42 protein-coding genes, 1 tRNA gene and 1 pseudogene are annotated in these 57,671 nt (G+C 39.6%); 25 read left to right on the top strand and 19 right to left on the bottom strand.

Translation table 11 applies throughout. The features are described 5' to 3' along the window. The first annotated feature begins 13 nt into the window (after positions 1-13). Positions 14-940, top strand: coding sequence for a restriction endonuclease (locus ACT3CD_RS13450; RefSeq protein WP_444646158.1), 927 nt, complete (start codon positions 14-16; stop codon positions 938-940). A gap of 129 nt (positions 941-1,069) precedes the next feature. Here ACT3CD_RS13450 and ACT3CD_RS13445 read toward each other — a convergent pair. The 3 genes from ACT3CD_RS13445 to ACT3CD_RS13435 all read right to left on the bottom strand — a co-directional run bounded on the left by ACT3CD_RS13445 (position 1,070) and on the right by ACT3CD_RS13435 (position 2,655). Next, positions 1,070-1,143 (bottom strand) — tRNA-Arg (locus ACT3CD_RS13445). A 173-nt stretch (positions 1,144-1,316) separates the two neighbouring features. Next, a complete protein-coding gene (locus ACT3CD_RS13440; protein WP_444646157.1) occupies positions 1,317-1,643 on the bottom strand; it encodes a DUF4907 domain-containing protein in 327 nt (108 codons plus the stop codon). Beyond that, entirely contained in the window at positions 1,627-2,655 is a 1,029-nt protein-coding gene (locus tag ACT3CD_RS13435; RefSeq protein WP_444646156.1) for a Kelch repeat-containing protein, read from the bottom strand. The genes ACT3CD_RS13440 and ACT3CD_RS13435 overlap by 17 nt, the downstream gene beginning before the upstream one ends. A gap of 259 nt (positions 2,656-2,914) precedes the next feature. On the opposite strand from ACT3CD_RS13435, the gene ACT3CD_RS13430 reads away from it, so the two are divergent. Together ACT3CD_RS13430 and ACT3CD_RS13425 are read left to right on the top strand one after the other, a co-directional pair. Continuing rightward, entirely contained in the window at positions 2,915-4,225 is a 1,311-nt protein-coding gene (locus ACT3CD_RS13430) for a DUF4270 family protein (RefSeq protein ID WP_444646155.1), read from the top strand. Then, on the top strand, positions 4,218-5,438 hold the full coding sequence (locus tag ACT3CD_RS13425; RefSeq protein WP_444646154.1) for a hypothetical protein: 1,221 nt from the start codon (positions 4,218-4,220) through the stop codon (positions 5,436-5,438). Before ACT3CD_RS13430 ends, ACT3CD_RS13425 begins: the two co-directional genes overlap by 8 nt. A 71-nt stretch (positions 5,439-5,509) precedes the next feature. Here the strand turns inward: ACT3CD_RS13425 and ACT3CD_RS13420 are convergent, their stop codons facing one another. After that, a complete protein-coding gene (locus ACT3CD_RS13420) occupies positions 5,510-6,214 on the bottom strand; it encodes a GDSL-type esterase/lipase family protein (protein WP_444646153.1) in 705 nt (234 codons plus the stop codon). Between the two features lie 491 nt (positions 6,215-6,705). Here ACT3CD_RS13420 and speA point away from each other — a divergent pair, with 491 nt between their 5' ends. The 3 genes from speA to ACT3CD_RS13405 all read left to right on the top strand — a co-directional run bounded on the left by speA (position 6,706) and on the right by ACT3CD_RS13405 (position 10,728). Further along, a complete protein-coding gene (gene speA / locus ACT3CD_RS13415) occupies positions 6,706-8,601 on the top strand; it encodes a biosynthetic arginine decarboxylase (protein WP_444646152.1) in 1,896 nt (631 codons plus the stop codon). 75 nt (positions 8,602-8,676) lie between these two features. Continuing rightward, a complete protein-coding gene (locus tag ACT3CD_RS13410) occupies positions 8,677-9,810 on the top strand; it encodes an acyloxyacyl hydrolase (RefSeq protein WP_444646151.1) in 1,134 nt (377 codons plus the stop codon). 165 nt (positions 9,811-9,975) lie between these two features. After that, positions 9,976-10,728 (top strand): GIN domain-containing protein, encoded by a 753-nt coding sequence (locus ACT3CD_RS13405; RefSeq protein WP_444646150.1) that lies wholly within the window; start codon positions 9,976-9,978, stop codon positions 10,726-10,728. Between the two features lie 192 nt (positions 10,729-10,920). Here the strand turns inward: ACT3CD_RS13405 and thrA are convergent, their stop codons facing one another. Beyond that, on the bottom strand, positions 10,921-13,350 hold the full coding sequence (gene thrA, locus ACT3CD_RS13400) for a bifunctional aspartate kinase/homoserine dehydrogenase I (protein WP_444646149.1): 2,430 nt from the start codon (positions 13,348-13,350) through the stop codon (positions 10,921-10,923). 686 nt (positions 13,351-14,036) lie between these two features. Here thrA and ACT3CD_RS13395 point away from each other — a divergent pair. The 4 genes from ACT3CD_RS13395 to ACT3CD_RS13380 all read left to right on the top strand — a co-directional run bounded on the left by ACT3CD_RS13395 (position 14,037) and on the right by ACT3CD_RS13380 (position 22,595). Next, positions 14,037-18,935: a T9SS type B sorting domain-containing protein gene (locus tag ACT3CD_RS13395; protein ID WP_444646148.1), complete on the top strand. Its 4,899-nt coding sequence runs from the start codon at positions 14,037-14,039 to the stop codon at positions 18,933-18,935. Between the two features lie 79 nt (positions 18,936-19,014). Further along, complete coding sequence (locus ACT3CD_RS13390) at positions 19,015-20,055, top strand: PorP/SprF family type IX secretion system membrane protein (protein ID WP_444646147.1); 1,041 nt, start codon at positions 19,015-19,017, stop codon at positions 20,053-20,055. 568 nt (positions 20,056-20,623) lie between these two features. Then, positions 20,624-21,592, top strand: a complete 969-nt coding sequence (locus tag ACT3CD_RS13385; protein WP_444646146.1) for an Ig-like domain-containing protein — start codon at positions 20,624-20,626, stop codon at positions 21,590-21,592. Positions 21,593-21,614: 22 nt separating this feature from the next. Then, positions 21,615-22,595, top strand: a complete 981-nt coding sequence (locus ACT3CD_RS13380; RefSeq protein WP_444646145.1) for a PorP/SprF family type IX secretion system membrane protein — start codon at positions 21,615-21,617, stop codon at positions 22,593-22,595. On the opposite strand, the gene ACT3CD_RS13375 is transcribed toward ACT3CD_RS13380, so the two are convergent. Then, positions 22,582-23,313 carry a uracil-DNA glycosylase gene (locus tag ACT3CD_RS13375; RefSeq protein ID WP_444646144.1) on the bottom strand — a complete coding sequence of 244 codons (732 nt, stop codon included), beginning with the start codon at positions 23,311-23,313 and terminating at the stop codon, positions 22,582-22,584. The two genes, ACT3CD_RS13380 and ACT3CD_RS13375, sit on opposite strands and share 14 nt — an antisense overlap. A 144-nt stretch (positions 23,314-23,457) precedes the next feature. Here ACT3CD_RS13375 and ACT3CD_RS13370 point away from each other — a divergent pair, with 144 nt between their 5' ends. Further along, complete coding sequence (locus ACT3CD_RS13370; protein ID WP_444646143.1) at positions 23,458-24,225, top strand: 5'-nucleotidase C-terminal domain-containing protein; 768 nt, start codon at positions 23,458-23,460, stop codon at positions 24,223-24,225. A 9-nt stretch (positions 24,226-24,234) separates the two neighbouring features. After that, a complete protein-coding gene (locus ACT3CD_RS13365) occupies positions 24,235-25,137 on the top strand; it encodes a metallophosphatase (RefSeq protein WP_444646142.1) in 903 nt (300 codons plus the stop codon). Here ACT3CD_RS13365 and ACT3CD_RS13360 read toward each other — a convergent pair. Beyond that, positions 25,112-28,084, bottom strand: a complete 2,973-nt coding sequence (locus tag ACT3CD_RS13360; protein WP_444646141.1) for a choice-of-anchor Q domain-containing protein — start codon at positions 28,082-28,084, stop codon at positions 25,112-25,114. The genes ACT3CD_RS13365 and ACT3CD_RS13360 overlap by 26 nt on opposite strands. 454 nt (positions 28,085-28,538) lie before the next feature. Continuing rightward, positions 28,539-29,003 carry an Lrp/AsnC ligand binding domain-containing protein gene (locus tag ACT3CD_RS13355; RefSeq protein WP_444646140.1) on the bottom strand — a complete coding sequence of 155 codons (465 nt, stop codon included), beginning with the start codon at positions 29,001-29,003 and terminating at the stop codon, positions 28,539-28,541. 202 nt (positions 29,004-29,205) lie between these two features. On the opposite strand from ACT3CD_RS13355, the gene ACT3CD_RS13350 reads away from it, so the two are divergent. Next, positions 29,206-30,504, top strand: a complete 1,299-nt coding sequence (locus ACT3CD_RS13350) for a chorismate-binding protein (RefSeq protein ID WP_444646139.1) — start codon at positions 29,206-29,208, stop codon at positions 30,502-30,504. 56 nt (positions 30,505-30,560) lie between these two features. Then, positions 30,561-31,904 carry a tRNA lysidine(34) synthetase TilS gene (gene tilS, locus ACT3CD_RS13345; RefSeq protein ID WP_444646138.1) on the top strand — a complete coding sequence of 448 codons (1,344 nt, stop codon included), beginning with the start codon at positions 30,561-30,563 and terminating at the stop codon, positions 31,902-31,904. 203 nt (positions 31,905-32,107) lie between these two features. Here the strand turns inward: tilS and ACT3CD_RS13340 are convergent, their stop codons facing one another. The 7 genes from ACT3CD_RS13340 to ACT3CD_RS13310 form a co-directional block, all read right to left on the bottom strand. Then, positions 32,108-32,884, bottom strand: a complete 777-nt coding sequence (locus ACT3CD_RS13340) for a prephenate dehydrogenase (protein WP_444646137.1) — start codon at positions 32,882-32,884, stop codon at positions 32,108-32,110. A 79-nt stretch (positions 32,885-32,963) separates the two neighbouring features. Then, positions 32,964-34,052, bottom strand: coding sequence for a chorismate mutase (locus tag ACT3CD_RS13335; RefSeq protein ID WP_444646136.1), 1,089 nt, complete (start codon positions 34,050-34,052; stop codon positions 32,964-32,966). A gap of 2 nt (positions 34,053-34,054) precedes the next feature. Continuing rightward, positions 34,055-35,221 carry a pyridoxal phosphate-dependent aminotransferase gene (locus ACT3CD_RS13330; protein ID WP_444646135.1) on the bottom strand — a complete coding sequence of 389 codons (1,167 nt, stop codon included), beginning with the start codon at positions 35,219-35,221 and terminating at the stop codon, positions 34,055-34,057. 20 nt (positions 35,222-35,241) lie between these two features. Beyond that, a complete protein-coding gene (locus ACT3CD_RS13325; protein WP_444646134.1) occupies positions 35,242-36,129 on the bottom strand; it encodes a prephenate dehydratase in 888 nt (295 codons plus the stop codon). A 338-nt stretch (positions 36,130-36,467) separates the two neighbouring features. Further along, positions 36,468-38,339, bottom strand: coding sequence for an ABC-F family ATP-binding cassette domain-containing protein (locus tag ACT3CD_RS13320; RefSeq protein ID WP_444646133.1), 1,872 nt, complete (start codon positions 38,337-38,339; stop codon positions 36,468-36,470). A gap of 26 nt (positions 38,340-38,365) precedes the next feature. Further along, positions 38,366-39,373, bottom strand: coding sequence for an L-glyceraldehyde 3-phosphate reductase (gene mgrA, locus ACT3CD_RS13315; RefSeq protein ID WP_444646132.1), 1,008 nt, complete (start codon positions 39,371-39,373; stop codon positions 38,366-38,368). Positions 39,374-39,543: 170 nt separating this feature from the next. Continuing rightward, the gene (locus ACT3CD_RS13310) at positions 39,544-40,815 is read right to left on the bottom strand and encodes a M64 family metallopeptidase (RefSeq protein WP_444646131.1); all 1,272 of its coding nucleotides are present in this window, start codon (positions 40,813-40,815) and stop codon (positions 39,544-39,546) included. Between the two features lie 123 nt (positions 40,816-40,938). Between ACT3CD_RS13310 and ACT3CD_RS13305 the strand changes: the two genes are divergently transcribed. Then, positions 40,939-42,222 (top strand): mechanosensitive ion channel family protein, encoded by a 1,284-nt coding sequence (locus ACT3CD_RS13305; protein ID WP_444646130.1) that lies wholly within the window; start codon positions 40,939-40,941, stop codon positions 42,220-42,222. A gap of 4 nt (positions 42,223-42,226) precedes the next feature. Then, positions 42,227-43,183 carry a glycoside hydrolase family 43 protein gene (locus tag ACT3CD_RS13300; protein ID WP_444646129.1) on the top strand — a complete coding sequence of 319 codons (957 nt, stop codon included), beginning with the start codon at positions 42,227-42,229 and terminating at the stop codon, positions 43,181-43,183. 223 nt (positions 43,184-43,406) lie between these two features. On the opposite strand, the gene ACT3CD_RS13295 is transcribed toward ACT3CD_RS13300, so the two are convergent. From ACT3CD_RS13295 to ACT3CD_RS13285, 3 genes are all read right to left on the bottom strand, one after another. Beyond that, positions 43,407-44,042: a peroxiredoxin gene (locus ACT3CD_RS13295; protein WP_444646128.1), complete on the bottom strand. Its 636-nt coding sequence runs from the start codon at positions 44,040-44,042 to the stop codon at positions 43,407-43,409. 835 nt (positions 44,043-44,877) lie between these two features. Continuing rightward, the gene (gene pepT, locus ACT3CD_RS13290) at positions 44,878-46,110 is read right to left on the bottom strand and encodes a peptidase T (protein WP_444646127.1); all 1,233 of its coding nucleotides are present in this window, start codon (positions 46,108-46,110) and stop codon (positions 44,878-44,880) included. 277 nt (positions 46,111-46,387) lie between these two features. Next, entirely contained in the window at positions 46,388-47,074 is a 687-nt protein-coding gene (locus ACT3CD_RS13285) for a hypothetical protein (RefSeq protein WP_444646126.1), read from the bottom strand. A 708-nt stretch (positions 47,075-47,782) separates the two neighbouring features. Between ACT3CD_RS13285 and ACT3CD_RS13280 the strand changes: the two genes are divergently transcribed. The 5 genes from ACT3CD_RS13280 to ACT3CD_RS13260 all read left to right on the top strand — a co-directional run bounded on the left by ACT3CD_RS13280 (position 47,783) and on the right by ACT3CD_RS13260 (position 54,152). After that, positions 47,783-48,136, top strand: coding sequence for a hypothetical protein (locus tag ACT3CD_RS13280; RefSeq protein ID WP_444646125.1), 354 nt, complete (start codon positions 47,783-47,785; stop codon positions 48,134-48,136). Positions 48,137-48,253: 117 nt separating this feature from the next. Continuing rightward, the gene (locus ACT3CD_RS13275; protein ID WP_444646124.1) at positions 48,254-49,141 is read left to right on the top strand and encodes a hypothetical protein; all 888 of its coding nucleotides are present in this window, start codon (positions 48,254-48,256) and stop codon (positions 49,139-49,141) included. A gap of 1,025 nt (positions 49,142-50,166) precedes the next feature. Continuing rightward, positions 50,167-51,003: a HamA C-terminal domain-containing protein gene (locus tag ACT3CD_RS13270; RefSeq protein WP_444646123.1), complete on the top strand. Its 837-nt coding sequence runs from the start codon at positions 50,167-50,169 to the stop codon at positions 51,001-51,003. Continuing rightward, positions 50,988-53,114, top strand: coding sequence for a DEAD/DEAH box helicase (locus tag ACT3CD_RS13265; protein WP_444646122.1), 2,127 nt, complete (start codon positions 50,988-50,990; stop codon positions 53,112-53,114). Before ACT3CD_RS13270 ends, ACT3CD_RS13265 begins: the two co-directional genes overlap by 16 nt. Before the next feature lie 270 nt (positions 53,115-53,384). After that, positions 53,385-54,152: a hypothetical protein gene (locus ACT3CD_RS13260; protein WP_444646121.1), complete on the top strand. Its 768-nt coding sequence runs from the start codon at positions 53,385-53,387 to the stop codon at positions 54,150-54,152. A 305-nt stretch (positions 54,153-54,457) separates the two neighbouring features. Here ACT3CD_RS13260 and ACT3CD_RS13255 read toward each other — a convergent pair. Next, positions 54,458-54,802 (bottom strand): annotated as a pseudogene (locus tag ACT3CD_RS13255) (transposase); the annotation flags it as partial. Between the two features lie 385 nt (positions 54,803-55,187). Between ACT3CD_RS13255 and ACT3CD_RS13250 the strand changes: the two are divergent. The 4 genes from ACT3CD_RS13250 (at position 55,188) to ACT3CD_RS13235 (ending at position 57,516) form a co-directional block, all read left to right on the top strand. After that, complete coding sequence (locus ACT3CD_RS13250) at positions 55,188-55,511, top strand: hypothetical protein (RefSeq protein WP_444646120.1); 324 nt, start codon at positions 55,188-55,190, stop codon at positions 55,509-55,511. Positions 55,512-55,525: 14 nt separating this feature from the next. Continuing rightward, the gene (locus tag ACT3CD_RS13245) at positions 55,526-55,780 is read left to right on the top strand and encodes a hypothetical protein (protein ID WP_444646119.1); all 255 of its coding nucleotides are present in this window, start codon (positions 55,526-55,528) and stop codon (positions 55,778-55,780) included. Positions 55,781-55,785: 5 nt separating this feature from the next. Continuing rightward, entirely contained in the window at positions 55,786-56,151 is a 366-nt protein-coding gene (locus ACT3CD_RS13240; protein WP_444646118.1) for a hypothetical protein, read from the top strand. Between the two features lie 162 nt (positions 56,152-56,313). Beyond that, positions 56,314-57,516 carry a hypothetical protein gene (locus ACT3CD_RS13235; protein ID WP_444646117.1) on the top strand — a complete coding sequence of 401 codons (1,203 nt, stop codon included), beginning with the start codon at positions 56,314-56,316 and terminating at the stop codon, positions 57,514-57,516. Positions 57,517-57,671 lie beyond the last annotated feature (155 nt).

The raw sequence follows: 57,671 nt of genomic DNA, 5'->3' as shown, positions 1-57,671 counted from the left end.
ATGAAAGTTTACAATGGCATATGACCATTTTAAGGGCAAGCGAAACGCCGAAGTTGAACTTTTTGTGCAAACACTAAATATTAATTTCAATAAAAGAACAATGACAGGAAAATATCTTGTAAAGAAGGCCAGCGGCGAAACACAGCCCTTTTCGGCAGAAAAACTGGAAAACTCACTTCGACGGGCAGGAGCTACCGAAGAGTTAATACATGAAATAATAACAGATATAAAATCGTGGTTGGCCGATGTAACAACAACACAAAAAATATATGCACGGGCCTTTTTGCTTCTACGCCGAAAAAAACGCAGTATGGCTGCCCGTTACAGCTTAAAACGTGCCATTATGGAACTGGGACCGTCGGGGTATCCCTTTGAAAAATTTATGGGGCATATATTTCGCACCCGCGGATTGGAAGTCCAAACCGGACAAGTACTTAATGGTCAATGTGTGACACACGAAGTCGATGTTGTGGCCACCGGTGAAAAAGAACAACACCTAGTGGAGTGCAAGTATTATAACAGTCAGGGAAAATATGCCAACGTGCAGGTGCCTCTGTACATCCGTTCACGGGTAAATGATATTGTGAGTGTTCGCGAAAACCAACCTGAATATGCAGGCTTCACCTTTCATGGCTGGATAGCCACCAACACCCGTTTTACAGGCGATGCCATGAGCTTTGGGTTATGTAGTGGCCTGAAACTAATTAGTTGGGATTATCCCGATGGCGAAAGCATCAAAGCCATCATCGAACGTGAAAATTTATTCCCCATAACAACACTTACGCAGTTAACCAAAAGCGAAAAACAACAGTTGTTAGCCAAAGGTGTTGTGCTGTGTAAAGAAATCAAAAATCAGCCAAAGGTAGTAGACGTTTTAAATCTTAAGCCGGCCAAATACAGCCGTTTAATGGAAGAGGTGACCGACTTGTCGGCTAAATAAAAGAATAGCTAAAACAGGCCTCATAATTTCAATATAGAGAGGTGGAAAAAACGAATACCTTTAATCACAAATCACCAAAGTTCAATAAACAAAAAACACCGCAACATTTAATGTTTGCGGTGTTTTTTGTGATTCCGAAGGGACTCGAACCCCCAACCTCCTGGGCCGTAACCAGGTGCTCTATCCAATTAAGCTACGGAATCGATTTGCCTGAACATATATTTTGTTCTCAAATGCGCTGCAAAGATAGAGAAATTGAGTAAACCTGAAACATTTTCGGCCTAATTTTTTTCTAAAAATTCCAGTATTTTTAAGCTCCAACTCATAATTACAAGCTTATCAATACTTTGAAAAAACAAATAAAAACAAAAAAATTCTATTCAATAACGTTCAAATCCTTCAAGTCGGCAACGGTTAGTTGCGGACTGCGTTTCTGACGTAATTTTTTTATTACAAATTGAGCCGTTTCACGCGCTTTATCCTCACTATTGAAAGCATTAAAACCCGGCACGGCAGGAATAAAAGGCTGATGAATAACTGTTTCTTCTTCACATTGAATATCATATCCCCATCCATCATTTACTTCATAAACAGTAAAAGAAAGGCAGTCCTTTGGTTGAACTGCCTTCAGGAAAACTAATATAACAATTGAAAACGAACTAACAATCAGTAAAAGCCTAACGAGTTTAGTCGTATTCTTCATATTCATCAAAAGGTTTAAACTCATACATATCATCAAAGAAATAACTACTGCTACGTCCTAACCCCACAAATGCACGATCGCCAAAAGACATGGCCACCGAACCACTACGCGAAGCACCTTCAAATGCTGTTTTCTCTTCCCACTCATCGGTTGTGGGGTTATACTCCCATGCATCGCTTTTTAAAGAACCACTTTCACCAGTTGTGTAGTAACCCAGGCTATTAATGGTAAATGCAACACCATAGGAACGGGTAATAGAATAATCATCATCATACGAATCATCAGAAGTGTTGACGATATCGCGTTTTTGCTTCCAATCGCCGGTTGTTTTATCAAGCATCCAGAAATCATAAACATACTTTTGATTATTCAAGCCACCAATCAAATATACATTACCATCAATCTCAAAACTGGAAGCACCTAAACGTTTTGTTCCGGGAAACGAAGTCGAAATACCAGAATCCCAGGAGTCCGATGTTGGATCATAAATATAAAAATCCTTCAAATAGTTGCCATCATAGCCACAGCCAACGTAACCGTAACCATTAGAATTAAAGGCTACTGCCCCATAACGAGCTGAACCCGGAAAATCGTCGATGGGTCGCCAGCTGTTTGTTTCTGGTAAATATTCCCAAAAATCATTGAGATAATTAATTCCATCGAAACCAGATCCAACATACCCATTGCCGCCAGCCGAAAATGCGACAGCTGAATTACGGGCTACAGCACTATCGGGCATCGACGCCTTTTGTGTCCAACTCCCTCTGGAAGAACCTTCGGGACTGAAGGCCCACAAATCCTTAAGACGATCATAGCCATCATAACCACCTGCTACATAACCTACACCATCGATCACAAACGAAGCGGCATTACTACGGGCAACACCATCAAAATCGGCCATCCACAACCAGTTTCCCAAAACGTCGTCATCGTCATCATCACTACAGGCCGTAGTGGTAATCATCATCCCTGCCAATAAAATGACACCTCCTATAAGCTGTTTTAATCTCATAATTTCAAGTTTGTTATTGTAATGATTAAATCAAAATAAATTCGAATGTAGTCTTAGCGTTTAATCACATCAAAAAGAACCGTTGAAAGGAAAGATTTTATCGACGAACACCCAACTTTAAAAGATGAAAGCCAGTAACATTTATAAAAATTGACTCAACGGTCAAAATGAGCTTTTCGTCTGATTTAAGACCCCATTTGTCTATTTCCTTTTAATTAATAGAATCAGTCTTCTTCTTTTGTGTAAAAGACAATATAAAATGAAGTATCCTATTTTCTTTGTTATCGCAAGCATCACGCACCTGCTGGTTGCATGCAGCAATGATGATTTCAGCCTCGGAAGTAAGATGGTTGACAGTCAGGCACACTCTGTTATTATTGATACCTGCACGGTATCGCTTACTACGTTGAAAATAGATTCATTGGAAACGTCGGGCAAAGGCTTATTGATTGTTGGTAAACTCACCGATGATCTCAGAGGGACTATTATGTCAGAGAGTTTTGTTTCATATAGCAAACCTAACTTTTCGGACACTCGGACTTATGCCTCAACGCCATATATTTTAGATTCTTTAACGCTTGAATTTAATTACGACACCTACTACACAGGAGATACAACAGCCTATCAGGAATTCGAAATTTACCAGTTAAAATCGCCCCTTAAATTACCTGATACAGGAGATTTCTACAATACCTCAACGGTCTCATCGCAATCAGACAGGTTGGTTGCAACTCGATTCATACCGCACCCAAATCTGGGACAAGCTATGGTGGTGCGATTACCGGATGACATGGGTAACGATCTCCTAAATAAGTTAAGTACTTCTGACGACGATGTCTCAACCTCCGAATTATTTCAGGAATATTTCCCGGGATTCAGAATTACGCCAACGAACAACAATGCCGCAATATTCAGTTATTCTGTGGGCGATTCAAGTTCCGTCATCAAACTATACTATCACTATACCGAAGAAGAAATAATAGAAAAAGAACTCTCTATTGAACCCATTAGCTCCACGAGTTTCTTTCGTGTAGACCATGACTACTCTCAAACACCTATAAAAAACCTGACAGACGACTATGAAGGATTATCATCTACAATAAGTGACAATATGAGCTATTTAATGGGACTGGCCGGCTTTTACACGCGTATTGAATTTCCCTATCTAAACGAAATAGCCAAGCTGGGAACTGCCGGCATTGTTCAAGGCGCACAGCTATCAATCTATCCTGTTAAAAGCAGTTTTGCAAAAGAATCCGATCTGCCGCAATCGCTATCCTTATACGTTGCCGATAAATTTGGGTCAACCGTGGATGCTATTACAGATAGTTATGGAAGTTCATTGCAAACCGGAAGTCTGGTTTATGACGATATCGGAGGTCAGAATACCTATTATTCGTTCACGATCACCGACTTTATCGATACACAAATTTTTGCTTTAGGTCTTGACAAACAAGTTCTGCAATTAACGCTGCCCGATGAAGAGATGAATACCACCTTTAAAAGCCTTATTATGGGCGATTCAAATCAAAATGTCAAACTAAAGATTATCTACAACCTATATGAATAAGTTAGTGACAAGTCTCTATTTACTGGGTCTATTTGTGGTCAACGCCGAAGGTCAACACCTCACCTCTTCACCCTACTCGATGTATGGTGCCGGTCAATATGAAACAGGAGAAAATGGACGTAGTTCGGCACTTGGCGGTACCGGCATCGGTATGAACTCGTCTTCGTATGTAAATATATTGAACCCTGCCAGCTACAGCCATCTGACGCCCGGCACCTTCTATTTTGACGTAGGGGTAGCAGCCCGAATGTACACTTATACCGGATCAACAGGCACCGAAAAATCTTCGGAAGGCAACGTTAACAGATTGGCTATGGGGTTTAAGCCCATGAAAAAATGGGGTATGGCATTTGGCTTCGTACCCTATACAACGACAGGCTATAAAATTTATGATCCGCAATACATCGAAGGATCAACACAAAAAGAAGATGTTTGGTTTGAGGGCAGCGGCGGATTATCCAAAGTTTTTTTAGGCAATGCCTTTCAAATATCTCCCTCATTAAGTCTTGGAATCAATACATCCTTTATTTTCGGAGCTATTTATCAGGACGAAATACAATCGGCACTTACCATTTCGCAAAAGTCATACACAAGAGCTATTTATGCAGACCTGGGTCTTCAATACCAATTCAAACTGACAGAAAAAATGCCACTATCCATTGGTCTAACTTATGGCAGCGGCAAAAAGTTGAAAATGAGTAATGAAATAGATGTCAAACAATCTGATGAAAGTCTTATTCTGGAGGATGATCTGGCAGACACCTATATATACATGCCCGAACAAATAGGTGTCGGTTTATGGGGAATGGTAGGCGAAAAATTCAGTTATGGTATTGACTTAAATCACCTCGATTGGTCCGAAAATAAGTCGGGTTCATCTGACATAGGCTTTACTCAACAGGACAAAATTTCAACAGGTATCGAATTTATTCCCAGACCACGAACGGCAACTAATTTTCTGCAAGGGCTTAGCTATAGAGCTGGCTTTAGCATTGCCAATGATTATCTGGTTATAAGTAACAACAATCCTTTGACCTATAATGTGACAGGTGGCATCGGCTTTCCGCTAAAAAGAGGATCTTCGCTGGATGTATCGGTGGCATATGAAGATCAGCTGGATGCAAGCACTATTCCCATAAAAACAAGCGCCGTTAAATTTACCATAAGTATGTCATTTGCAGAAACCTGGTTTATGCGTCGTAAATTGGAATAAACACCGCAGTTACTCCGCAAAAAATCCTCAAAATAACAATGCTTCTTTGAGGATTTTTTGTGCTTTTAAAGTCAGTTCTGCACCAAATCAGGCTGTCCCGTTAAACGAGCCGCAATAATAGCAGCCATCAGACCGGCTCCTTCAGCATTAGGGTGAATGGCATCAGGAAATAAATGACCTTTTCCTATAAATGGAGAATACAGATCAATAATAGGACAATCCAGCTCAACAGCCAATTGTTCTACCTTTGGTATCACACCATTAACAATTACACTGTCAGTAATACCCCATCGTTCAGGAAACGCAGGAACAGGCTTTATTAATATCACCATAGGCTTCGAGGGTAATGCTCTAAATGAATTGATCAAATTTTTATAATCCATTTTAAATTCAGATTGGTACTTCCAATTAAAAGGCTTGGTATCATTTGTTCCCAATTTAATCAAAACGACATCGGGTAGAAAAGCTTTGACATCAGAATATGCCTGTTCATTAACATAAGGCAAATCACCTTTGGAAAGTAAAGTCCGACCACTAACGCCAAAATTCACGACTTGCCAATCATGCCCCAATAAGCGCTGCAATTGAGCCGGGTAGCTCAAACTGTCTCGATTCTCAATACCATAGCCAAATGTAATACTATTGCCAACGCAAGCAACCTTTACAGGCGCGTCGTAATTAGCGGGATCAACCAATCCACCGTATTTAGAGTTGCAACCGGCAACTACCAAAAGGAGTAGCATCCCCAACAGGAAACCAATTCTTTTCGTCATCATAGATTATAAATTTACAAAGTTTGAAGTAGTCCAAATTTAAATAATTATATCAAACAGCAGGCAATTTGTCGACTTCTTCTTTGCTCAGATAATTCACAGAAGAAATTTAAATGATTGTCCGCTTTTGTGTCAAAGCTGCATTTCCCTTCTGCAAACACAGGCAATCTTATCCCATGACATCGCATTAAAATATTACATAAATAAAATAGTAAGGACAAAAGGCCTGACTTAATTTAACCTGCTTTATCAGAGCGCTTACAAACAATTATCAATTTGAAGAAATACTGACTGGTGTCATAAATTTTTCGTTTCACTTCTCCCCTACACCAGTGATAGTTAGAATTATACCTGATTTGTTAAAAAACGCCAGAAAAATCAAAAATCTCAGTAACTGAAATAAGTTAAAATCTATCCATTTCTTGTATTTCATTTGTCATAAAAAAGTAGTTATTTCGCATTGTAATATTAAACATCTAAACAATTGGCATAAAGTGAGAAAATGGCGTATTGAAGACTCTGCTGAGTTATACAACATCAACGGTTGGGGAGTAGATTATTTCTCCATTAACGAAAACGGGAACGTAATGGTGACTCCCAAAGCTGACAAAGCCGGCGTTGATTTAAAGGAACTAATGGATGAGTTAACGCTCCGGGACGTTTCAAATCCTGTATTAATCAGGTTTCCCGATATTCTCGACAACCGAATTGAAACCATTTCAAACTGTTTTAAAAAAGCCGCCGAAGAATATAATTACAAGGCTCAGAATTTCATCATCTATCCCATCAAAGTTAATCAGATGCGTCAGGTGGTAGAAGAAATTGTGAGCCATGGCAAAAAATTTAACATTGGCCTTGAAGCCGGTTCGAAACCTGAACTGCACGCTGTTATAGCCATCAATACCGAAACAAATTCTCTAATTATATGTAACGGTTATAAAGACGAAGATTATATTGAGTTGGCTTTGTTAGCTCAAAAAATGGGCAAACGTATTTTTATCGTTGTTGAAAAACTAAATGAGTTAAAACTTATCTCGACCGTTGCTAAACGTCTTAAAATAAAGCCAAACATTGGCATTCGCATCAAACTGGCAAGCAGCGGGAGCGGTAAATGGGAAGAATCAGGTGGCGACAGCAGCAAATTTGGACTAACGTCCAGCGAATTATTGGAAGCACTTGATTTCTTGCGCAAAAACAAAATGGAGAGCTGTCTGCGACTAATCCACTTCCATATAGGCAGTCAGGTGACTAAAATACGTCGCATAAAAACAGCCCTCCGAGAAGCAGCTCAATTTTATGTACAGCTGCACAAGCATGGCTTTAATATCGACTTTGTTGACATCGGCGGCGGTCTCGGTGTCGACTACGACGGGACCCGCTCATCCATCAGCGAAAGTAGTGTCAATTACACCGTACAGGAATATGTAAACGATTCAGTTTCGCATTTTGTGGATGCGGCCGACAAAGAAGGAATTCCACATCCCAACGTCATTACCGAATCGGGACGTTCGCTAACAGCACACCACTCAGTATTGATATTTGAAGTACTTGAAGCAACCAATCCGCCCATGTGGGACGATGATGTGGATGAATTAAGAGAAGACGACCACGAATTGGTGAAAGAGCTTTACGAATTGTGGGATAAGCTAAACCAGCCTCGGATGCTGGAAACCTGGCACGATGCCCTTCAGATTCGGGAAGAATCGCTGGATCGATTCAGTCTTGGCTTTTTGGATTTAGTGACGCGCGCAAAAGTAGAACGTTTATTTTGGGCCATTGCCAATGAAATAAACCAGATTGCCATTTCCAGTAAACATGCACCTGACGAATTCAGAAATATGTCGAAAATACTGGCCGATAAATACTTCTGTAATTTTTCATTATTCCAGTCGCTACCCGATTCATGGGCCATAGATCAAATATTTCCGATCATGCCAATTCATCGATTGGATGAAAAACCCACACGTAACGCCACTTTACAGGACATCACCTGCGATTCGGATGGCAAAATTGACAATTTTATCGCCACCAAAAATTTCTCACATTACCTGCCCGTGCATCAGTTAAAAGGTAAGGACAGTTATTATATTGGCGTTTTTCTGGTTGGTGCATATCAGGAAATACTGGGCGATCTTCACAATCTGTTTGGCGATACCAACGCTGTACACGTTTCGGTAAGTGAGGACGGTCATGAAATTGAACAAATAATTGACGGAGAAACCGTTGCCGAAGTTTTGGAATATGTTCAATACAGTCCTAAAAAACTGGTACGTACGGTTGAGACATGGGTGACCACCTCCGTTAAAAATGGAAAGATATCGGCTGAGGAAGGCAAAGAATTCTTATCCAACTATCGCTCCGGACTGTATGGATATACTTATCTGGAATAAAATAAACAGGACAACTCCGCGTTTGTTAATTCAAATAAGGAGTTGTTTTATTAATACCTAAATCCATCATATATTTTGAAGTGCCCAAAACTCAAATATGTTTTCATAATATTTATATATAGCCTGAACACCATACTGTTTGCTTCGCAAAAAGATAGCGATAGTACGCGTTATGCCATCGAAGGAAAATATCATTTTGGGATAGTAGTTCCGCATCACACCAGCATGGCCTATCTTATTAACGACTATGTGCGTGGTGGTGAAATTAATTTGATACGTCAACGCTATAAACAAGGCTTATGGGAAAGTTATATCAACAGACCTGAAACAGGAATAGGAATGTGGTTCAGCACTTTTGGCCGTTCCGATATTTACGGCCAGGGATTTGCCATTTACCCCTATATCAATTTCAGATTATTTGACTGGGGGGCCTTAAGCGCTAAATACAAAGTGGCACTGGGACTTGGCTATGCCAACAATCCATTCGACTATCAAAAGAATACCTACAATACTGTTTTTGGCTCGCATTTCAACGCCTACATAGGTTTCGGATTACTTTTACGATACCCCGTAAGTAAACACATTTCGTTATCCGGATCATTCGCACTCAACCACATGAGTAATGGTTCTTCGCGCAAACCAAATAATGGAATTAACACAGCTGCACTTACATTTGGTGCAGTTTACGAGCTAAATAATTTTGAAACACCCAAATATCAGGCTGCTTCTCCTCCACGATCCAAAGCGCGTGAGTTATTAGCAACTGTTAGTGCCGGTCGTAATCAGGCCGCTGCCTATAACCCCACAATTTACTGGTCGGGAAGCGTAACCCTCACCCATCTTTGGTATAAAAAACAAAATAAAGCCTATGGGATGGGACTTGATTTTATAAGATTTGGAGGGGCACCATTGGCCTCAAAGAATTTTGAAGACCTCGAAATTAAGTCCACCGCCTACAGTACTTCCGACTACCTGTTTACCGGCGCCTTTGCCACCATGGAATCACATTTAGGTTCCACCAGTCTATATATGGCAATAGGAACTTATCTCTATTCTAAAACCACACCGCGCCAACCCGTTTATGCACGATTAGGCATCAGACAGAAAATAGCCGGTAACCTGATTGGTCATTTCGGCATAAAGGCCAACTTTTTTACCGCCGAATTTATTGAATTCGGATTGGGATACCGCTGGCGATACAAACAATAGCCCAATAATAAAATGACTCTGGTTTCAAAATATATATAAAAAAATGCCATCCTACCATCAAAAAATTATTGACGGATGAAACGAACCATGGGAATTGATTCACACACAGAAGTATGATTATCCTGGCGAGTTCCATATGGCAACTGAGAGACAAATTATAAACATATGAAAAAAATTACCGCTTTATTATATTTTACAACCCTCTTAAGCTCATGCACCTATATAACGGATATGAAGCGAACCGGAGATAATAAAACCATCAGCTTAAGTTGGAATGGCGCTACAAATATTGAAATATGGGCACCTTGCCAGATCGTATTAATCAATAGCGACACCACAGCGATCCAAATCGAAGGCATGGACTTTATCGTTGATGGCTACGAACTAACTCAATCAGAAGAGAAACTAACCATTGAACATAAACAAACCAATTGGCTTCAGGAAGAAAAAATGGCTGAAATACGCCTTTATGCGCCCGACTTCAAAACCATCATTTACAATTCACCGGGCCACCTTCTCTGTCGGGACACACTGATTGTTAATCAATTTCAGATAGTAGTTAATGGAAAAGGCATTTTTACCACCAGCGATTTGACCCTCAAAGGAAACAGTCTGACTCTAAACGTCTATGGTGGCATAAACAAAAGCTACCACAAACTGTCGGGTATTTTAAGCAAAGCCTCATACACCATGGAAGGCGGAACCGATATAGATGCGCTTAATCTAAAAACGCAAATAACAAACGTCAACCATAAATCTTATGGTAATATATACCTTAATGCGGAAGAACAGCTTAACGCTAAAATTTATTCAACCGGAAACATCTACTATACCGGACAGCCTAATATTTCTTTCGAAACAATAGAAAGCACTATTATGAAGGCGTCGGGTCAATTATTGCCATACAGCGAAAACTAACAGGTGCCTTTAAAATTCGGTAATAACATTTGAATTAATAGTCAGTGTTATAACAGGATTAGAAACCAGAAACACAATTACTTATCAATTAAACCATCAACTTCCAGATTACGAATGTAAGGTATTAAACTAAAGACCGATGACTCCACGCATTCGAAGAATCATCGGCACTAATAATTGAAAAAACAAGTATTAAACGTTTGCCACTTTAATAACATCGGCAAATACACCGGCAGCGGTAACATCAGCACCGGCACCATATCCTTTAATCTGCATCGGGTGCTCAAAGTAGTTCTCCGACCAAATCAACACAATATTATTACTTCCCTCCAGGTCATAAAAAGGATGAGATTTATCCACCTCAACCAGTCCCACACGAGCTTTCCCATCCTTCAACTGAGCCGCATAACGCAATCGTTTCCCGTCTTTTTCAAGCTGTTTGTATCGTGATTCAAATTCGGAATCAAGGGAGGCTACTTTTTCCATAAAAACCTCTAAAGGCTCCTGATTCAAATAGCTCTTTGGAACAAAAGTCTCGACCTCAACATCTGCCTTCTCCAAAACATAACCCGATTCACGAGCCAGAATTAATAATTTACGCACCACATCGGAACCACTTAAGTCAACGCGCGGGTCGGGCTCACTAAAACCCTTTTCTTTAGCTTCCGTAACAATTTCGGACAACGGCCGGTGATTGGCCAGTTCATTGGCTATATAATTGAGCGTGCCAGATACAACAGCCTCTAAACGAATAATTTTATCGCCACTACGCACCAAATCATTGATCGGCGCAATTATAGGAAGTCCAGCACCAACATTTGTTTCAAAGAAAAACTTAACGCCCTTTTCACGGGCCGTTGATTTCAACTTACTATAAGCACTGTAACTTGACGAGCTGGCGATCTTATTGGCCGTTACCACCGACACATTATGTTCAAGCAAATTTTGATACAAGGCAGCGACATCTTCACTCGCAGTGCAATCAACAAACACACTATTAGCCACATTGAGCTCAATCATGCGATCTTTAAAATCACCGATTGTTCCTGCAAATCCTTCATTCTCCAGCTGTTCAATCACATTGGCCGGATCGAGGCCATCGCGGTTAAGTAGCATACGACGACTCCCGGCTAAGCCAACCAAACGAATGACCAGTTTATTCTCACGCTTCAGTTTTTCACTCTGCTCACTCAATTTCTTCAAAAATTTACTTCCCACTGTGCCCTTTCCTGCCAGAAAAAGATTGAGTCGCGAATATTCGGAAAGGAAAAAAGCTTCATGAATCACATTCATCGCCTTACGAATATTCTTTTCCTTAATAACGAAAGAAATATTCAGTTCCGAACCGCCCTGGGCAATGGCATACACATTAACCCCATTTTTACCAACACTGTTGAATAACTGGCCTGAGATACCAGTGGTCTTTTTCATGCCTTCGCCAACAATAGCAACCACCGCCATCTCATCCTCAATCATAATATTGTTGATCTGCCGGTGCGTTATTTCGCGCTCAAATTCATTCTCCACAGCCATGCGCGCAATCCCGGCCTGTGCTGTTTCAATAACCAAACTAATGCTATTTTCGGATGAGGCCTGCGAAATTAATATAACATTCACCTCTCTGGCGGCCAAAGATGAAAACAAGCGCATGGCAATGCCCGTCACGCCTACCATTCCAACTCCCTGAACCGTAAGCAATGACACCTCTTTTATAGATGAGATTCCCTTAATCAGTCTATTATCAACAACCTCTGTATTGTTGTCAATTAAAGTGCCAGACGCTTCCGGATGAAATGTATTTTTTATGCGAATCGGAATCTGATGCTGATAGGCCGGCAAAATTGTAGGCGGATAGATAACCTTAGCACCAAAATGCGATAACTCCATGGCTTCAGCATAACTTAACCTGTCAATGCAATAGGCCCGGCTGATGACACGAGGATCGGCTGTCATAAAACCATCTACATCGGTCCATATCTGAAGTTCATCGGCCGCAAAAGAGGCCGCCAGCAGTGCAGCCGTATAATCAGATCCACCGCGTCCCAGCGTTGTATTTTCATTTTTGTCGTTACTACTGATAAATCCGGGAAACAAAGACCTTTGTCCAAGAGTTTGGCCTACCGCCATGAGCAGTTCATTTGTCTCTTTTGTCTGCACCTGATTGCGACCATATTCAAATTGCGTCTTAATATATAAACGGCTGTCGTACCAATCGGCATTTATATAAGCTGCTATAATTCTTGACGACAAACGTTCACCCACACCAGTAAGACTTTCGAAACTCCTGTGACTTAATTCTTTAATAAGAAAAACCCCTCTAAGAACAATTCTTAACTCTTCAAAATCAGGTTCTACCAATCGTTCTATTTCAGGACGTTTAGATGATTCAAACAGCTTGCTGATGATTTCCAGATGTGTTTCAATAATCAAATCCAACTCATCAAAACAGGTGTTATTTCCTTCTCCAGCCAATCGGGCAGCACGAATCAACCGATCTGTCACACCACCTACGGCACTTACGACCATTACCACCGGGCCTTCAATAGCTGAAACAATATTCTTTACTTTTGCAATGCTTTCGGCCGAACCTACGGATGTTCCGCCAAACTTAAGTACTTTCATAAATTTCCTGTTTAAAATGTGTTAGACAGCGTCAGCAAAAAACTCCATTATTTTTTGTTACTCTCGCTTTCAAAATGTTCATTTACAAAAGCAAACGCACAATTCTCGAACTTCAAAAGCTTCAACAAAAAGCTTTCTCATCTGCCTCCGGAGTTTTCGGGCGAGCACCAAATTGTTAATATTCAAAACAGCAAAAATCTAAACAACTTCTGCCCGTCTTGATTATCAATACATACATTATAATTAAAAATAAAAAAGCCATCAAATTAAAAACAAGCTTTTTAAAAATGATATAAATCATAAAACAAACAAAAGTACACAAAATATTGATGTTGCAAAAAGATCGAAGGAGCTGAAACCGGAATGCGTCACCATAATTCAATATTATATTCAAACCCACTATTTTTTTGTAACAATTAGATGTTGCTTCTCGTACAAAATCTCAAAATAACAAAACAACAAAGCAATTTGTAAGTTTACCCGTCATTTGCCTCAGGGGAATCGAAAAAATTTTAGTGACAGGGCGATGGCATCTTCAATCTAAGACGGAGCTACAAACAGACTACATTAACAATGTGTAATTAAACGGCCGGTTTAACAATGGTTATATCGGGTTTATTTATGAACCAATTTTCTACAAAAATTGGAATTTTATTGTTTGTTACGTTCATTTATCATCCATCAGTATGAAACATTTATTAATAAAATGGATAACTCCGTTAATCCTTTTTGTTGGATTCAGCGTTAATATAGCAGCACAGGTAGGCACCTCGTTTTGGTTTGTTGCCCCTGAGGTCACAAACGGCCATAGTGATGATGACGCACTGTTCAGAATTACGGCTTTTGACCAATCGGCTGAGGTAACTATTTCTATGCCGGCCAATTCCGCCTTTAGTCCTATTACAATAAACATCCCGGCTCACGGTCAACAAAAAGTGGAGTTATCTACATGGCTCAACATGATTGAAAACGGAACATTGCAAAACAGCCAATCAGGTAGTTATTCTGATTGGGATGGCTGGACTGCGGGAACGCCTTTTAACAAAGGCATTTTAATTGAGTCGGATGTGGACATTTCGGCCTACTATGAAATTGCCAACGGAAGTAATCCGGATCGGTTCACCCTAAAAGGCGATAATGCTCTGGGAAAAGAATTCTATATCCCGTCACAAAATTTGTATCCCAACTATTCACTAAATCCTCCGGCAAGAGAGCAGGTTGACATTGTTGCGACTGAAGATAACACCAATATAACCATCACCCTCACCGACGATGTTGAGGGTCATGCAGCAGGGTCGACTTTCACCGTCACGCTCAACAGAGGGCAAACTTATTGTTTGAGATCAACAGATGGAAGTGGTTCCGGCAGCTTGGGGGGGTCTCATATCGTTTCTGATAAAAATATTGCCATAACGATATCTGATGATTCAATCCAGCATTCGGGAATAACGAGTTATGACCTTATCGGAGACCAGCTTGTTCCCATTAACGTAATCGGGAATAAATATATTGCTGTAAATACACTTTATGGAATCACCAGCTACACAAACTCGGCTCAAAAAGTGTTTATAGTGGCAACTGAAAACAACACTGTTGTAAGTATCAATGGAGAAGCAAAGAGTCCGGCATTGAATGCCGGAGAAATGACCAGCTACGACATAACCAATAAAAATTTCGATTACATTACCTCAAACCACAATATATACGTCTATCAATTATCAAGTGTCGCTTATGAAATAGGAAGTGCATTGGTTCCATCAATTGAGTGCACAGGCTCAACCAGTGTATCAATAAGTCGAATATACTCAGGGTTGTTTGCAGTCCAAATCATCACACAATACAAAAACATCAACAACTTTTCTATGTCGCCCAACAATCTGTTGTCCAATAAGTGGAACAGGGTTGAAGGAACCGGAGAAGCAGGACAACCCGACACATGGTATGCATCTGTAATGAATATGAATGCCAGCACAGAAACTGTTTATACCATCTCAAACAGTACCGGACTGTTTCACCTCAGTGTTTTGGATGCCAACGGCTCCAGCATGAGTTATGGCTACTTTTCATCCTTCAATAGCATTAAAATAGAAGGCGCATCTATGTCTTGCGTTGGAAACGACATTATTCTTTCCACCTCGCAGGATGCCAGCCTCCTCACGTGGGAATTTCAGGGGGTTGATGAAGTTGAAAGACAACCATTTGCTACCGGGGTAAATACAATCACTGCCGAAGAAGACGGGCACTACTATGTATCAATGGAATTTGCAGGCTGCCGGGCCGAAGATGATATAGAAGTAGAACATGTTCAGCCTGAATTTCAGATAAAAGATATTGACGAAGAAATCTGCTATGATGGTCTCCCCATTACCCTGGAGTCAGAAACCGTTGATCCCACTTCGGTCTATACCTATCAGTGGTATGATGCGACCGGACCGATAGCAGGCGCAACCGATCCCACTTATGTGTTCACACCTGTTGCCGGATCCAGCTACGATTTCTCATTGGAAGCAACCGATACCGGAACATTAGAATGTACTGCAACTGATCAGGTCGCTGTTTCAATAAAAGTACTACCCGAAGTCACCTGGGATGTGACCGGAACACTTGAAGTCTGTCTGGGAGAAATGGTGAGTCTTGACGTACCCGTGGGCGCCAATTATACTTATCAATGGTATTTAGATGGCACGCTGTTGGCCGGAGAGACCAGACAAGCAATAGCACCGACAGTTACGGGCAACTATTCTGTTGATGTTACCAATGAAGAAGAATGTGCCGTAACACTGGCAAATCCCATTACGGTGCATCCATTGCCCGTTGTTACGGTGCTTGACGTAATGGAGTGTCCCGGCACGACGCACGTATTTAGTACGGAAGAAAATAGTTTTGCCTCCTACCGTTGGCTAGATGCCAGTGATCCATATACCGACCTGTCAACTGCCTCGTCGGTGACATTGACCCAACCAATGAGCGAACTGGTGGTAATTGTAGAAAACAGTTTTGGATGTATTGCTTCCGACACGGCCTATTTCGACTGGTATAATAAAAATGTATTCACTTTTGGAAATGACACATCCGTCTGTTTGGGCAGCGATATCACCATCGCAATAGATGATCAGTTTACCAACTACCAATGGTTTTTCAACGATCCAACAAGCACACCTATTCCATCTACCGGAAATATTCCAACAGCCAATGATCACATCCTCTATTTTTCATCCACTACCGACTCAACCGCTTTACAAGGCACATATTATGTAAGCGCTCTGGATCAATACGGATGTAATGTCAGCGGAAACTTTGATTTAGATATATTACCGCCGGTTGAATTTAATTTAGATTATGACGACCATGGTATTGCAGGAACTATTTGCGAAGGGGATTCAATAAGACTAATTCCTGTTAATGACAATGGCAGAGCCTTTACAACATTTAATTGGTATGAGAGTACCGACGGCACCACATGGGATGTTATCAATCCGGCAGCAGGTGGAGGAAATGAATATCTGGTTGTAAAAGAGCAAGGATACTACCGACTGGATGCTATGCAAGACAATGGCTGTCAGGCTAACAGTCAGACCTCAGAAGTTCAGGTTAATGAGGCCCCTGACTTCACCATTAACGATGTAATAGATTGCCCGGATGCCGACCTTGTTATGCAGGTAACACGATATATGCCGGGCGATATTGGAGATCCGCTGAGTCAATTTGACCATATCAACTGGTGGCATCCTGCAGCAGGCGTATCAACCACCAATGCAAGCTATCCTGACGACACCTACACCACAAAAACTGAAGGCCGTTACAGAGTAACAGTGTATGACAAATTAGGCTGTTTTATGACAAAAGATGCGGTAGCTGAATACCACCCGGCACCACCAGCCTTTTCGTTGTCAGACACCGCTATCTGTTCCAATGAACTCATCAGCTTTGATCTTGACATATTAATTCCATCCTCCGTTACTGACGATCCTGATTATGGTACATATACCAAAAAATGGCATAAATATGATGGAGGCCCATCAGGATCGCCCGACGAGCCTTCTGTAATTGATGCCGGGACTTACATATTAACGATAACAACACCAGATGGTTGTATTGCCGAAGACACTTTGGAAATTACAGAATTACCATCGCCTACCCCACCAGTATTTGGAACAACCGAAGATAACGTTTGTATTGAAGAAAAATTTTACGTTAACACAGACGACGATTACACAGCGTACCAATGGTATCATGATGGCGTGCTGTTAACCGACGAAATCAATCCCGAAATAACCCCTTCTGATTATGGCAGCGGCGACTTTACAGTAGAAGTATGGTTTACAAACGGTTGTTCAAACACAAATAACATCAATATCACGGTAAATCCTAACCCCACATTAAACCTTTCACCCGACAGCTACGATCTGTGCGCGGGTGTTTCACTGGATTATACACTGCCTGATGCAGCCAGTTATTCAAACATTTTTTGGTCAAACGGCACAAAAGGAGCTACAGTACAGTTAAGCGAGGGGATCCATCAGGTTGAAGTTGTTGACGCCAACGGGTGTCGGGCCAAAGACGAGATTCGAATTGTCTGGCATCCGGTTCCTGAATTTGACTTAGGTCCCGATCTTATCATTTGCCCTATTGACTATCCGGCAATTCTGGACGTTCCTGATGAAATTCTGAATGATCCCAACATGACCTATGAATGGACCAATAAAGAAGTACCTGCCCGCACAAGCCCAAACATTCAGGCCAATTTATTGGATACCGTAAACATATTGCGAGTCAGGGATAATTACGGCTGCGAAACAATGGACACCCGTGTGGTAACACTGGAACCAGAGCCAAACTATGATTTTGGTGATGATGAAGATGGCTGCCAACCCGAATTTCAACTTAAAGCAGGCGATTATACCTGGTTGGAATATATGAATGACACCACTTACTATGATGTTATGACTTATCAATGGTTCGGACATCCGTCTTTGGCCAGTCGCACTGCTGACGAATTACAGATGGATACCATAAGTGTAAATGAAACCGGCCAATATATGGTTAGAGCATTTGATGGCTGTTGGTTTAAAACAGACACTTTTAATGTAACCATGCATTCGTCTCCCGTTATAGCAGGACTCGACACCATAATGTATGCGCAAGTAACGGTATTAATGGATCCGGATCAAGGTACTCAGCCCTTTACCTACACCTTAAATGAAGTGATAGAACAAGACGAAAACACTTTTACCAATGTTCCAAATGGGGAACACACAATTTTGGTTGAGGACAACTTCGGTTGTACCGCAGCAACCGTCTTTACCTATAATTCAGACTACGAAATAGAAATTCCAAATTTCATGACCCCCAATGGCGACGGCATAAATGATTCTTGGGAAGTAACAGGACTTAATCGATTACCCGATTCCGACATACGAATTTATGACCGTTACGGAAAACTTTTAATCAGATATAAAGCTTCCGAACCGGCATGGGATGGAACCTATCTGAATAAGCCAGTACCCTCGGATGACTATTGGTACGTAATACATTTAAAACCTGTCGATAAAATATTAAAAGGCAATATCTCTCTAAAAAGATAGGCTGACCTCTGACTAATCAATAATAGCAGACTGCAACAAACGAAAGAATTAATCGGAAGTCGTATCTAACCAAACAATAATGAACAGGATCATAATAATAACAATCTTGATTTTAACAATACTGCCAGACGAAGGCTTCTCTCAACGCCCCTTTGTTACCAACCAGTACGTTTACGATTTATATCTGATGAATCCGGCAGATGCAGGTTCTAACAGAAATTGTTATCTGGTAGAAGCCTTTTATCAGCGTCAGTGGTTTGGCACTGACAACGCACCTACCACTCAGCTAGTATCGTTTCAGGCCCCCCTACCACATAATGCTGGTTCAGGAACTTACGTCTTCAACGACCGCAATGGTTATAATACCAAAATGGGCTTTCAACAATCCTTTTCAGTCGATGTTATATTGCGCAAGAACCGGAAAGGGTTTACCTCATTGGCATTTGGTCTTTCGGCTTTGATTGAGCAGGCTGCACTTGATATGTCGAAATTTTCGGGTGGCGATCCGGCTGTTGATCCACTTATTTCCGGCGGCCGTGAAAGCGGCACAGGATTTAACCTAAACACCGGATTCATACTCAAAATTAACCAATACAAAATAGGCGCCTCGGGCACCAATATCCTGGATAATAACAACCCATTTTTTGATGGCGAAAGCGAACCCTCTCTTCCACCCTCTTTTCATGCTTTTGCCAGTACTGTTTTCAAATATCCAAACCGCGAACTATACATCGAACCTGGCGCATATTACCAACTCAATTCCCTAAACGACAAAAGATTTGATCTGAATCTTCGATTGCAAATGCCTACCATGTCGGATGACTTATCCTTTTGGGGATTAATTGCGTATCGTAGGACAATGGATCATACTCTGGGAAAAGATTTAGGGCTTGCCTTAACCGCTGGAATAATCTATAAAAGCTTTAATTTGGGAATCGAACACCAGTATGGCCTCACATCGGCTCAAACAAACTATGGGAGCTACATGAAAGTCGTTTTAGGCTACCGCTTCTGCTCCGACAAAAGTAAGGCCGCTATTCCGTGTAGTGCAGCAGGGTTATCCGGCATCGGATCAGGCGAATTACAAAAACCTGCAAAAAAAGGATTATTTAGAAAATAGCTGACAAACAAACTACATTTTTCGAATCATGAAAAAAAGAAAATGCCCCAATTCGAATCTTGGTGAATTTCGATGACAAAAAATATTGAAATGGTAGAACTTCGTTAATAATATAATAAAAATTAGGATAAACAAAACCTGACGAATGATAAAGAAACAAACGATGATTAACAAAATATGAACAACACTGTTTCTTTTCAGTCTTTAATTAGATATGCAAAAATATCAAAACGCAAAAAGACATTAGTTAGGGTTAAAACGCAAAAATAATTTTCAGTTAAAAAGCTGATAAAACTATAGATCAATCCATTAACAACGAAAAGTAAAACCATCGTCTATGAAGGACAATTCTCATTTCCGACAAAATATCAAAGATTTTAAATCAACATAAGATATAATAGGTAAGTTCAACTATTCTTTTCATCATATATAATATTGTCAAATTAATACTATATATGGAATAAATAGTGTTTCAAAAAGACGACTTCCCTGTATGAAAGCATCAATTTTTATACTAAAAATGCTAAGTTTGCGTTATAGAACAGACGTAAAAACCGAATTCCCCTAAATGCAAAACAATTCTAAAAAATATAAATCCAGCTTTCTCATTATTTTTTGGTTGTTTGCCATCAATAATTCTTATGCCGAAATCAAACCGGTTCGACTTTCCAACGACAGATTTTTCAACCCCACGGGTGAAGTTCCGTTAGCAAACGACGATCTGATAAGAATGAACGAAAACGATACCTATGATATTAATGTTTTGAACAATGATTTGGGCTTGACTTCTGGCATAAGCTCATTAACGATAAGTGCAAAACCTGAACATGGATCTGCCTGGTTCGGTGATGATCAACGTTTATATTACCAGCCAGAAACTTATTACATTGGCGAAGATTACCTTGAGTACAAAGTCTGTAATAACGATGGAAATTGCGCTACAGCCAATGTTTCCATCACGGTTAATGACTACGATTATAAGCCGGAATGCGTAGATGATGTCGTCAAACTTTATGAAGGCACTGCAACTGAAATTGACATCCTCAAAAACGATCGTAATCTTTATGATCTCGATTTAGATGTTGAAATAGTTCAAATGCCGAAAAAAGGAACCGCCTACCTAAATGCATCTCAAACCATAGAAATTCAAATCACCAGTTTTTTCCTTGAACAGGACACGCTAATCTATAAAGTATGTGATGCCGAAGGCGATTGTGATGAAGGGCTGGTTTTGATCTCTATTATCCATGACGACGATACGTTTTATATCCCCGAAGGTTTTTCACCCAATGGCGATGGAATAAATGACACCTTTTATATTCCGCAATTTGAAGCATTTCCTGACAGGCAAATTACGATCATGGACAGAAATGGTTTCATCGTCTTTCAAACTAATCAATACAATAATGCCTGGGATGGTCGTGGCAATAAGAATCAATTCAATGGCGCATTATGTCCTGCCGGTGTTTATTACTACCGTTTGGAAGTAGGTGGCTTAAACCAAAAATTTACCGGATATATTTATTTGAACCGATAACCTGAAAATTGAAACAAATAAAATGATAGTATCCTTATATAATCGAATCAGGATTCTGCTCTTGATTTTATTTTTGTCCCCGGTCACAATGTGCTGGGCACAACAGGATGCTATGCTTACACATTCCATGACAAATCCGCTCAACTACAATCCGGCCGTTGCCGGAAGCCACAATTCGTTGTCAATTCAAATGATAACCCGACAGCAATGGATTGATGTAAAAGATGCGCCAGCCACCTATCTTCTAAATGTCCATACCCCGGTGAATGCCACCAGAGCCTCCCTGGGGTTATCAGTTATATCAGATCAGGCAGGGCCCGTCATGAATAATAAAGTATCTTTCGCCTACTCCTATCTTATCCGAATTAGCCGTGGATCATTTTTGTCGTTAGGAATAAGTGGGGGCGCCAGCCAATATCAGGTTAATTTGCAAAATATTAAAACCATTGACAAAACCGATCCTCTTTTCGCTGAAAATATAAATAATGCCATTAAACCTTCATTTGGAAGTGGACTAATCTTCTTCACGCGTACATTTTATTTAGGTTTATCTGTTCCTGAAATGCTTCAATCCTCTATTCCATACGAAAATAAATCGGCAGATTTTAAAACATCACCGACGACCGTAATGGCCACTTCTGGCTATCGTATTTCAATGGGATCAGATTTTAGCCTAAAAGGTTCAGCGCTGGCGCGTATTTCATCAGAGCAATCGACTTATGATTTTGCCCTTGAAGCGATATACCAACGATTTCAAAGTGGTGCAGCCTATCGTATCAACCATACTGCTTCATTGATGTTAGGCGTCCGCCTGGGTGATAATATGACCATCAGCTATGCCTACGACTTCCCCATAAATAGTCAGGTCCTCAACATCGTAAGCAGCCAGGAACTATCAATCAGCTTCCAGACTGACTATTTCTATAAATACAATAAATTTAGAAACTTCAAAAAAAAGCGGCAACAGTCTGATGACCCGCTGCGCTCCATCAGATACTTTTAAATCCCCAATCTATAGCTTCCCTGAGCTCCCTAAAAGGATTAATTTCGCCAAACAAAAAATCATCCGGACGACGATAACAAATCATAGGATGGCAACTGGTTAACACATGTCTTAGTTGCAGATGTGCGGTCGATTTAACGGCATGTGCACCCCATAAAAGCCAGGTAATATCCGGTTGCTGTGAATGAATATACCAAAATAAACGATTCGTAAAAGGGGCCCACATTGCCGCATGACTGCCAGGCTTCCCAACCCGACACGAAAAGGAGGTGTTTAAAAGCAGTACGCCTTGTTTCTCCCAATGTTCAAACAGCAAGGAGGGTGATAATAATTGAAATCGTTCGGCTTTCATCTCCTTTTTGATATCACTAAATGTCAACAAATCATCGGGATGATCAACGGCATATAAAGCCCGGACAATATTTCTCAGGCTCGTATTTCGAAACGTATCATGCCAGCTTTTCAACGTGCCTACCTCAAAAGCCCTTCCTGTAGCCACGCCTATCTGCGGATAAGGATCCTGACCAATAATTAAAGCCTTCACCGACGATAAATCAAGCATTAAAAAACGAAGTATATTATCCATTGATGGCGTAAAGGCCGACTCGTCTTGAAGCTGTTTTTCGATACGATTCAGCAAAAGAACCAATTCATCAGTCAAAAATAAATGCCAGGAAGAATGAATGTTATCAGGTAGCAGAAATGAAACTTTTTGCATTTACAAATTGTTTTTCTAAAATTGAATATAATTAAAAATGCAAAGTTAAGATTTCATTACTAATAGGCCTTCAAAACAAAACTCATAATAATAAAACAAACAAAGGTCTATCTTTGAAGGAATGATAACCATTAAAACAGAACAATGATAAAATATATCTTCATTACGGCGATTGCAATTAACTCACTGCTTCTCACAACAGCCTGCAAACAGCAATTAAATCCACGAATAACCGAACAGCAACAAATTGTCATAAATCCCGAAGAAGGAACAGACAGTTTGATGAATAAATATATAGAGCCCTACCGTGATTCAATAGAAAACGTTATGAACGAGGTAATAGGTCGCGGTGCTACCATGCTCAAATCATTCAAGCCCGAAAGCCCCCTGACCAATTTCGTTGCCGACTTAACCCTTCAGGCAGGACAACAATTCATGAAAGAATCACATCTGACATCTTATCCGACTCTGGCAGTGGTAAATTCTAAAGGGTTGAGAAGTCCATTGCCCGAGGGTAATATTACAATACGTTCAGTATTTGAAGTTATGCCATTTGAAAACTATCTGGTAGCTGTAAAACTTACCGGAAAACAGGTACAACAACTTTTTAACCATATAGTTGACGAAGGTGGAGATGGTCTCTCAGGCGCCTCCTTTACCATTGACGCAAAAAAAGCTGTACAATCAAAAGTACAGGGATCTCCACTATCAATTAACCAATATTACTGGGTTTTCACAAATAATTACCTGGCAGAAGGAGGCGATCATTATGCCATTTTCAGTTTGGGCGACACCACAATCACAACCAATTACCTAATGCGCAATATCATCATTGATGGTATAAAAAGGCTGGCAGCAAAAAACAGCCCTGTAACAGCCCCTAAAAACGTCAGAATAAGTATCTCAAAATAAAAAGGACCGATGAATAACAGGAGACAATTTATAAAAACAGTGGCAGCAGGAGCAGCCTTTATGACACTCCCGAACATTGTAAAAGCCAATTATGCACAACGTCAGAATATAATAATTTTGCATACCAACGATGTCCACAGTCACATTGATCCATTTCCGGCCAACCACAATAAATTTCCGTCACAAGGCGGTTTTGCAGCCAGATCAGCCATAATTCAACAAATCAGACAAAAATATGAACACGTGCTGCTGCTGGATTCAGGCGATATATTTCAGGGAACGCCCTACTTCAATTATTACGGCGGCAAGCTCGAACTGGAATTAATGACCCGTATGGGATATGACGCAGCCACCCTGGGCAATCATGAATTTGACAACGGCGTAGCACATTTATCTCAACAAATCAAAAAGGCCGGATTTCCGTTTATCAACACCAATTACGACGTCACCGAATCCGCCCTGGAAAACCTTATCTCACCCTGGAAAATTATTCAAAAAGGCAATATTAAAATCGGAATAATTGGATTAGGAATACAACCAGACGGGCTAATTGCCCCCTCCAACTTCGGAAGGATAAAATATCTTGATCCCATAATAAAAGGGGAAACAACTGCGACTTTGCTAAAACAAGACAAAAAATGCAATATGGTAATAGCATTATCGCACCTTGGACTTAAAATGGAGGGACAACCCGATGATATAACACTTGCCCGTGAGACCAAAAATATAGACATGATTTTAGGTGGACACACCCACACTTTTTTGGAAAAACCCATAGAAGAAATAAACCTTGATGGACGCAAAATTACCATTCATCAGTCGGGATGGGCTGGTGTAAAAATGGAACAGATTAATGTTGTTTTTGAAAAAGAGAAGACAACCACAACTACTTCACAACTAACGTTACGCTAGTTGTATGCCCCAGGCTATCAGCATAGCGTAAAATATAAATTCCAGAAGTTAAAGAGACGTGCCCAAGGCTATGAGTCTCTCCGGACAGAATAGTCCACTGACTGACAATAGAACCTGAAAAATTGTACAGAGACAAAGTTCCCGGACTATTCTGGTAACCCACGCGAGCAAACAAATTCTCTCCAATCTTAACCGGATTAGGCCAGATCTGCAAATTATTTAAAGCAGACGTCTCAGGGTTTATCAAAGCATCAGGGATACTTCCTTGCTCAATGGGGCCCATGTCAACCGCTGTACCATAAATACGCCGATTGCCATAAAAATCCTCCTCAAGCCAATCGGCAACATAGCTATTATCACCCGAATCAATAGCAGGCGATCCGGATTTAGGCGTAAAATCAAGATTTACAGGATCGGTTAATAATGGATTATCGGTAAGACTAGCGGTTCCTGAACCATCCTGAACCAATGATGAATAAGCATTGGCATAATCAATATCACTAAATTCAACAGCGGCGGTATTACCCCACAAAATAGAATTATAGATAACAGCCGCATTGATTGATGCTGAAATAGCCCCACCCCAATATTCGCTGGAATTCTTATACCATAAACAATTATAAAAATAGACTGCATTCTTGGTATTGATATACACTGCGCCGCCAAGTTTTACAGCCGAGTTATTACTAAAGATTATATTACCAAATACAGGTTGCGAATATTCATCACAATACACAGCACCGCCATTTTCAGAAGCTCTGTTATTACGAAACAACACATTGGTAATTACCGGGCTGGCAAAATTAAGGTACATACCACCACCGTTACTACTGTTATTATTAGCCGATGAAGCATATCCATCTTCAATAATAATACCGTCGATGCAGGTATTGTTTGTTATTGGATCCTGAGCTGTACCTTCTATCTTAAAAACACGATAACTATTATCATCACTGGTGCTCGTTTCCCCAATATTTCCACTAAAAATGGTTAAATTCGATAAAAAATTACGCTGATCAAGCGATGTTTCATTTCCGACAAATCCACCATAAAGCTTAATTCCATCACGCAAACCAAAAGAGACAAAACGATCGGTATCGTCGGTGGGTTTATATATACCTGTTGCCACCCATATCTGGTCTCCAAAAACAGCCACATCCATGGCATCCTTCAACGAGATAGGGTCACTCCATGAGCTGCCGGTTCCAGTTGCACCTGATTTAACGTACAAGGGTTTATCACGTCTGATAATAAACGAAGACCAGTTGGACCACAATATAAGAGACGAACCGGAGACAGTAGCACCTACCCGCCAATCAACTTCTGACCCCACCTGTATATCGGTAAATGGCCATGTTAGAGAAGTACCTGCATCAATAGATACCGTTTCACCACCATCTAATATGTATTGAATTTCGTATCCGATAAGATCATCCGGCGCAGCACTTTCCCATCCCCATTGCAAATCAATCGAAGACAAATCATAGTCTAAAACCTGTTGATTAACAGGAAACTCAATAACAGGAACCTCGGTAATTCCTTCAAAAACTCCCATATCTACATTTGTTGCCAGAATTCGATTCGAACCGGAAAAATCGAATGTTAACCAGGCCGGAACGTCGTCATTGTCGCCTCCATTTAACGCGGGTGAAGATTTTGTAATTCTGAAATCACCTTCTGAAGGATTAACAAAAAGAGGATCGGTCGTCTTATTACCCAAACTGGCTTCTCCTCCCTCAATTACAGAGTTAGAAACATCTACAGTACCGTAGGTTTGAGAACCTGTAGGCGCTTCGTTATTCCACAAAACTGAATTATAAACACTCACCACGTGAGGCAATTCGGGGGCACTTATAGCACCACCTCGGCCACCGGCTATATTTCCATAAAACACCGAATTCCCGATTATTGGACTTCCCTCTGTCATGATGGCGCCACCCCAATTGTCAGCTTCATTATCCTCAAAAATACAATTATAAATAAGAGGTATTGAATTGCCATCGGCATATACAGCCCCGCCATACGTTGCCGCATGGTTATCTCGAAACCAAACATTCACAACCAAAGGTGATGCACTTAACAATTGCATTGCGCTACCCTGGCTTCTACTTCCCGATGACAATGCTGCATTGGCTTCTTCAACTACCAAACCATCGATACGGGTTAAATTAGTTACAGGATTATCACGGCCATCCAGCCACAAAAGATTATAACTATTATCTGTATTACTATCTACCTCACCTATATCGCCCGACAAAACTGTAACATTTGTCGACCAATCGCGCTGATCGAGAGAAGTTTCATACCCCACAAAACCACCGTAAATATGGATGCCTTCCTTTAATTCAAAACGAATTGTCCGGTCCAGTGACGATGTTGGCTTATAAACACCTTTCGTTAGCCATAGCGTATCACCATAAACATAATTACTTAAAGCCGATCGGAGATTAGTAGCAGTGTTCCAGGAAGCACCATCACCAACGCCGTCAGGTTTGACATAAACTTTTCGATCCCTTTTAATTGAGAATTCAAACGATTCAGACCAATGCTCTATTGTGCTGCCGTCTACACTACCCACACGCCACGACACAAAACTACCTGACGTAAGTCCGGTAAGACTATAAGTAACATCAGCTGAAGACAAACCAGTTACTAAAGGCTGAAGAACTCCATTAATATAATATTCAATTTTAAGGGAGGTAATTCCGGCCGTCTCATCCAAATGCCAGGCCAAAGAAACCTCATTTACATCAGAATTAAACCATGAATAGTTAGCTGGCGAATCGAGTACAGGAACCAACAAATCATCAGATTTTAAAATTTTCTGAAGACTAGCATCCTCATCCTGAAAAGTCTCTAAAGCATAAACCGATGAAGGCATCATTAAAGTGCACCCCAGGATGAAGCTTTTAATCCAAATAGATAAAATGCTGTAAAATTGATTCATTTGAACGAAACGGTATTTTGTGCTTACAAGAAAAGTTCAATTTTAGCGTTATGCTTATCCTGAAAATGACCATTTACCATAGTAAACTCACATTTTTCAGACTTCGCAAGCCTTGAATTCAAACATGTCTTATCAAGCACTTGAGTTTTGTTGCTGATACTATTTATAATGAAACAGTCGGCGTTCAGACATACTATTTCTTTATAGCATTATAACTGTAAAAAAGTTTCGTAAAATAGTAATTTTGTGACGATATGATGAGCTTAAATAATCGATTTAAGGAAATTAATTGATGACCGGCCTGTTTTTTTTGATGAACGACATTGACAAATTTTCAATATCGCCGATTTGGTTCCGTTGAGAACCCAAGATGAAGACTCAAAAAGTTTTTTTGTAAAAAAAACAGGAAACTCCATTTTCGAAACTTCCTGTTTAACAATTCCGCAAAAAAAAATTACTCTACCGGTAACTGACGCTTAAATGATTCATCCAGCGAAATGATTGTTTCTGTGGATGAAATGCCAGGTATGGCCTGCAGTTTATCATGTAATATTCGCTTTAAATGCTCATTGCTGTGCGCATAAATTTTGATAAACACAGCATACTGCCCGGTGGTATAGTGACATTCAACCACTTCGGGTATCTGTTCCAGAAGCTGTACAACCTTATCAAATAAACTGGCTTTCTTCAGAAAAATACCCATGAAGGCGCAGGTATGAAACCCTATTTTTGTAGGATTCAGGATAAATTCGGAGCCCTTAATGACGCCAATATTCATCAATCTCTGAATGCGTTGATGAATAGCAGCTCCAGACACTTTGCATTCCCGGGCCACTTCCAAAAACGGTATGCGGGCATTACGAGTGATTAAAGAAAGAATCTTTTTATCTAAACTATCAATTTGTAAATGACTATCCATGCTAAAAACTAATATTATTACAATTTAAAACCTATCAAGTGAATTATCGTATTTATTTTTACGAAAGTAAAACTTCCTCTGATAATAATCAATGATTTATTCCCATATTTTTATAACAATTAGCAACTCATGTGAAAATAGTTACAAATTATAACCTCATCTACGGTTTGGCGATAAGCAAGTTTCATTTTAAATTTGTGAAATGCGAAAATGGATTACTTTTACCCCCAAAAACGAAACGTTGTGGAATAATCAGTTGACGAATTTCTGCACCTGTTTCGACCATTCGATAATCCTGACCAACAACCAACAGCCACTTCCCGGGCCCTACAAGTCATTGTCATCATTCAACCTATTGGCAGGTTTTGATGCCCTTGAAACGATAAGCTGCAAAGCGTTGGAACTAAAAAAACGATTAAAGGATAACGATTGGTATCTGGGATTTCTTTCTTACGAACTGAAAAACGAATGCCATGAACTGCCAGCCTCCAGGAAAAAGGCTTTTATTGAATTTCCAAATCTTCATTTTTTCAAACCCAGATGGCTTATTCGACAAAAAGAAGGAATATGGCAAATCGGTTTTTCAGAAAAAAACAACACCGAAACAGAAGCCCTGGCAATCGTTCATCAGATTGAACACGCCAATACATCAAACAGTCGTAAATCAGAATCAAGGGCCACGATCCGCCCCTCGCACAACCAGAAATATTATGACACCGCTTTTAATAAAATTCAGAAGCACATTCACCGGGGCGATATTTACGAGCTGAACTTTTGCATCGAGTTTACAGCCGAAAACACCTCACTACAGCCTGCTGAAACCTTTAAACGCCTAATGCAGTTATCACCCATGCCACTCTCGGCGATGTTAAAATACCATAACAAATATGCCTTTTGCGCTTCGCCCGAGCGTTACATGGCCAAACGCGGTAACAAAATAGTTAGTATGCCAATGAAAGGAACGGCACCGCGTGGAGGAACCAAAACGGAGGAATTAGAAGCTCACAAACGCCTCTCGACTTCACAAAAAGAAAAATCGGAAAACACGATGATCACCGATCTGGTGAGAAACGATTTATCAATTTCAGCCAAAAAAGGGAGTGTAAAGGTCGATGAATTGTGCGGCATATACCCTTTTCCCAATGTCTTTCAAATGATATCGACCATATCAGCACATTTAAAAAACCCGGAGGACTGGACAGCTCCCCTAATTGATTCCTTTCCCATGGGATCGATGACCGGAGCGCCCAAGATTAGTGCAATGAAACTAATTGACCAATTTGAGTGCAACAATCGCGGTCTTTTCTCAGGAGCTATCGGCTACATCTCACCCCAGCGTAATTTCGATTTCAATGTGGTTATACGCACACTGCTGTATGACGATGAAATGAAAAAAATTTCATTTTGGGCCGGTAGCGCCATAACAGCCGAAGCCAATGCCGATGACGAATACAATGAATGCCTGCTGAAAGCAAAAATTATAGCTGAAAAACTACTATAACAAAGACGGTGTTGTAGCCAAATGTTACTACTTTTAAAACATTAAAACGACAGAAATTGAGTAAACAATTTATATATCATTTCAGAGATGCCTTACAGTTACAATGCCGTATAACGGAAAAATCGCGTATTATGGTGGCTCTCAGTGGTGGTGCCGATTCGGTTGCATTATTACATTTGTTGAAGAATGCCGGCCACACATGCATAGCGGCCCACTGTAATTTTAATCTCAGGGATGCAGAATCCAACGAAGATGAGGCATTTGTGACCGCCTTATGCCAACAACTCAATATTAAATTACACACCATCAGCTTTCAAACCCGCGAAGTGGCACAGCAACGTAAAATATCCATTGAAATGGCCGCCCGCGACCTCCGTTACCAATGGTTTGAAGAACTAAGTAATCAGCTGAATATTCAATATATTGCCACAGGTCATCATGGCGATGACGCCATCGAAACGTTCTTTCTGAATTTAACACGAGGGACCGGTCTTAAAGGCCTTACCGGAATAGCCTGGCGCAAAGGAAAACTCATCAGACCACTCCTGTATGCCAGTGCGGAAGAAATAAAACAGTACTGCCGCGCAAATAATCTAAACTATAGAACCGATTCGACCAACAGCGATACGACTATTCTGCGCAATAAAATACGACACCAAATTATGCCGCTGTTCAAAGAGATGAACCCCTCATTTTTTGTTACTATGCAAAAAAACATCTCTTATTTGGAAGAGGCCTGTGAGTTAATGACGATTGAGTCTAAAAAATTTCAAAATGAATCAATAGCAAAAGAAGAAGACACCGTCATTATTCCCATTCAATTACTAAAACAACATCCGCAAAAGCAGACCATAGCATTTGATATATTAAAGGATTACGGATTTTCTGGCGCGCAAATTTCTCCCATCATAAAAAGCATGGAAACCATACCCGGGAAACAATTTTTATCTGCCAGTCACCGGTTGGTCGTAGACCGTTATAACTTAATCATAACGCCCATTAGGCCCAAAGACGAAACGCATTATGTCATAAATAGTGATGATCAAACAATCAGTAATCCGATTCATCTATCATTAACCAAATTTCAGAAAACCAACGAATTCAAATTTTCAAAAAGACCCGATGTTGTTCACCTGGATGCCGATCTTATTGACTTCCCTCTTTACCTTCGACATGCAGAATCAGGCGACCGATTCATTCCTCTTGGCATGAAAAATTTCAAAAAACTGAGTGATTTCTTCGTTGATGAAAAATGCTCTCTTATTGAAAAAGAAAACTGCTGGCTGTTGATAAACGGAGAAGACATCGTTTGGGTGGTAGGTCGGAGAATCGATAATCGCTATAAAATTACACCCAAAACCAAAACCATAATCGAAATAAAAATTAAAACAGAACTATAAAACGCAATCGAGACAGAAAATAACACTTTTTCTTATCAATCGCCTATTTATTCGGGCAAATACCAATGGATGCCTGTTCATAAAGTAAAGGGGTTGAGCTAAAAAATTCAGGGATTACGCAGCTCAGAAAATGTGAAATAACATAAATGACATTTTGAGAGCAAACGTAACACTGTAGTAAAACTTTATAGCTCAAACACCGATTAATCCTCAAGGTTTTTTCTCACACGTTTCAAAAAATTCTGCAATCCGTCGGTGTCATGTTCTTTGATGAGTTCCAGCAGATCTTTCAATTCTTTGCGTATCTGCTCAACCTGTCCTACAGTATAAGGGTTAAACAATATTTCGGTCAGCAAATAATCATCTTCCGACAACAAACCTTTTGCAATGTCCATATGCTTACTAAAGGTAGTTCCCGGCGCATCCTGCTTCTTCATGCAGGCAGCAAATACCAATGTAGAAGAAAAAGGGATAGACAACGAATAAGCGATGGTTTCGTCGTGTTCGTCGAACGAATAGGTATGAATATTTAAGCCCAGTGAGCCAAAAAAGTCCTTAAAAAAAGCCTTACCCAAATGATCGGACTCCGATATTATAATAGCATGATGGGCACTTAAATCCTTAAGATTAGCAAAGGTTGGCCCAAACATGGGGTGTGTAGAAACAAACCTATGCCCCGACTTTTCATAAAACGCCTGAAAACCTGTTTTCACCGATGCAATATCACTTAAAATACAATCATCCGGCAGATAAGGCAGTACCGCTTCAAAAACCTGAATGGTATATTTTAATGTAACACTATTTATAACCAATTCAGGCGCAAACGCCCCAATTTCCTCGTAGGTAGTTAACCTTTGAGTATTAAACACATACCGCAACCGGTCCTTATCGACATCAAAAATTGCCACATCGTGCTGTAAACACAAAGCATCGGTCAGCCAGGTACCCATTTTGCCGGCACCCAAAACACAAATTCTCATAACTGTTTAACATTTAGCAGAATTGCGAAGAGTTTCCGGGGCGTCAGAAGTATCCCCGGAAACAGATTCTACGAATCTATTATTTTAGTTCTTTATTCATAACAAGGCTCTGCCGACTGATAGACTCCTCGTGAATGGTTTCGAAAATGGAAGTGATAAATTCAGAATCTAAACCACGGCTCTCAGCCCTGTCGCGGCGGTCTTTCATTATTTCGTCATAACGACGCGACTGCAAAATGGTGATATTATTATCGTATTTATAGCGACCGATGGCCTCAGAAACAAACATGCGTTCTTTAAGAGTATCCAGCAACTGATTATCCAACTGATCGATTCGTTTCCGCAATTCATCCAGTTCGTTACGTGGCGTATCACCAATTTTAGAACTACGCAACACCAGTCGGTCAAGAATCTCTTTCAAACGAGCCGGGGTTATTTGCTGCGAAGCATCACTCCAAGCCTTTTCAGGGCAAGTATGGGATTCAATAATAAGTCCGTCGAAATTCAAATCCATGGCTTCCTGACACAGCTGGGCAATCAAATCACGCTTACCACCAATGTGACTAGGGTCACTGATGATAGGTAGGTTGGGCAAACGACGATGCAGCTCAATGGGGATTTGCCATTGCGGGTGGTTGCGGAATTCGGACTTATCGTATGTGCTGAATCCGCGGTGAATAGCAGCTAACTTGGTAATTCCGGCCCCGTTAATACGTTCGAGGGCTCCAATCCACAATTCCAGATCAGGATTAACCGGATTTTTAACAAATACGGGGATATCCAGACCTTTAAGAGCATCAGCCACTTCCTGTACGGCAAAAGGATTGGCCGAAGTACGGGCGCCAACCCACACCATATCCATGCCGTGCTTAACGGCCTCAAAAACATGATGTGAAGTAGCCACTTCAACACCCACAAACATACCTGTTTCTTCCTTCACGCGTTTCAGCCAGGGAAGACCAACGGTTCCAACCCCTTCAAATGCACCCGGTCGTGTCCGTGGTTTCCAGATCCCGGCACGGAATATTTTGACGCCAATAGCAGCCAGTTCTTTGGCTGTGGCAAGCGTTTGTTCCTCAGTTTCGGCACTACAAGGACCCGAAATAATCATGGGCCGCTTATTTTCCAGGCCCGGAAAAGTAATAGGTTCTAAATTTAAAGTTGACATGGTTATACGATTTCAATTTGATTAATACGATTTATAGATTCCTGTATCACCTCTTCGGTTGCACACAAAGAGATGCGAATATAAGATTCGCCATTGGATCCAAAAATAAATCCCGGCGTAAGAAAAACATGAGCTTTATCAAGTACCTGATCGCTAACGACCTGTCCTTTACCATATTTGGCAGGCACTTTAGCCCACACAAACAAACCAACCTGTTTGGTATCGTATGAACAGCCCAACCTGTCCAATAGTTCATAGACCAATTTGCGCCGGCGGGCGTACACCGCATTGACCTGAGAAAACCATTCAGAACCGGCTTCCAGCGCTTTAGCGGCGGCATCCTGCAAAGGACGGAACATTCCGGAATCCATATTACTTTTAACACGCAAAATATAAGTAATAAATGTGGCATTAGACGCTGCCATACCTATTCGCCAGCCAGCCATATTATGCGATTTACTCAGCGAATTAAGCTCTATGGCAATCTCCTTTGCGCCCGGCACTTCCAATAAACTGGATGGTTCTGGGTTCAAAATAAAGCTATAAGGATTATCATTGCAGATAATAATACTGTACTTCCGGCCAAAATCGATCAATCGTTTCATGACTTCCCGATTTGCTTTGGCCCCGGTAGGCATATTGGGATAATTAACCCACATTAGTTTGACCTTTGACAAATCCTGTTTCTCCAAGGCATCCAAATCGGGCTGCCAGCCATTATCTTCTGTTAAGTCGTACCGTCGTGCCACCGCCTGCACCAAATTGGTTACCGCACTATAGGTCGGATAACCCGGATTGGGCACCAAAACCTCATCTCCGGGATTCAAAAATGCCATGGAAATGTGCATGATGCCTTCTTTTGAGCCCATCAACGGTAATATTTCAGAATTGGGATCGAGCCGGACGCCATAATTTTTCAAATACAATTCAGCCATGCCGGCACGTAACGAAGGGATGCCAATGTAACTCTGATAACCATGATTCGCAGAATTCTCTGCAGAGGCATGAAGCGATTCAATCACCTCATCTGATGGCATTTGATCGGGACTACCTATACCAAGATTAATAACATTTTTGCCCTCGGCTCTCATCTTTTCAATTTGCTTTAACTTAACCGAGAAATAATATTCAGTAACCGTGTTAATTCTATCGGCGGGCTTGATATTCATGATAATATATATTTAAACGCTTAAACTCTTTTAGCTTCATCACCACCATTGGTTTCGTACAAAACATCTGCGGCAGCATACTCACCCAAATCTCTTAAATCACGACATAAAGGAATAATGGCATCCAACGATTGACGATAGCGCGTATAATCATCAAACATGACATCAATATAGAACAGATACTCCCATTCTTTTCCTACGATAGGCAAGGATTGAATTTTGGTAAGATTGATTTTGTAAAAAGTTAATATGGTCAATATTTTAGACAAGCTACCCTCCTCGTGCGGCAACGAAAGGACCAGCGACGATTTATTAATTTTGGAACTGTTGACAATGGCGCTGGCTTGTTCATCTTTTCCGACGACTAAAAAGCGGGTAAAATTGTGCTTATTGGTTTCAATATCTTTGGCAATAATCTCCAGGCCATAAAGTTTGGATGCCAGCGTAGAGGCAATTGCAGCCACCCCTTTGGTCTGACTTTCAAATATTTTTTTTGCACTCAGGGCCGTATCTTCTGATTCAATTAACCGAATGTGCGGATACTGTTTAAAATAGGCTTCGCATTGTGCCAGGGCCATAGGGTGAGAGTGCACTTCTGTAACATCGTAAATGGATTGCCCGGGGAGCGTCATTAATTGGTGTTTGATACGCAGTTTATGCTCCCCCATCACTTTTAACCCAAAATCCTTTATTAATGTGTAGTTTCCCAACAGACTACCCACCAGGGTATTTTCAATAGCCACAAGTCCGACAGTGTCATTCACACCCTTGATTGTCTCAAACAATTCATGAAAAGTCATACATGGCACCAACTCCACCTTGCGGTCGCTAAAAAAAGCCCTGGCCGCAATATCGTGGTTAGCACCAGGAACTCCTTGTATGGCTACTTTAATTGAACTCAAACTCATCTTTTCAATTTTATGATGATATAAACACTAATCAAGGCTAAAAAAAAATCCCGCCTCTGTTCAGGAGCGGGACTCTATATTTTTTATTCCTATTCTTTTCTTCGATTAGGCAAACACAAGACCCACCCCTTTTGGCCAGAAACCAAAAAAGTAAAAAAAGAAATAATAAAAATAGGAATTGCGTGCCATTGTTATTCTGTTGTTGAACACTGCAAAAATAATGATAATTATCAATACCCCGGCAATCATTATAAAAAAAAACAAGCCAATGGTACATTTTTTTTTCGATACGATACCAGAAGCAAATCTTTACTTACTGTTTGAAAGCGGGTAAAAAGTCATTGCGGCAACTCGCTTAATTCTATCCAACGGGTTTCAAGACCATCCAATTCGGCCAATAAAGCCCCCAGTCGGTTTGAAACGCTAAGCAATTTGTCGGGCAACAATGTGCCTGAACTAAGCTGATTCTCCAAATCCGTTTTTTCGATTTCCAGCTCCGCCATCTTCTCCTCCACGGCTTTCAGTTCCTGCTTCTCCTTATAAGTTATTTTCCGCACTTTGGGAGCCTGCGATTTTTGAACGACAGGCGCCGGCCTGTTTTTCTTTTCCTCCTGAGCGGCTTCACTCGCCTTAAGCTTAAGATAATCCTGATAGCGCGTGTAATTGCCCGGAAAATTCTTAATAACGCCATCACCTTCGAACACAAACATCTGATCGGCCAGTCGATCCAGAAAATAACGGTCGTGCGAAACAATCAGGACACAGCCCGGGAATTGCAAAAGATACTCTTCGAGAATATTAAGCGTAAAAATATCCAAATCATTAGTCGGCTCATCCAGAATCAAAAAATTGGGGTTACGCATCAATACCGTCATCAGGTAAAGCCGTTTCTTTTCGCCGCCACTGAGCTTACTCACGTATACATAGTGCATCTCATTGGGAAACATAAAATACCGCAAAAACTGGGCAGCATTCATACTTTTCCCATCACCGGTTTCAATAACATCAGAAATTTCGGAAATGACTTCAATCAGCTTTTTGTTATCATCCAGCTGTATTCCCTCCTGACGGTAATAGCCAAACTCCACTGTTTCGCCCATATCGATGGTTCCGGAATCGGGTTTTAAAGAGCCCGTCAAAATATTGAGAAGGGTACTTTTTCCCACGCCATTCTTACCAATAATACCAATACGTTCGCCCTTAACAAACTTATGAGAGAAATTACGAATCAATGTATGGCCATCGAACGCCTTGCTGACGTCGGTTAGATGAACAACTTTTTTACCCAGACGTTTTGACTGAATGTCGAGCGCCATCTCCTGATCTGTCGTCTTTTGGTCGGCAATATCCTTCAATTCGTAAAATGCATCAATACGATATTTAGCCTTTGTTGCGCGAGCCTGCGGCATGCGATTCATCCAATCCTGTTCCTTACGTAACAGGTTACGAGCCTTTTCGATTTCCAGATTGCGCTGTTGCTGACGCTCAGCCCTTTTTACAAGATAATAGGAATAATTACCCTGATATTTATAAAGAGACTCATTGTCGAGTTCATAAATCACATTACAAACACGGTCCAGGAAAAAGCGATCGTGCGTCACCATTAAAAGAGTGGCTTTGTTGCGGCTCAAATAATCTTCGAGCCAGTCAACCATATCCAAATCAAGATGGTTCGTTGGTTCATCGAGAATCAAAAAATCCGGTTCTTCAATAAGAGCCGCTGCCAGAGCCAGACGCTTAACCTGTCCGCCGGAGAGCTGCTCAACCGGCTGATTTAAATTACTTATTTTCAGCGTAGAGAGCACTTGTTTTACCCGCGATTCGTAATCCCAGGCATTTAACAAATCCATCTGCTCTATTAATCGGTTTATCTCATGTTGATTATTGGCTTCCACAGCAGCCTCGTAGCTCCGGACCAAAGCAATGGTCTCATTTTCGCTGGAAAAAACAGCTTCCATGACAGTTAGATTCGGATCAAATGCCGGCTCCTGAGTTAAATGCACCATTTTAATGCCATTGCGAATCGTCACGGTACCGCCATCAGGCAATAATTTCCCGGACAAAATATTCAGAAGCGTAGTTTTACCTGTCCCGTTACGAGCAATCAGCGCCGCTTTATCTCCTTCTTCAAGCCCAAATGTCAGCGAATCAAACAGACGGATATCGCCCCAATTATGGGTCAGATTCTCAACAGAAAGCGTATTAGCCATAAAATATTATTAAGACACTCAAAGTGTCATTTTACCATCATAACCGGCAAAGCGGTTTCATTTATAAGTCGAAGTTCCTCATCAGAAAAAGAGAGGTTATTCAGCGCCTTTACACTATCGCCCAATTGAGCAGCCGAACTGGCTCCAACTAAAACAGAAGTTACTCTGGAATCCTTCAACAGCCAGGCAATCGACATCTGAGCCAATGACTGCCCACGTTTGGCTGCAATATCATTCAGGGCACGCAAAGCCTGTTGCCGTTCACCCGTCAGTGATTCCTTTTTAAGAAAACCATGAGGTTTGGCAATTCTTGAATCGGCCGGTATATCATTTAAATACCGATTGGTTAACAAGCCCTGCGCCAGAGGTGAAAAGGCAATTGATCCAATACCACGCTTACCCAGCACATCCAACAAACCATTTTCGGCCCAACGGTCAAGAATACTGTAACGAGGTTGATGAATCAAACAAGGTGTCCCCAGATCCGTCAATATGGCTTCAGCCTTTTGAGTCTCTTCGGCAGAATAATTTGAGATACCAACATAAAGCGCCTTTCCCTGCCGGACGATTAAATCCAGTGCGCCCATTGTTTCTTCAAGCGGCGTATTGGGATCGGGACGATGGTGATAAAATATATCCACATAATTAAGGCCCATGCGCTTAAGGCTTTGGTCGAGACTTGATACCAGATATTTTTTTGAACCCCAGTCGCCATACGGACCGGGCCACATTCCATAACCCGCTTTGGTCGAAATAATCATCTCATCCCGGTAGTTGGCAAATTGACGAGACAGGATGCGTCCAAAATTACTTTCAGCCGAACCGGGCTCCGGGCCATAATTATTCGCCAAATCGAAATGAGTAATGCCATGGTCAAAAGCATAGGTCAGCATCTCAACCATATTATCCAGTCGGTCGACCGAGCCAAAATTATGCCATAACCCTAGCGAAATAGCAGGTAAAAGCAGCCCACTATGGCCACAACGACGATACTTCATTTGATCATACCGGGACTCTTTGGCAATGTAATTCATAACAATTCAGTTTTATTCAACACAAAAATACAATTTTAGAAGCACTCATTAATTACCCGCAAGAGTAAACGCCCATTTTTAGAACTTCGCAAGCCTCGTATTTGAACTTGATAGCTCAAACTCCCGACTTTATGGACAGGCACTAAATAGAACCCCAATAAAAGAACCCATTATAAATCCTGAAGCGTATAAAAATCAATCATCTTATTGATACTCAATCGGCACACTTCACAAAACCCATCGGCTTCATTGGTTCGCATGCGGCAATTAAGAGCCGGGCGATACACCCCTTTGGACACATAACCACCCCCTTCAAAAACCCCTGTTACATCACGATAGGCAGGACGCACCGGCGTTGGTACCGGGGTAGACGCATCAACCAGCGTTTTCCATTTCTTACTAAAATCGACCATCGTTGTCAGGTTTGGTTGCCAGGGTTCTGTTTGGGTATTAATAAAATCAGAATAGGTATCATCCTCTCCAAAATACTCATCCGCAAGGCCTGCGAAGCCATGTCCTATTTCGTGAACAAAAACTTTTTCGGCCACCTTATCATCCGATGTTAAAATTGAAAAATGGTTATAAACGCCGCCACCGCCATATTTATCGCTATTAACAAGAATGATAACATGATCGTTAGGGAAGGCAGCTGCCACATCATATATTTTCCACAGCGACTCCGTTTCCAGATAACGGTCGACGCCAAAGGTATTAAAAGTGCTGTTAAACGCCGTTCGGTGCCATCTGTTTTGCCGGGGCTCGTCGGTACCTGATTCATCGGAAGGAACAGCCACTGCCCGTATAGTAAAATCGCTTTTCCGGGATTGATAAGGCTCTGTTTTAAACAAAACGGCCACCAGTCTCTGCACGTCAGAAAAAAACTTATCGGCCTGCTCAGCCGTGTACCCTTCGGCCAGGAACAAAAAATCGACTTTGTTATGAGGTTTGTCTTCCCCCATCAAAATACGTGACGGAAAGTCGGGCTTTTTTAGATGAATGACCTGCCAGTTAGCGGGGTTCAGCCGCTCGGTAAGCAGTGGCTCAAAATGGCCATCGCGCTTGCGTTCTTCAATAACCAGGTTCACAGTTTTGAGCGGCAAAGGCATCAGTAACGACTGCTCAAAGGCCCTCTGAAGATGCATTGCGGGCTCTGTTAAACGCCATTCTTCAAATAATGTGGAAAAACCCTTAAAATAAAGCGTATCACCAGTATCGGGATGCAACAGAAGTAAACGATATTCACCATAATCGAAAGGTGAAATAAACTGCCCACGACCAGCACCCCATACGTTGGTTTGATACATTCTGACAATACAGGCTGATTGCTTATTACGATTGCCTGACAACAAAAAATCAACACGCAACGTCTTATTGAAATCTAACCAGGCTCTATTTGAACTGCATTGCGCCGGCCATGCCATCCAAATGAGAAAAAATATCATCCACCCCGCCATTTTTTTGTACATAACATCCATAATTAAAGACTTTGCAAGATAACAATTGTTTATTAGTTTTGAGACGGGAAGTCCCGATTCTAAAAACAGTAACTCATCTATATCTAAAAAATGCTTGAAATTCAGGAAGACAATTTATGGCTTACAGACATCATTAACAGTCTACTTCACAGCTTATCCATCCCAGCATCAGAATTTGCGATAGCCGATTTTATTATCAGAGGAATGCTACTCTTCATTTTGGCCATGGCAGTTCATTACGGGCTTAAGTTTATCATTTTAAAATACCTGGTTAAATTCATCCAGAGCACCAAAATGGTTATTGATGATTTTTTCCTGAAACGGAAGGTGATCCATCGGTTGGTGCATCTTTTACCTGCTCTGGTAATTTATCAGCTGACGCCCGTTCTGATGCAGTCATATCCCTTTGTGAAAGAAAGTCTGATAAAATTATCAGTCATATACATGATTGCCATGTTATTTGCAGCGTTACAGGGGTTTTTCAGGGTGCTGGAAGATATTTATAACACCAAACCGTACGCGGCCGAGCGTCCCATAAAAAGTTACATACAACTGTTAAGTCTCATCTCCTTTTTAGTGGCAGGACTTATTATCATTTCCTACATTTTTGACATACAGGTAACCCGTATTTTGGCCGGTATGGGAGCAATGGCAGCGGTACTCCTGCTCATTTTTAAAGACACAATACTGGGACTCGTTGCCGGGGTTCAGCTATCGGCCAACAAAATGGTTAAAGTGGGTGATTGGATTTCCATGCCGGCATACAATGCCGACGGCACCGTTCTCGAGATCACATTAAATACCGTGAAAGTTCAGAACTGGGATCAAACCATCACCACAGTTCCCACTTATGCGTTGGTTGCGAGTCCTTTCATCAACTGGCGCGGGATGGAAGAGTCGGGTGGCCGACGCATCAAACGTTCCGTTAACATTGATATGCGCAGTGTAACATTCTGCACCCCTGAATTACTTGAAAAACTTAAAAAAATTCAACATCTAAAAGGTTATATCGAAACCCGGCAAGCTGAAATTGAAGAATACAACCGCTCTCAGGGAATCGACGAATCAGTTAAGGTGAATGGCCGCCGAATGACCAATTTGGGTGTTTTCAGGAAATATCTTGAGAATTACTGTCGCCAACATCCAAAATTAAATACGGATATGACACTTCTAATACGGCATCTGCAACCGTCGGAAAAAGGTATTCCCATCGAAATATATGCCTTCAGCAACGAAAAAGCATGGGCTTTATATGAAGAAATTCAGTCCGATATTTTCGATCACATATTGGCAGTCATTCCCGAATTTGAGCTGAGCGTATTTCAACTGCCCAGCGGAAATGATCTCAAATATATTAATCAACCAAATAAATAAATCTATGAAAACACGGAATTTATGGCTTGTCGTACTAGTGGTTATATTAATTTCCGCCTGCCGCCAATCAATAAAAACAGATGACGAAGTTTACCTTTTCAGCCATTTTATAAAGAGTGGTCAAGACGGACTGCACCTTCTATACAGCACCGACGGGTTTAAATGGGAAGCAATTAATAATGGTGATTCATTTCTGGCTCCGGAAATAAGCAATGACAAACTTATGCGCGATCCGTGTATTATAGAAGATGAAGAAGGGACCTTTCATATGGTTTGGACGGTAAGCTGGAATGAAAAAGGAATTGGCTATGCCCACTCAAAGGATCTTATCAATTGGTCGGAGCAACAATATCTGCCCGTGATGGAACATGAGGAAGGGGCCCGGAACTGCTGGGCACCGGAAATAACCTATGATAAAACATCAAAAACATTCATGATATACTGGTCAACCACTATTACCGGTATGTACCCGGAAACACAAACGACTGAAGAGTCCAGCTATAATCACAGAATCTATTACGTTACCACCAAAGATTTCAAGACATATAGCGAAACCAAACTTCTTTACGAACCCGGATTTAACGTTATTGACGCCTCTATACAGCCCTATAATGGCAAATTTGTAATGTTTTTAAAAGATGAAACCCGCGTTCCTCCCAAAAAAACATTGCATGTTGCTTTTGCAGACAAATTAACCGGTCCCTATGGAAAACCAGGGGAAGCCATTACGGGAAATTATTGGGCTGAAGGACCAACCGCTTTATTCATAAACGGAAAATGGCTCGTATATTTCGACAAATACCGAAATCATCAGATGGGTGCAGTGATGAGTGAAGACCTTGTTAACTGGACCGATATCTCGGATAGTGTTTCATTCCCTGCCGGCACGCGTCATGGCACGGCCTTTAAAGTTAAAAAAGAAGTGTTAGACAACCTGTTGCAACAAACCGCACAACAATAAATCAAGCACTATATAGTGTTTGTCTATAAAGTCAACTACTGCGTTATGCTTGTCATAAAAACAGTCATTTACGAAAAGTAAACGCCTTGATTTTTATGACTTCGCAAGCCTTGTATTTGAACTTTATATTTCAAACACTTAATTTATGGACAGACTCTATATAATAAAAGCGGGACGTTCTGCAAAAAACGTCCCGCTAAATACTCATCTTTCAACAAAAACCTTAGTTTCTATTGCCCAAAAATTCTGAGATACCTTCCTGAGTAGCCTTTAAGCCTTTAGAACCCTTGTGCCAGTCGGCAGGACACACCTCCCCATTTTCTTCAAAAAACTGAAGTGCATCAATCATACGTAAGGTTTCATCAACACTACGTCCAAGCGGCATGTCATTAACCACCTGGTGACGCACCACCCCTTCCTTATCAATGAGGAACAGACCACGATAAGCAGCAGGCTGACCTGTGAAGACAGCCTCATCGGCTTCGTTGTACTCATAATCGCCTGCCAAAACATCGTAATTGGCGCTGATACTCATACCCCGGTCGGCTACCAAAGGAAATTTCACCCCTTTTATGCCGCCATCTTTGGCCTCTGTTTGCAGCCATTTCCAATGTGAAAATTCTGAGTCGGTAGACGCGGCAACAACAGCCACATTACGTTTCTCAAACTCAGCCATCTTATCCTGAAAAGCCACAATTTCGGTTGGACAAACAAATGTAAAATCCGCCGGATAAAAGAAAAATACCACGTATTTTTTCCCTACATACTGATCCAACGAAAAATTTTCAACAATTTCTGATCCGTTTACAACGGCAGGCGCCGAAAATGACGGCGCTTTTTTTCCTACTAAAACTGCCATAATGTTTACTTTTTTTAAAAATTAATTATATGAATATTATGATTTCAATCTTTGATAATAAACCAAACATTGGTTATTTGATTACAAACTTAAACAATGCAATCAGGCACTCAAAATAATCAGGTATTTTTTTACCTAATCATTCTCTATAGACTATAAACGTTATCTATATAGTGTTTGTCTATAAAGTCAACTACTTCGTTATGCTTGTCATAAAAACAGTCATTTACGAAAAGTAAACTCCTTGATTTTTATGACTTCGCGAGCCTCGTATTTGAACTTTATATTTCAAACACGTAGTTTATGGACAGACTCTATACAGTGTTTGTCTATAAAGTCAACTACTTCGTTTTGCTTGTCATAAAAACAGTCATTTACGAAAAGTAAACTCCTTGATTTTTATGACTTCGCGAGCCTCGTATTTGAACTTTATATTTCAAACACGTAGTTTATGGACAGACTCTATACAGTGTTTGTTTATAAAGTCAACTACTTCGTTATGCTTGTCATAAAAACAGTCATTTACGAAAAAAAACGCCTTGATTTTTATGACTTCGCGAGCCTCGTATTTGAACTTTATATTTCAAACACGTAGTTTATGGACAGACTCCCGACTTTATGGACAGGCACTAATCATACACAAACAGAAGACCAGAAACCCTGAAAAAATACCATTTCCCCCCGGAGCATTATTACTTTTGCTATATGTTGCCGCAATAAAAAATGCAAGAGGAGACCGAACAGCACATGAACAGACCTATTTCATACGCACAAAAAAAGCCGGTATAAAACCGGCTCTTCTTAACATTATAAACAACAATATGAGAAAACAGTATCAGGCTTTAGATATAGACGACGCCAAATTGGCTATGAGAACAATTACATCAACTGCTTTTTGCATACTTTGAACCGGCACAAATTCGAAACGGCCGTGAAAATTATGTCCACCGGCAAACAAATTAGGGGTAGGCAAGCCCATATACGACAACCGGGCACCGTCGGTCCCGCCCCGGATGGGACGAATGATTGGAGCCACGCCGGCCTCTTCCATGGCCTTTTGAGCCAGGTCGACAATATACATCACCGGCTCAATTTTCTCCCGCATATTATAATACTGGTCGCGTAATTCAACCTCCATTGTACCGGGGCCAAACTCGGCGTTAATTTTATTGGTCAGATGCGACATTTCTTTCTTACGATCGGCAAAACGATCGCTTTTAAAATCGCGAATAATAAACACCAGCTCTGTTTTTTCAACATCGCCATTAAACGACATCAGGTGGTAAAACCCTTCATAGTCGTCGGTATGCTCAGGTGTTTCGTGACGTGGTAACATGCCGATAAACTGGTTGGCAATGCGCATTGAATTACGCATTTTACCGCGGGCATAACCCGGATGAACATTACGTCCATGCACAGTTACTTTGGCAACGGCGGCATTAAAATTTTCAAACTCCAGTTCACCAATCTCACCGCCATCGAGCGTATAAGCAAAATCGGCTCCGAATTTTTCCACATTAAATTTATCGGCTCCCTGACCAATCTCCTCATCGGGGGTAAACCCGACACGAATTTTACCATGCTTAATTTCAGGATGAGCCAGCAGATGTTCCATTGCGGTAATAATTTCCACCACGCCTGCTTTATCGTCGGCGCCCAAAAGTGAGTGACCATCGGTGGTAACAATATCCTGACCAATATATTGCTTCAATTCGGGGAACTCATTGGGCTTAAGGTAAATATTTGCTTCCGCATCCAGAGCGATGTCTTTACCATCGTAACATTTAACCAATTGCGGTTTAACGTGTTTGGCCGTGAAATCGGGACTGGTATCAACATGGGCAATGAAGCCCACCACCGGACAACTGACATCGGTATTGGCAGGCAATGTGGCCATAAGATACCCGTTATCATCCACCTCCACCTCTTCGAGGCCTATCTGCTCCAATTCAGCAGCTAAATGCCGCATAAAAATTAACTGGCCGGGCGTACTGGGTGTCAACCCGGTGTTTTCGTCCGACTGGGTATCAAAAGATACATATTCAAAAAAACGTTCTAATAATTTCATATGATTATATTTTGTTTTTCAGTTGCCATATGGAACTCGCCGGAATTAATCATCCCCCTGTGTGAGAATTCCTTTATCAAGGCTCATTCCATGTGATTATAATTTGTTTTCTAATGTCATCGTTACGCTCGCATTCAAAATGGCCATTTACACCAGTAAACTCTCATTCTTCCGGCTGCGCAAGTCCTGAATTTAAAATTCCCGGCTCAGACTTATGCCTTTTTGTTCAGACACGATACAGAGCAAGCTCATGGAGACTTATCAATTATCATAAATACTATTGTTTTACATCATCGGAATTAAAAACAAACCCCAAACGCTTACCCGTACGCATTCTGGATTGCAAAATCTCATCATCCAACTGAGCCATGGTTAAAATGTTCATATTTTCATAGGGTGGTACCAATAAATCAAACTCCAGCGAGTAAAGAATGGCCGTCTCCACAATTTTACGCCAATTTTCAGGATCTATCTTTGCCTTTCCAAAGCCCCCCACTCCCATTGTTCGCTGACGTTTTCCTTCAACAAAAAAAGCTTTCTCACCATTTATAAAAATCCTGGCCACCATATAACCCAGATCATCGGCACGAGAGTAACGAAACGAATCATAAAGGAAATTATAAATATTTATTACGCCGGTATAACCACGTGAAGCTTCTTCGCGGGCATAGGGCTGTTCCCACACTTTATGATCACGATCGAACATAAATGCATTGGTGTGCATAAAAAAGACCAGAACATCACCGGCAACTTTTAATTTGGCCACAAAATTACCGACATCTTCATATTGCAATAACAAACGTTCATCCTTTTCGGCCAGCTTAGCGTTAAACAAATCGGGAAACTCTTTTAACACATCTTTCAGCTCATTAAAAGCATCAAAAGTGGTGTCGAAAACGCTCTGTTTAAGAACAGTCTTAGTGGTTAACTGTTCAAAAATCTTATCCTTTGTGCTTAACTTCATCTGTTTATAATTTGATTTTTAAGGTCACATGGAACTCACCCTAATTAGTGTTTATCTATAAAGTCAACTTCTGCGTTACGCTTGTCATAAAAACAGTCATTTACGAAAAGTAAACGCCTTGATTTTTATGACTTCGCAAGCCTTGAATTTGAACTTTATATTTTAAACACTTAGTTTATGGACAGACTCTAATTAGTGTTTGTCGATAAAGTCAACTTCCGCGTTATACCATAGTATACTTATTTGTTTCAAGATTCGACAGTCTCAAAATGAAGCTGCCAATTTAGCCTCTTGTATCATCGGTCGGGCATTAATTACAAAATAGCGTGAGCGCTTAATCTTGCAGACGGTCCTACGAAGATAATAGATTTTTAGTAAACGACGGCCTCTTTGCCCGCTTCAACCGATATCAAAATTAAAATTCGAGGTCAATTCAAACAGCCATTTTTGTGTGTGTGAAACGAATCCCCTTTCCAAAACAAAACAAGAAGACAAATAATAAGTTGTACGGCATAACAGACAGGACTATTAATACAACCTATGCCAATGATTTGCCGGATGCGGCTTACAGGGAAACTTCCAATATGTCCGATCTTTTCCCGATCGATAGGAAAAAGAGAGCGGGATAGTTAAGAAAATCTGAGAATTTAGAAAGTAAAACGATTAGGGCTGTTTCCCGCTGCCCTTGGGGCGCATGATTCTGCACGTGTGCCGCATGACTCTGCACGAGTGCCGCACGATTCTGCACGAGTGCCGCATGATTCTGCACGAGTGCCGCATGATCCTGCACGAGTGCCGCACGATTCTGCACGAGTGCCGCATGACTCTGCACGAGTGCCGCATGACTCTGCACGAGTGCCGCACGATTCTGCACAAGTGCCGCGAGGCTCTGCACAAGTGCCGCATGATCCTGCACGAGTGCCGCATGATCCTGCACAAGGGGAGCGAGGCTCTCCCCTAAGGGCTTCGCCCCACGCGGAGAAGGTTCATTATAAATATTTGCTCTCAATACACCATGACTCCCATCTATACATGGATGCTGTTTTTGTTCAACTTATTTGATAAATAGCAGCGATTTAGTAAATTCAGGGTCTGTTTTTCCGGAAATCACCGGCAAAAAACAATATAAATGTAATATAAAGACAATAACCCTTTTAGGTCATAAACGATAATGGCGTTATGGGGGTGTTGGCGTTCATTATGATGAGAAGTACACGTAACATATTAGCTGGATTGATAATAATCGGACTTGTTTCCTGCTTGGGAATAAAATCGGTTGATAAGATGACTTATATCGGAAATTTCAAAGAGAGACAATATGACTTTTTTGAATCATTCCGTCATAATCAACACAAAGACTTTTATTATGAATTACCGTTTGAATTAAAATTTGGTGGAATTAGACCATTCCCTATTGATTCGACAGGTAAAAAGGATTATTCCTGGTTGAGAAAATCTGAGAACCTGAAAATTGCCTTTAATGCTTTTTCAACTATTGGTCTTGATAAATTTGTTTCCAAAGACAAATATTTTGAGAATAATAATGATTGGTGTTGCGATACAGAGTGGGAAAATAAATCACTAAATGAAATTGTAATTGGATTTATTGAATCTGACACAACTATTAAAGGGACTGATTATTTCTCAAAATTTTGGGAGAGACGGAGATTAGAAAATAATTTGACTGAAACTTATCAGATATTCGTTCAAATTGATAGATTCTATAACCATAATAAACAGAATGCTGCAACCCATTTAACTGACACAGTGCTAATTGGATTACTTGATTTTGATACAAAACTTATTCATTCTGACTCTATTGCATATACGAGAAATGTCATTGATTATTTTGATTACTTAAAATCGGTCGGACTTGATTATTCAGCATATAAATTGATTAATGATAATCCCATACTGATTTTAGATAAAAATATAAGAGACAGTTTAATAATGACTATGAGGTACGACACGCTATCATACAAGGATTGGATAACTTTGGATGATAATATGAGTGGTTGGATAACAGGTGATTATTATCCTGATTCAAATAGAAATTATGGACCTTAAAAAATAACGAAACGCCAACAATGTGTATAGTGCATAAGGGTTTCAGAGGTTTTCGAGCGGTATCACCCGCATCAATTTTGGGTGGTAATTTGATAGGTTTGAAGCCCGCAATCCCTTACGACACCATACACTAACCGTTACCGCCAAGTGAAAGACCGAAAATTCAACCGTCTATTCACTTGATTGAGAATGTGGATTAATCAAAAGGTAGTGCGGCTTTGAAAAGAAACATTAAGATATTTTGATTGATAACGAAAGATTTAAACACTGCAATCGGATAACTTTTCTGCAATGAGAAAGCAAAGATTTGATTGGATTGATAAAAGCGTTTATGAATAGATTATTTACATGATTTTGAACAGATAACGGTCTGATTTATTTTCAAATACTGAGGTTTTATTGTTTTCTGCAATTGGATTAAGGATTGAATTTACTGGTGATGAAAATTTCATCCTTCGAATTGATTTAGAAACCAATAATTTGATTGAATTAAAAAGATCGTTTAAGAATAGATTATTAACAAAACTTTAAGCAGATAACGGTCTGATTCATTTTTAAATACTGAGGCTGGATTTGTTTTCTGCAATTAGATAGAGGATTGATTTAAAGACCGGTAATTCAAAACAAGATATAGCAAAGGGTTTTATTGGCAGAAACGTTTAAAACGAAAACTTTGAAAGCGAAGGTAAAATCCAACCTTCCTGAAAAATGATAAACAGTTGCACAATATCCAACGATTGAATTATCGGACAAATGATCACCAGGCGGTAACAAGCGGTCATAAAACATTTGGGGGAAAGTAGCTATTCGAGTATTCTGCCACGCATCAAAGTTTGGTAACGGTAGATATGAACGAAACCCGCTCTCCCAAACGTTCCATACCGCGGGGCGTTAGGTTTCATGCAAAGAGCGACAAGCCAACGCTCATTTGGCACATTTACAAGCTCCAACACACAGCCTGATTCTTTAGCTTGTAAAAGAGCCAAATTTTAGCCGGCGCACAAATAGAAATGTAAATTAAAGATATGAGTAGATTTTTTAATATCGTTATACACAAAACTGATTCATTGCCTGATTTACATGGACTATGTGCAGGTTTTGAAAATAAATCTTGGAGAAAAGACCAGCTTGTAGATTATCTTTTCAATTATCTACCTGAATTTGCTCTTAATCAAAGTGAATTACAAGAATTTGACAGTTTAAGCCTTATTCCAAAAATACGAAAAGCCGCAGGAAATGTTTATCAATCTGATAAATTTAGAAACAGAGGTGAATTTGGTGAATTGTTACTGCATGCAATAATTAGAGAAACCCACAACACTATACCTGCAATTAGCAAGATTTTTTACAAAGATGGACCAAATGAAACAGTAAAGGGGTTTGATGCTGTTCATGTGGTAGATAATGATACCAAGCTTGAATTATGGTTGGGGGAAGTGAAATTTTATCAAAGCATTTATAGTGCAATATCTGATGTTATAGATGAATTAAATGAGCACGTTAAAATCAGATACGTAAAAAATGAATTTATAACAATAACGAACAAGATTGATAGAAACTGGGAGCATGCCGAAAAGCTAATTGAGTTGTTAGACCCAACAACCTCGCTGGATGATGTATTTGAGAGAACCTGTATTCCTGTTTTATTAACTTATGATTCCAAAGTTTTAGCTTCTCATGAAAAGAAAACGGATGAATATATTGCAGAAATAGAGGCTGAATTATTACATTTTCACAATAAATTCTGTAAAGATTTAGGAGATTTCCCTCTAACAGTTCATCTATTTCTTCTACCGTTGGATACAAAAAAAGAATTGATTATTAGTCTCGAAAATAAATTAAAGGCATGGCAACAGATTTAACCCCTGGAAAAGTAAGAAATTTGCTTAGGTCAGGCGAGTTTGAAAATAAAGACATTTTTGAGATAATTAAAGTTGTTGCAAAGGTATTAGTCAATAACCGTAATATTGGTCAGGAATTGGTTTTGCGGATATTGTCACGAAAAGAACTGTTTTCTGGTTATGAACCTATAATAGATTCACTAGTAAGACAAGTCGGATTGTATCCTTATATCAATCAAAATGACTTATCAATAAATGATTCTATTGCTTATGAAATTCACAAACCAGAAGGTTTGGAAGAAAATATAGTTTTTCATCATGCACAGGCAGAGGTTTACTACTCTTTAATGAAAGGTGAAAACATAGTTTTAAGTGCGCCTACAAGTTTTGGAAAAAGTTTAATAATTGATGCTGTAATAGCAACTAACAAGTACATAAACATTGCCATTATAGTTCCTACAATTGCTTTAATTGATGAAACTCGAAAACGCTTATCTAAATTTAAGGATAACTATAAAATCGTAACACATTCAAGTCAAGAATTGCAAGAGCGCAATGTGTTGATTCTTACTCAAGAAAGAGCACTTGAGCTTGTAGAAGAGGTTTCAATAGATTTTTTCGTTATTGACGAGTTTTATAAACTTAGTCCTACTAAATCAGATGAAGAACGATGCCATATTCTTAACCATGTGTTTTATTTGCTAGTAAAGCAACAAGCTCAATTTTATCTGTTAGGCCCAAATATCGAAAGGGTAACTACAGAACTTTTGTCCAATGTGAAATATCGTTTCATAAAAACTGATTATAAAACGGTTGTTTCTGAAAGACATATGATTCGTTTGAAGAAAGGAGATAATGCTCAAGAAAAACTTCTAGAACTTATTCAAAAGATTAACGAACCGTCCCTGATTTTTTGCCAATCTCCAGCGAGTGCTAATCGAGTAGCATCGCTACTATTTGAAAGTGGCTTATTTGACAAGGATTCTAAAAATACTGAACTTGTTAACTGGATTAAAGAGAATTATCATAAGAATTGGATTTTACCTAATTGTTTGAGCCAAGGCATTGGAATACATCATGGTAAAATACCTAGGGCTATTGCTCAAAAGTGTATTAAGCTATTTAATGAAGGTAATATCAACTTTTTAATTTGTACTTCTACAATAATTGAAGGGGTTAATACAAAAGCAAAGAATGTTATCATATATGATAATAAAATTGCTAGTAGCAAATTTGATTATTTCACGTTTAATAATATTTGCGGAAGGTCAGGTAGAATGTTTGCTCATTTTGTTGGCAACATCTACTTATTTCATGAACCTCCACAAGCAGAATTACCCTTAGTAGATTTTCCAATTTTTTCACAAAATGATGATGTTCCAGAGAAACTACTAATTAATCTAAAAGAAGAAGATTTAAAAGAGAGCTCTAAAAAGAAACTTCAGAAATATTACAATCAAGATTTATTATCACAAGAAGTTCTACGACACAATTCTTTTATTGAACTTGACTATCAATTAAAACTAGCAAAATTTGTCGACGATAATAGTCAGAAACTAATACCATATTTGACTTGGGATAATGTCCCATCTAATCAGCAATTAAAATTGGTTTGTCTGCTAATCTGGGATTATTTTGTTAACTCTAAAAGACGTATTTATGGAGTTAGTTCAGGTAAACAATTGCATTTCAGAATTAACCAATTTAGGAAGTCTGGTAGTTTGAAAAATTTCATACGTAATCTTGTTGGAAATAAATCAGATTTAAAAGAAATAAATGAGAGCATTGAATTAGCATTTGATATTCAAAGACATTGGATAAATTTTCAGTTTCCGAGATATTTAATGGCTTTAGAAAAGATTGTTAATCATGTTTTTAAAACTAAAGGAATAAAGCTGTGCGACTACTCGTATTATGCTTCAATGGTTGAATGTTATTTTACTGAGCCTTACGTTGTTCCATTAGACGAATATGGATTACCTATTCAGGTTTCATTAAAGATTGGACAAAATATTGAATTAGATAGGAGTATTGACAAATCTTTAGAGCAGATAAAAGCGTTTGAACCTGTTAATTCTAATTTGAATGAAATAGAAAAAGATTTTGTTTATGAATTACAGCAGTATATATAGCCACCCCTTCGCACCCATACACATTGCCAAGTCGCTCAAAAAAGCCGACACACAGCCAAAACTTGTCAAAGAGTATGGCAGCCCCAACTCACGGACAGATTACGGAGAATAAAGCACGAAAACCTAACAATAAATATACGTAATGCAGGGCTATATGGTAAATTTGAACTTTAACGCATTTAATAAACATTGTAGCGATTTGATAGCGAAGTGCCTTTAAATCCCGCACTACGCATATTCGAGCCGTTGGGCACAATTAAAAACCCAGATATGAATAGAACTTTATTGATATTATCATTGATTATTATTTTAGGATGTTCAAATCAACCTGACCAATTTTCCAATGGTCTGACAAAAAACGCTAAAAAGATTACGGAATATTTAATAAACGTAGATATTGATTCATTGGATAATATGGCTATTGATACTCTGACTAAAAAAGAATTGCTTTACAATAAAAATGGTCAAATTATCAGAAGAGTACAAGATTTTTTATACAACGATGATTACTTGATAATTGATTTTGAATACGATATAAGTAAAAGACTCAAAAAGGAAATTGTTGAGATAGTAAATGACAGTACGACATTCACCGTTGATTATTTTTATAATGGCAAACAATTAGAAAGGACAAAATCAGAATTTAATGATAATGAATTCTTGTCAAAACAATTAGGCAAATACTACTATGATTCAAATGACAAGTTAGAAAAAAGCACAACACTCCAACAGTTTGTAGATTTGGAAACTAAAGATACAACAGGAAACACATATGAAATAAATAAATACAATGATAATAAACAGATGATTGAGTCAATTTTTTGTGATTCACTAAGTCTTGATAGGAATAGAATTTATAAATATGATTATAAAGACCAAAGATTATTTAAGACAACAGAGTATAATCGACATGATTCATTAATTTCTATCACTTTATACAAATATCAACTAGACGAATTTGGAAACTGGATTGAAAGGAAAAGTATTAGGAATAATGTAATGACAACACTGATAAAAAGAGAGATTGAATATAAATAACTGTGCCCAATATATAGGCGTATGAGCGGTCGGCACGACCCAGCGATTACTCCAGGTTGAACTACATCCCGGTAGAGCTACAACAAAATACGATGAACCTACTGTCGTTTTTTTATGTTTTTGAGAAGAACGCCCATGCTTTAATTGTGTTGCTTTAAACTCTTTGTTTTTAAAAAAAGAGAGCATTTTGCAACTCAAAAGTTAAAAACCAATCTCTTTTTGGCTTAAAACCTCCCCTTTAGACAATACACCCCCTAACCCCTAACCCCATGTTCATGAAGTTTTTAAGGGAGGTGTTTTGTTGGTTACAGCAACTTGGCAAAAAGCATAGAAGGCAGATGTCCTGCGGGTGACCGAATCCTGGGCATAGTTCTTATGACAATCAGACGTTCCTTTTTGCAATGAGGACATTTGGTCACGTCAATCCCGGTTAATCTTAAAATACGTTCTGAAGCTGTTTCTTCCTTTTTGGGTGCCATCAACTGGGCAATGTCGGGCTTCTCATCCGGCACAAATTGCAAATTCAGATGGCGCTTTGTGGAATGGTGATAAATGCCGAACCGACGGATGCGTGCGTACCCATCCGGCATGACATGCAGGCAGAATCGACGCAGAAACGATCCCTCTTTGAGTGGCGGTAGTTTTTTTTGGATATAACGGAGCATTTCCGTTTCAAGACGTTGAAATTGGACAAAAATGTGTAACGGCGACCCCTTGAGAACCTCGGGGCGCACGCTCCTCCCCCAAGGCAGTATGATTCTGCCAGATGGCAGCATGGCTCTCCCCAAGCAGCGAAGGTTCATTTTTGAAGATTTGCTCTTTATGCGCCATGGCTACCATCTAAACATGAAAGCTGTTTTTGTTCAACTTTTTTGATAAATAGCAGCGAATTAGTAAATTCATTGTCTGTTTTTCCGGAAATCACCGGCAAAAAACAATATAAATGTAATATAAAGACAATAACCCTTTTAGGTCATAAACGATAATGGCGTTATGGGGGGGTTGTGCCGCATACAAGAAAGAAAACCATAGCAAATGAAAATTATACAGCGAAAACCGATTATTAGTAATGCAATCATGATTTTGATTGGAATAATTAACTTTTTTGTAATTGTTTCAATTATGACGGATAATTGGATTAGCTGGAGAACTACATTTTGGGTTGAATTACCACTCCTATTATTCTATTTATTTGTTGTTTATCTGATTTTTAAAGCATCAATTGGATTCTGGGAAAAATCAAAAACAAAATTAATTCTATCAACTGTTTTGTTGTTGTCAAATCTTATCATCTTATTGTTGAACGTTTATTGTTGGGTTGACTTGTATGATGGAAAAACAAATGCACTATTACCATAACTAATAAAATGTATATGGAAACAAATGAATTATTAAGAGAGCCGATTTTTGAGATTATAAAGAATCAATTAAAGGATAATGACCCAAAAGAAACTAAAGAAACATTAGATAGGCTGAAGAAAGAAGAATTTGATGATTTCCAATCAAAACAAATGATTGGACAATGTTTAGCTGTTGAATTATTTGACGTAATGAAACATAGGAAACCATATAATAATGAGCGGTATATTAAGAATTTATTAGCTTTACCCAAAGAACCATTTGATTAGGTTAAATGAAAAAGACTCTAAAAAGAGAAAAAAGACTTAGTTCTGCCAAAAGCTGGATAAAAACATATTCAGGAAACAATCTTGTTAAAGGATATTCAAAAAACTATTTTGTTGATAAATTATGTGCGGTTAAAGAACTAAGAATGGTTGGAGTTAACATATCAGAAGAATACGAAAAACAGTTGATTAATTCAATGGAAGCTCTCAGACAACAAAGACTTTCATTTAAGAAAAAAAGAGAGGATAAATTAAACGACTTGTGCGAATTTGATAGTGATGAAAACTTTGCCATGATTATTGGTTATACAAGTGGTGGATTTCCATACGGAGTGACTCATGAAGAAATGGACGAAACAAATAATAAAGAATAATGTACGACGGCACAACAATATGTATAGTGCATAAGGGTTTTAGTAGTTTTTCGAGCGTCATCACCCGCATTTTTTTTGGTGGTATGTTGATAAGTTTGAAGCCCGAAATCCCTTACGACACCATACATTCAACGTTAGTAGCAATTAAACCAGCAACTTGATATGTATGTTCCAAGTACAAATGCAAAAAGCAAAATCGAATCTTTAGTTCAAGGTTTTTGGATTGACGAAAGTGAATTAGGTGAAATCGCATTATTGATAAAACTTGAAGCATCATTAGTTAATAGTATCGTTAAAGGAGTTCCGCTTGAAATTGTTATACGAAATCCACACATTGATAAAAGAAGTTGCACCTTATATATTCACGACATAATTGATGAACCATTTTATGTTACAGGTAAGTTTTTCGGTGAAGCAGATAAAACTGTTCCAGACTTTGACAAAGTAACTTTAGCAATTGCTACTACCAATAAAATAATTGTTTCCTTGTACAACTTGGATTCTAAACCAATCCACACTAAAGAGCTGAGTATAAAATGTGAAGAGAATATCCATAATTGGCTTTTTAAAATCTACAATTACCATGAGTATTCAGAACAAGGAGAAAAAATGATAAATGGATGCTACTTGCCAGAAAACCACAAAAAAGGTTTTAGCATTCAGATTATCAATTATGATAGTTCTGAAACCTCAGATTTTCACGCAATTCAATTAAACATGGATAAAAAAGGAGATATTTATACAACACATTTTAATTTATCAAATTATGGAGACAATGGAAAACATGGATATTTCCAAGAAAACTCTATTGAATCAATTTTAAGACGTCATTTCGTTATCAACGAAGAATTCTATTGCAGTCCTCAAAATACAGACGAAACTGAATTTACTGATTTTATATTACTCTCTAAATCTATTGTGATTTTAATAGAATCTAAATATATAATAAGTAAGAAACAGACAAAAATTAATCAGGCACTCAAAAAAGCAGTACTTCAACTAAAAAAAATAAAATCACAAATAAATGACAATCTTATTGATTTGTTAGATAAATCACTAGAGAAACAACTAATGAATAATCGATATATTGTAAAAGTTTGCTTGATTAATGATAGAGTTATTTTGAGTGAAGATAACACAAAGAATCTAATTGATAATTTTGCCAAAGAAGATTTACCTATTTTTATTCCTGTCTCCATTTTTAATCAAATACTTGGAGCATTTGCATTAAAAGATTTAAATAATTTATGTGAACGATTTACGCAAAGCTTATTCTTCGAAAGTTGGAGTTACCTGAATTCAGATAAACCAATTGCATATATTCGGGACTTTAAAATTAACGGAGAAGATATTGATGTAAATTAAAAACTAATAACTGCTACTAATATATAGGAGTATGAGCGGTCGGCACGACCCAGCGATTACTCCAGGTTGAACGACATCCCGGTAGAGCTACAACAAAATACTATGGACCTACTGTCGTTTTTTTATGTTTTTGAGAAGAATGCCCATGCTTTAAT

Origin of the sequence: Geofilum sp. OHC36d9, from assembly GCF_052400685.1 — a bacterium.
Lineage (GTDB): Bacteria > Bacteroidota > Bacteroidia > Bacteroidales > Marinilabiliaceae > CAZHHH01.
The sequence above is the reverse complement of the archived record's forward strand: the minus strand, read 5'-3'. Positions and strand labels throughout refer to the sequence as shown.

Coding starts and splice junctions, on each gene's coding strand:
- ACT3CD_RS13450 (WP_444646158.1), top strand. CDS start 14: ATGGCATATGACCATTTTAAGGGCAAGCGAAACGCCGAAGTTGAACTT.
- ACT3CD_RS13440 (WP_444646157.1), bottom strand. CDS start 1,643: ATGAAGAATACGACTAAACTCGTTAGGCTTTTACTGATTGTTAGTTCG.
- ACT3CD_RS13435 (WP_444646156.1), bottom strand. CDS start 2,655: ATGAGATTAAAACAGCTTATAGGAGGTGTCATTTTATTGGCAGGGATG.
- ACT3CD_RS13430 (WP_444646155.1), top strand. CDS start 2,915: ATGAAGTATCCTATTTTCTTTGTTATCGCAAGCATCACGCACCTGCTG.
- ACT3CD_RS13425 (WP_444646154.1), top strand. CDS start 4,218: ATGAATAAGTTAGTGACAAGTCTCTATTTACTGGGTCTATTTGTGGTC.
- ACT3CD_RS13420 (WP_444646153.1), bottom strand. CDS start 6,214: ATGATGACGAAAAGAATTGGTTTCCTGTTGGGGATGCTACTCCTTTTG.
- ACT3CD_RS13405 (WP_444646150.1), top strand. CDS start 9,976: ATGAAAAAAATTACCGCTTTATTATATTTTACAACCCTCTTAAGCTCA.
- thrA (WP_444646149.1), bottom strand. CDS start 13,350: ATGAAAGTACTTAAGTTTGGCGGAACATCCGTAGGTTCGGCCGAAAGC.
- ACT3CD_RS13395 (WP_444646148.1), top strand. CDS start 14,037: ATGAAACATTTATTAATAAAATGGATAACTCCGTTAATCCTTTTTGTT.
- ACT3CD_RS13390 (WP_444646147.1), top strand. CDS start 19,015: ATGAACAGGATCATAATAATAACAATCTTGATTTTAACAATACTGCCA.
- ACT3CD_RS13385 (WP_444646146.1), top strand. CDS start 20,624: ATGCAAAACAATTCTAAAAAATATAAATCCAGCTTTCTCATTATTTTT.
- ACT3CD_RS13380 (WP_444646145.1), top strand. CDS start 21,615: ATGATAGTATCCTTATATAATCGAATCAGGATTCTGCTCTTGATTTTA.
- ACT3CD_RS13375 (WP_444646144.1), bottom strand. CDS start 23,313: ATGCAAAAAGTTTCATTTCTGCTACCTGATAACATTCATTCTTCCTGG.
- ACT3CD_RS13370 (WP_444646143.1), top strand. CDS start 23,458: ATGATAAAATATATCTTCATTACGGCGATTGCAATTAACTCACTGCTT.
- ACT3CD_RS13365 (WP_444646142.1), top strand. CDS start 24,235: ATGAATAACAGGAGACAATTTATAAAAACAGTGGCAGCAGGAGCAGCC.
- ACT3CD_RS13360 (WP_444646141.1), bottom strand. CDS start 28,084: ATGAATCAATTTTACAGCATTTTATCTATTTGGATTAAAAGCTTCATC.
- ACT3CD_RS13355 (WP_444646140.1), bottom strand. CDS start 29,003: ATGGATAGTCATTTACAAATTGATAGTTTAGATAAAAAGATTCTTTCT.
- ACT3CD_RS13350 (WP_444646139.1), top strand. CDS start 29,206: ATGCGAAAATGGATTACTTTTACCCCCAAAAACGAAACGTTGTGGAAT.
- ACT3CD_RS13340 (WP_444646137.1), bottom strand. CDS start 32,884: ATGAGAATTTGTGTTTTGGGTGCCGGCAAAATGGGTACCTGGCTGACC.
- ACT3CD_RS13335 (WP_444646136.1), bottom strand. CDS start 34,052: ATGTCAACTTTAAATTTAGAACCTATTACTTTTCCGGGCCTGGAAAAT.
- ACT3CD_RS13330 (WP_444646135.1), bottom strand. CDS start 35,221: ATGAATATCAAGCCCGCCGATAGAATTAACACGGTTACTGAATATTAT.
- ACT3CD_RS13325 (WP_444646134.1), bottom strand. CDS start 36,129: ATGAGTTTGAGTTCAATTAAAGTAGCCATACAAGGAGTTCCTGGTGCT.
- ACT3CD_RS13320 (WP_444646133.1), bottom strand. CDS start 38,339: ATGGCTAATACGCTTTCTGTTGAGAATCTGACCCATAATTGGGGCGAT.
- mgrA (WP_444646132.1), bottom strand. CDS start 39,373: ATGAATTACATTGCCAAAGAGTCCCGGTATGATCAAATGAAGTATCGT.
- ACT3CD_RS13310 (WP_444646131.1), bottom strand. CDS start 40,815: ATGATATTTTTTCTCATTTGGATGGCATGGCCGGCGCAATGCAGTTCA.
- ACT3CD_RS13305 (WP_444646130.1), top strand. CDS start 40,939: ATGCTTGAAATTCAGGAAGACAATTTATGGCTTACAGACATCATTAAC.
- ACT3CD_RS13300 (WP_444646129.1), top strand. CDS start 42,227: ATGAAAACACGGAATTTATGGCTTGTCGTACTAGTGGTTATATTAATT.
- ACT3CD_RS13295 (WP_444646128.1), bottom strand. CDS start 44,042: ATGGCAGTTTTAGTAGGAAAAAAAGCGCCGTCATTTTCGGCGCCTGCC.
- pepT (WP_444646127.1), bottom strand. CDS start 46,110: ATGAAATTATTAGAACGTTTTTTTGAATATGTATCTTTTGATACCCAG.
- ACT3CD_RS13285 (WP_444646126.1), bottom strand. CDS start 47,074: ATGAAGTTAAGCACAAAGGATAAGATTTTTGAACAGTTAACCACTAAG.
- ACT3CD_RS13275 (WP_444646124.1), top strand. CDS start 48,254: ATGGGGGTGTTGGCGTTCATTATGATGAGAAGTACACGTAACATATTA.
- ACT3CD_RS13270 (WP_444646123.1), top strand. CDS start 50,167: ATGAGTAGATTTTTTAATATCGTTATACACAAAACTGATTCATTGCCT.
- ACT3CD_RS13265 (WP_444646122.1), top strand. CDS start 50,988: ATGGCAACAGATTTAACCCCTGGAAAAGTAAGAAATTTGCTTAGGTCA.
- ACT3CD_RS13260 (WP_444646121.1), top strand. CDS start 53,385: ATGAATAGAACTTTATTGATATTATCATTGATTATTATTTTAGGATGT.
- ACT3CD_RS13250 (WP_444646120.1), top strand. CDS start 55,188: ATGAAAATTATACAGCGAAAACCGATTATTAGTAATGCAATCATGATT.
- ACT3CD_RS13245 (WP_444646119.1), top strand. CDS start 55,526: ATGGAAACAAATGAATTATTAAGAGAGCCGATTTTTGAGATTATAAAG.
- ACT3CD_RS13240 (WP_444646118.1), top strand. CDS start 55,786: ATGAAAAAGACTCTAAAAAGAGAAAAAAGACTTAGTTCTGCCAAAAGC.
- ACT3CD_RS13235 (WP_444646117.1), top strand. CDS start 56,314: ATGTATGTTCCAAGTACAAATGCAAAAAGCAAAATCGAATCTTTAGTT.